This window comes from Variovorax sp. Soil_C_12 (assembly GCF_057657375.1).
In genome coordinates this window covers 1-55074 of record NZ_JBDGIO010000026.1, presented here as the reverse complement: position 1 = coordinate 55074, position 55074 = coordinate 1, and the positions used below count along the sequence as shown (strand labels likewise).

The 55074-nt window shown below is 65.2% G+C and carries 55 protein-coding genes and 4 pseudogenes (1 of these 59 only partly in view); 36 read left to right on the top strand and 23 right to left on the bottom strand.

The window, feature by feature from the left end:
* From fba to AC3A6X_RS35160, 3 genes are all read left to right on the top strand, one after another.
* Window positions 1–240, top strand: partial view of a class II fructose-bisphosphate aldolase gene (gene fba / locus AC3A6X_RS35170; protein WP_487846499.1) — the 3' end only. The gene continues 798 nt to the left of window position 1, outside the view; 240 of the gene's 1038 nt are visible here — the last part of the coding sequence; its start codon lies beyond the left edge, outside the window; it ends in the stop codon at window positions 238–240.
* Between the two features lie 136 nt (window positions 241–376).
* Window positions 377–1363 carry a LysR family transcriptional regulator gene (locus AC3A6X_RS35165; RefSeq protein WP_487846498.1) on the top strand — a complete coding sequence of 329 codons (987 nt, stop codon included), beginning with the start codon at window positions 377–379 and terminating at the stop codon, window positions 1361–1363.
* Between the two features lie 134 nt (window positions 1364–1497).
* A complete protein-coding gene (locus AC3A6X_RS35160; RefSeq protein ID WP_487846497.1) occupies window positions 1498–3165 on the top strand; it encodes an OFA family MFS transporter in 1668 nt (555 codons plus the stop codon).
* A 104-nt stretch (window positions 3166–3269) separates the two neighbouring features.
* Here AC3A6X_RS35160 and AC3A6X_RS35155 read toward each other — a convergent pair whose 3' ends face one another.
* The 3 genes from AC3A6X_RS35155 to AC3A6X_RS35145 form a co-directional block, all read right to left on the bottom strand.
* Window positions 3270–3644, bottom strand: a complete 375-nt coding sequence (locus tag AC3A6X_RS35155) for a helicase SNF2 (protein WP_487846496.1) — start codon at window positions 3642–3644, stop codon at window positions 3270–3272.
* A gap of 164 nt (window positions 3645–3808) precedes the next feature.
* Window positions 3809–5125 carry a tetratricopeptide repeat protein gene (locus AC3A6X_RS35150; protein WP_487846495.1) on the bottom strand — a complete coding sequence of 439 codons (1317 nt, stop codon included), beginning with the start codon at window positions 5123–5125 and terminating at the stop codon, window positions 3809–3811.
* Between the two features lie 18 nt (window positions 5126–5143).
* Window positions 5144–5968 carry an alpha/beta fold hydrolase gene (locus AC3A6X_RS35145; RefSeq protein WP_487846494.1) on the bottom strand — a complete coding sequence of 275 codons (825 nt, stop codon included), beginning with the start codon at window positions 5966–5968 and terminating at the stop codon, window positions 5144–5146.
* A gap of 446 nt (window positions 5969–6414) precedes the next feature.
* On the opposite strand from AC3A6X_RS35145, the gene ltrA reads away from it, so the two are divergent.
* Window positions 6415–7923: a group II intron reverse transcriptase/maturase gene (ltrA, locus tag AC3A6X_RS35140; RefSeq protein WP_487846493.1), complete on the top strand. Its 1509-nt coding sequence runs from the start codon at window positions 6415–6417 to the stop codon at window positions 7921–7923.
* A gap of 73 nt (window positions 7924–7996) precedes the next feature.
* On the opposite strand, the gene AC3A6X_RS35135 is transcribed toward ltrA, so the two are convergent.
* The 7 genes and pseudogenes from AC3A6X_RS35135 to AC3A6X_RS35105 form a co-directional block, all read right to left on the bottom strand.
* The gene (locus tag AC3A6X_RS35135) at window positions 7997–8182 is read right to left on the bottom strand and encodes a hypothetical protein (protein WP_487846492.1); all 186 of its coding nucleotides are present in this window, start codon (window positions 8180–8182) and stop codon (window positions 7997–7999) included.
* 295 nt (window positions 8183–8477) lie between these two features.
* Window positions 8478–9076, bottom strand: a pseudogene (locus tag AC3A6X_RS35130) (3-oxoacid CoA-transferase subunit A).
* Window positions 9077–9081: 5 nt separating this feature from the next.
* The gene (locus AC3A6X_RS35125) at window positions 9082–9420 is read right to left on the bottom strand and encodes a MaoC family dehydratase (RefSeq protein WP_487846491.1); all 339 of its coding nucleotides are present in this window, start codon (window positions 9418–9420) and stop codon (window positions 9082–9084) included.
* Between the two features lie 41 nt (window positions 9421–9461).
* Window positions 9462–10415, bottom strand: coding sequence for a 3,5-dioxohexanoate:acetyl-CoA acetone transferase (gene kce / locus AC3A6X_RS35120; RefSeq protein WP_487846504.1), 954 nt, complete (start codon window positions 10413–10415; stop codon window positions 9462–9464).
* 327 nt (window positions 10416–10742) lie between these two features.
* Window positions 10743–11495 carry an SDR family oxidoreductase gene (locus AC3A6X_RS35115; RefSeq protein ID WP_487846490.1) on the bottom strand — a complete coding sequence of 251 codons (753 nt, stop codon included), beginning with the start codon at window positions 11493–11495 and terminating at the stop codon, window positions 10743–10745.
* A 102-nt stretch (window positions 11496–11597) separates the two neighbouring features.
* A complete protein-coding gene (locus AC3A6X_RS35110; protein ID WP_487846503.1) occupies window positions 11598–12938 on the bottom strand; it encodes an MFS transporter in 1341 nt (446 codons plus the stop codon).
* Window positions 12939–13118: 180 nt separating this feature from the next.
* The gene (locus AC3A6X_RS35105; RefSeq protein WP_487846489.1) at window positions 13119–13490 is read right to left on the bottom strand and encodes a tautomerase family protein; all 372 of its coding nucleotides are present in this window, start codon (window positions 13488–13490) and stop codon (window positions 13119–13121) included.
* A 377-nt stretch (window positions 13491–13867) separates the two neighbouring features.
* On the opposite strand from AC3A6X_RS35105, the gene AC3A6X_RS35100 reads away from it, so the two are divergent.
* Window positions 13868–14773 (top strand): AraC family transcriptional regulator, encoded by a 906-nt coding sequence (locus tag AC3A6X_RS35100; protein ID WP_487846488.1) that lies wholly within the window; start codon window positions 13868–13870, stop codon window positions 14771–14773.
* Window positions 14774–14875: 102 nt separating this feature from the next.
* On the opposite strand, the gene AC3A6X_RS35095 is transcribed toward AC3A6X_RS35100, so the two are convergent.
* Window positions 14876–15094, bottom strand: coding sequence for a hypothetical protein (locus AC3A6X_RS35095; RefSeq protein WP_487846487.1), 219 nt, complete (start codon window positions 15092–15094; stop codon window positions 14876–14878).
* 143 nt (window positions 15095–15237) lie between these two features.
* Between AC3A6X_RS35095 and AC3A6X_RS35090 the strand changes: the two genes are divergently transcribed.
* The 6 genes and pseudogenes from AC3A6X_RS35090 to AC3A6X_RS35065 all read left to right on the top strand — a co-directional run bounded on the left by AC3A6X_RS35090 (window position 15238) and on the right by AC3A6X_RS35065 (window position 20076).
* Window positions 15238–15606: a TetR family transcriptional regulator C-terminal domain-containing protein gene (locus AC3A6X_RS35090; protein WP_487846486.1), complete on the top strand. Its 369-nt coding sequence runs from the start codon at window positions 15238–15240 to the stop codon at window positions 15604–15606.
* A gap of 853 nt (window positions 15607–16459) precedes the next feature.
* Window positions 16460–17014 (top strand): annotated as a pseudogene (locus AC3A6X_RS35085) (serine hydrolase domain-containing protein); the annotation flags it as partial.
* Complete coding sequence (locus tag AC3A6X_RS35080; protein ID WP_487846502.1) at window positions 16918–17505, top strand: serine hydrolase domain-containing protein; 588 nt, start codon at window positions 16918–16920, stop codon at window positions 17503–17505. The pseudogene AC3A6X_RS35085 and the gene AC3A6X_RS35080, both read left to right, overlap by 97 nt.
* A 52-nt stretch (window positions 17506–17557) precedes the next feature.
* Window positions 17558–18544 carry a Bug family tripartite tricarboxylate transporter substrate binding protein gene (locus AC3A6X_RS35075; protein WP_487846485.1) on the top strand — a complete coding sequence of 329 codons (987 nt, stop codon included), beginning with the start codon at window positions 17558–17560 and terminating at the stop codon, window positions 18542–18544.
* 25 nt (window positions 18545–18569) lie between these two features.
* A complete protein-coding gene (locus AC3A6X_RS35070) occupies window positions 18570–19226 on the top strand; it encodes a flavin reductase family protein (protein ID WP_487846484.1) in 657 nt (218 codons plus the stop codon).
* Between the two features lie 622 nt (window positions 19227–19848).
* Window positions 19849–20076 carry a hypothetical protein gene (locus AC3A6X_RS35065; RefSeq protein ID WP_487846483.1) on the top strand — a complete coding sequence of 76 codons (228 nt, stop codon included), beginning with the start codon at window positions 19849–19851 and terminating at the stop codon, window positions 20074–20076.
* 142 nt (window positions 20077–20218) lie between these two features.
* Here AC3A6X_RS35065 and AC3A6X_RS35060 read toward each other — a convergent pair whose 3' ends face one another.
* Together AC3A6X_RS35060 and AC3A6X_RS35055 are read right to left on the bottom strand one after the other, a co-directional pair.
* A complete protein-coding gene (locus AC3A6X_RS35060) occupies window positions 20219–20692 on the bottom strand; it encodes a MarR family winged helix-turn-helix transcriptional regulator (RefSeq protein WP_487846482.1) in 474 nt (157 codons plus the stop codon).
* Window positions 20693–20740: 48 nt separating this feature from the next.
* Window positions 20741–21331 (bottom strand): TetR/AcrR family transcriptional regulator, encoded by a 591-nt coding sequence (locus tag AC3A6X_RS35055; protein WP_487846481.1) that lies wholly within the window; start codon window positions 21329–21331, stop codon window positions 20741–20743.
* 202 nt (window positions 21332–21533) lie between these two features.
* Here AC3A6X_RS35055 and AC3A6X_RS35050 point away from each other — a divergent pair, with 202 nt between their 5' ends.
* The 10 genes from AC3A6X_RS35050 (at window position 21534) to AC3A6X_RS35005 (ending at window position 32531) form a co-directional block, all read left to right on the top strand.
* A complete protein-coding gene (locus AC3A6X_RS35050) occupies window positions 21534–22406 on the top strand; it encodes a branched-chain amino acid ABC transporter permease (RefSeq protein WP_487846480.1) in 873 nt (290 codons plus the stop codon).
* A gap of 4 nt (window positions 22407–22410) precedes the next feature.
* Window positions 22411–23484: a branched-chain amino acid ABC transporter permease gene (locus AC3A6X_RS35045; protein ID WP_487846479.1), complete on the top strand. Its 1074-nt coding sequence runs from the start codon at window positions 22411–22413 to the stop codon at window positions 23482–23484.
* A complete protein-coding gene (locus tag AC3A6X_RS35040; protein ID WP_487846478.1) occupies window positions 23481–24245 on the top strand; it encodes an ABC transporter ATP-binding protein in 765 nt (254 codons plus the stop codon). The genes AC3A6X_RS35045 and AC3A6X_RS35040 overlap by 4 nt, the downstream gene beginning before the upstream one ends.
* Window positions 24246–24249: 4 nt before the next feature.
* Window positions 24250–25032 (top strand): ABC transporter ATP-binding protein, encoded by a 783-nt coding sequence (locus tag AC3A6X_RS35035; RefSeq protein WP_487846477.1) that lies wholly within the window; start codon window positions 24250–24252, stop codon window positions 25030–25032.
* Between the two features lie 15 nt (window positions 25033–25047).
* Window positions 25048–26250 (top strand): ABC transporter substrate-binding protein, encoded by a 1203-nt coding sequence (locus AC3A6X_RS35030; RefSeq protein WP_487846476.1) that lies wholly within the window; start codon window positions 25048–25050, stop codon window positions 26248–26250.
* A 5-nt stretch (window positions 26251–26255) separates the two neighbouring features.
* A complete protein-coding gene (locus tag AC3A6X_RS35025) occupies window positions 26256–28028 on the top strand; it encodes an AMP-dependent synthetase/ligase (RefSeq protein WP_487846475.1) in 1773 nt (590 codons plus the stop codon).
* Window positions 28029–28030: 2 nt separating this feature from the next.
* Entirely contained in the window at window positions 28031–29215 is a 1185-nt protein-coding gene (locus AC3A6X_RS35020) for an acetyl-CoA C-acyltransferase (protein ID WP_487846474.1), read from the top strand.
* 16 nt (window positions 29216–29231) lie between these two features.
* A complete protein-coding gene (locus AC3A6X_RS35015) occupies window positions 29232–31010 on the top strand; it encodes an acyl-CoA dehydrogenase C-terminal domain-containing protein (RefSeq protein ID WP_487846473.1) in 1779 nt (592 codons plus the stop codon).
* A 10-nt stretch (window positions 31011–31020) separates the two neighbouring features.
* A complete protein-coding gene (locus AC3A6X_RS35010) occupies window positions 31021–32202 on the top strand; it encodes an AMP-binding protein (protein WP_487846472.1) in 1182 nt (393 codons plus the stop codon).
* A gap of 65 nt (window positions 32203–32267) precedes the next feature.
* Complete coding sequence (locus tag AC3A6X_RS35005) at window positions 32268–32531, top strand: AMP-binding enzyme (RefSeq protein ID WP_487846471.1); 264 nt, start codon at window positions 32268–32270, stop codon at window positions 32529–32531.
* Window positions 32532–32581: 50 nt separating this feature from the next.
* Here AC3A6X_RS35005 and AC3A6X_RS35000 read toward each other — a convergent pair whose 3' ends face one another.
* A complete protein-coding gene (locus AC3A6X_RS35000) occupies window positions 32582–33568 on the bottom strand; it encodes an NAD(P)H-dependent flavin oxidoreductase (protein WP_487846470.1) in 987 nt (328 codons plus the stop codon).
* Between the two features lie 7 nt (window positions 33569–33575).
* Window positions 33576–34316 (bottom strand): SDR family oxidoreductase, encoded by a 741-nt coding sequence (locus tag AC3A6X_RS34995; protein ID WP_487846469.1) that lies wholly within the window; start codon window positions 34314–34316, stop codon window positions 33576–33578.
* 159 nt (window positions 34317–34475) lie between these two features.
* Here AC3A6X_RS34995 and AC3A6X_RS34990 point away from each other — a divergent pair, with 159 nt between their 5' ends.
* The 4 genes and pseudogenes from AC3A6X_RS34990 to AC3A6X_RS34975 all read left to right on the top strand — a co-directional run bounded on the left by AC3A6X_RS34990 (window position 34476) and on the right by AC3A6X_RS34975 (window position 37526).
* Window positions 34476–35066 carry a 2-hydroxychromene-2-carboxylate isomerase gene (locus AC3A6X_RS34990; protein ID WP_487846468.1) on the top strand — a complete coding sequence of 197 codons (591 nt, stop codon included), beginning with the start codon at window positions 34476–34478 and terminating at the stop codon, window positions 35064–35066.
* Window positions 34987–36741 (top strand): AMP-binding protein, encoded by a 1755-nt coding sequence (locus AC3A6X_RS34985; protein ID WP_487846467.1) that lies wholly within the window; start codon window positions 34987–34989, stop codon window positions 36739–36741. Before AC3A6X_RS34990 ends, AC3A6X_RS34985 begins: the two co-directional genes overlap by 80 nt.
* Before the next feature lie 204 nt (window positions 36742–36945).
* Window positions 36946–37332: pseudogene (locus AC3A6X_RS34980) on the top strand (ATP-binding protein); the annotation flags it as partial.
* Window positions 37329–37526, top strand: a complete 198-nt coding sequence (locus AC3A6X_RS34975) for a hypothetical protein (protein WP_487846466.1) — start codon at window positions 37329–37331, stop codon at window positions 37524–37526. The pseudogene AC3A6X_RS34980 and the gene AC3A6X_RS34975, both read left to right, overlap by 4 nt.
* Before the next feature lie 108 nt (window positions 37527–37634).
* Here AC3A6X_RS34975 and AC3A6X_RS34970 read toward each other — a convergent pair.
* Together AC3A6X_RS34970 and AC3A6X_RS34965 are read right to left on the bottom strand one after the other, a co-directional pair.
* A pseudogene (locus AC3A6X_RS34970) lies at window positions 37635–37969 on the bottom strand (IS3 family transposase); the annotation flags it as partial.
* 67 nt (window positions 37970–38036) lie between these two features.
* Complete coding sequence (locus tag AC3A6X_RS34965) at window positions 38037–38333, bottom strand: YciI family protein (protein WP_487846465.1); 297 nt, start codon at window positions 38331–38333, stop codon at window positions 38037–38039.
* A gap of 137 nt (window positions 38334–38470) precedes the next feature.
* Between AC3A6X_RS34965 and AC3A6X_RS34960 the strand changes: the two genes are divergently transcribed.
* From AC3A6X_RS34960 to AC3A6X_RS34950, 3 genes are read left to right on the top strand one after another with little or no spacing between them, the layout of a single operon-like run.
* Window positions 38471–38650, top strand: a complete 180-nt coding sequence (locus AC3A6X_RS34960; RefSeq protein WP_487846464.1) for a hypothetical protein — start codon at window positions 38471–38473, stop codon at window positions 38648–38650.
* The gene (locus tag AC3A6X_RS34955; RefSeq protein WP_487846463.1) at window positions 38647–39084 is read left to right on the top strand and encodes a winged helix-turn-helix transcriptional regulator; all 438 of its coding nucleotides are present in this window, start codon (window positions 38647–38649) and stop codon (window positions 39082–39084) included. Before AC3A6X_RS34960 ends, AC3A6X_RS34955 begins: the two co-directional genes overlap by 4 nt.
* Complete coding sequence (locus AC3A6X_RS34950) at window positions 39081–40319, top strand: Bcr/CflA family efflux MFS transporter (RefSeq protein WP_487846462.1); 1239 nt, start codon at window positions 39081–39083, stop codon at window positions 40317–40319. Before AC3A6X_RS34955 ends, AC3A6X_RS34950 begins: the two co-directional genes overlap by 4 nt.
* 190 nt (window positions 40320–40509) lie before the next feature.
* Here the strand turns inward: AC3A6X_RS34950 and AC3A6X_RS34945 are convergent, their stop codons facing one another.
* Window positions 40510–42177, bottom strand: a complete 1668-nt coding sequence (locus AC3A6X_RS34945; protein WP_487846461.1) for an alkaline phosphatase PhoX — start codon at window positions 42175–42177, stop codon at window positions 40510–40512.
* 427 nt (window positions 42178–42604) lie between these two features.
* The gene (locus AC3A6X_RS34940) at window positions 42605–43612 is read right to left on the bottom strand and encodes an ABC transporter substrate-binding protein (RefSeq protein ID WP_487846460.1); all 1008 of its coding nucleotides are present in this window, start codon (window positions 43610–43612) and stop codon (window positions 42605–42607) included.
* 1676 nt (window positions 43613–45288) lie between these two features.
* On the opposite strand from AC3A6X_RS34940, the gene AC3A6X_RS34935 reads away from it, so the two are divergent.
* Window positions 45289–45711 carry a CopG family transcriptional regulator gene (locus tag AC3A6X_RS34935; RefSeq protein WP_487846459.1) on the top strand — a complete coding sequence of 141 codons (423 nt, stop codon included), beginning with the start codon at window positions 45289–45291 and terminating at the stop codon, window positions 45709–45711.
* A 20-nt stretch (window positions 45712–45731) separates the two neighbouring features.
* A complete protein-coding gene (locus AC3A6X_RS34930) occupies window positions 45732–46973 on the top strand; it encodes an extracellular catalytic domain type 1 short-chain-length polyhydroxyalkanoate depolymerase (protein WP_487846458.1) in 1242 nt (413 codons plus the stop codon).
* Between the two features lie 345 nt (window positions 46974–47318).
* Here the strand turns inward: AC3A6X_RS34930 and AC3A6X_RS34925 are convergent, their stop codons facing one another.
* Together AC3A6X_RS34925 and AC3A6X_RS34920 are read right to left on the bottom strand one after the other, a co-directional pair.
* Entirely contained in the window at window positions 47319–47810 is a 492-nt protein-coding gene (locus AC3A6X_RS34925) for a hypothetical protein (RefSeq protein WP_487846457.1), read from the bottom strand.
* Window positions 47811–47967: 157 nt separating this feature from the next.
* Window positions 47968–48597 (bottom strand): response regulator, encoded by a 630-nt coding sequence (locus AC3A6X_RS34920; RefSeq protein ID WP_487846456.1) that lies wholly within the window; start codon window positions 48595–48597, stop codon window positions 47968–47970.
* A gap of 305 nt (window positions 48598–48902) precedes the next feature.
* On the opposite strand from AC3A6X_RS34920, the gene AC3A6X_RS34915 reads away from it, so the two are divergent.
* The 5 genes from AC3A6X_RS34915 to AC3A6X_RS34895 all read left to right on the top strand — a co-directional run bounded on the left by AC3A6X_RS34915 (window position 48903) and on the right by AC3A6X_RS34895 (window position 52434).
* The gene (locus tag AC3A6X_RS34915) at window positions 48903–49403 is read left to right on the top strand and encodes a hemerythrin domain-containing protein (RefSeq protein WP_487846455.1); all 501 of its coding nucleotides are present in this window, start codon (window positions 48903–48905) and stop codon (window positions 49401–49403) included.
* Between the two features lie 11 nt (window positions 49404–49414).
* Window positions 49415–49714 (top strand): hypothetical protein, encoded by a 300-nt coding sequence (locus AC3A6X_RS34910; RefSeq protein WP_487846454.1) that lies wholly within the window; start codon window positions 49415–49417, stop codon window positions 49712–49714.
* Between the two features lie 119 nt (window positions 49715–49833).
* Window positions 49834–50793 carry a diacylglycerol/lipid kinase family protein gene (locus AC3A6X_RS34905; RefSeq protein WP_487846453.1) on the top strand — a complete coding sequence of 320 codons (960 nt, stop codon included), beginning with the start codon at window positions 49834–49836 and terminating at the stop codon, window positions 50791–50793.
* Window positions 50790–51620, top strand: coding sequence for a metallophosphoesterase family protein (locus tag AC3A6X_RS34900; protein WP_487846452.1), 831 nt, complete (start codon window positions 50790–50792; stop codon window positions 51618–51620). The genes AC3A6X_RS34905 and AC3A6X_RS34900 overlap by 4 nt, the downstream gene beginning before the upstream one ends.
* Window positions 51610–52434 carry a phosphatase PAP2 family protein gene (locus AC3A6X_RS34895; RefSeq protein ID WP_487846451.1) on the top strand — a complete coding sequence of 275 codons (825 nt, stop codon included), beginning with the start codon at window positions 51610–51612 and terminating at the stop codon, window positions 52432–52434. Before AC3A6X_RS34900 ends, AC3A6X_RS34895 begins: the two co-directional genes overlap by 11 nt.
* Window positions 52435–52793: 359 nt before the next feature.
* Here the strand turns inward: AC3A6X_RS34895 and AC3A6X_RS34890 are convergent, their stop codons facing one another.
* Both AC3A6X_RS34890 and AC3A6X_RS34885 read right to left on the bottom strand, forming a co-directional pair.
* Window positions 52794–53057: a DUF378 domain-containing protein gene (locus AC3A6X_RS34890; protein ID WP_487846450.1), complete on the bottom strand. Its 264-nt coding sequence runs from the start codon at window positions 53055–53057 to the stop codon at window positions 52794–52796.
* Between the two features lie 122 nt (window positions 53058–53179).
* Window positions 53180–53632: a fasciclin domain-containing protein gene (locus AC3A6X_RS34885; RefSeq protein WP_487846449.1), complete on the bottom strand. Its 453-nt coding sequence runs from the start codon at window positions 53630–53632 to the stop codon at window positions 53180–53182.
* Window positions 53633–53735: 103 nt separating this feature from the next.
* Between AC3A6X_RS34885 and AC3A6X_RS34880 the strand changes: the two genes are divergently transcribed.
* Window positions 53736–54650: a MerR family transcriptional regulator gene (locus tag AC3A6X_RS34880; RefSeq protein WP_487846448.1), complete on the top strand. Its 915-nt coding sequence runs from the start codon at window positions 53736–53738 to the stop codon at window positions 54648–54650.
* Window positions 54651–55074 lie beyond the last annotated feature (424 nt).

Genomic DNA, 55074 nt, shown 5'->3' with positions numbered 1-55074 from the left:
ATCGCGAACGGAGTGCGCAAGATCAACATCGACACCGACATCCGCCTGGCCATGACCGGCGCGATGCGGCAACTGTTCGCCGAGCAGCCCTCCGAGTTCGATCCGCGCAAGGCGCTGGCAGCGGCACGCCGCGCCGCACGCGGCATCTGCGAGGCGCGCTTCGAAGCCTTCGGCTGTGCCGGCCACGCGGGGCGCATCCGGCCGCTGACGCTCAGCGCGATGGTGCAACGCTACCGTTGACGACGACACCGCGCTTCGCCGGCACCGCACGGCCGCGCAAGCCGAGGCCTTGACGAGGCCGTTCCTTCGCGCAGTCGATGGAGTTATTGCGGCATGGACGGACCGTCGCCCAGTCGGCCACTGGAGAACCTGGACCATGAATCTGTTCACCTCCTTCAAGTACCTCGTCGCGCTGGACGACCACCGGCATTTCGGCCGTGCCGCATTGGCGTCCCATGTCACCCAACCGGCTTTGTCCAACGCGATCCGATCGCTTGAAGAAAGCTACGGAACGGCGATCGTCAAGCGCGGCCGGAACTTTGGTGGTTTCACCGCCGAAGGCGAACGCATCCTTCTCAGTGCGCGCTGCATATTGCGCGAGCAGGAGCTGCTCGAGCAGGACCTGAACAGCCGCGAGAACGATCCGGCGGGCAATCTGCTCATCGGGGCCGTTCCGACCGCCATGCCGATCGCGGCGCGGTTCACCGGCATGCTGCAGGATCGCCATCCTCGCATCGTGCCGACGCTGCGTTCGATGAGTTCGATCGAGCTCGAAACGCAACTGGAGAGCATGGGCATCGACATGGGCCTGGGATACGCGGAGCGCATGGACTGCAGCCGCTCGCTGCTACGGTCCCTGCCGCAATACACGGAGCACTACTTCCTGCTGCGCAAGGCGTCCGTCGCCGGACCCGAGTCCCTGCGCATCGGCGGCCCCATGAGGTGGGCCGAGGCTGCCGCGTTTCCGCTGTGCTTGCTCAGTTCGGAGATGCACAACCGCACCATCGTCAATCGTGCTTTCGCATCCGCCGGAGCGCATGTCAGCGCATCCATTGAGACCAATTCGATACTGGCGCTGGCATGGAGCGTGGTGGCCGGGCGCGTATGCAGCGTCATGCCAGGGACGCTGGTGGGCACCGTGCTTGGCTATCGCGAACTTGAGGCGCTGCCGTTGATCAGCCCGCAGGTCAAGACTCCCATCGCGTTCATGGTGCACGACTCCAATCGTCCGTCGCGGGCATTGGAGGCTGCCCTCGCCTTCGCGCAGGACGCGATGTGGCTGCACGAAGCCGCGCAGCACTCCGGTTTGATTCGCGAGTTGAGTCCAACGCCTGCGGCTCGCGCAAATGGCGCGGCGGCGTGATGACACCCGGCCCATGCAGACCCTGATTCTGCAACCGCATCGATTCATTCTCCGAATAAATTGGACCGGCCTTTGCGCCTTGTCGACACTGGCGCCTCGCACCGCTCGGGTGCTGCAACACACAGGAGACACACATGTCAGCCGTATTGGATGGATCAGATAGACCAGCAGTCGGAGTCGCGAGTTGGTTGGACAAAGAGCGCACCATTGCCGGCCCGGGTTTCAACCGCTGGTTGGTGCCGCCGGCGGCGCTGGCCATCCACCTGTGTATCGGCATGGCCTACGGCTTCTCGGTGTTCTGGTTGCCGTTGTCAAAGTCCATCGGCTTGACCGCCGCGCAGGCCTGTCCTCAGGACATGAGCCTGCTGGTCGAGCTGTTCGCATCGAACTGCGACTGGCGTATCTCCAGCATGGGTTGGATGTACACGCTGTTCTTCGTGCTGCTGGGGTCGTCGGCGGCGCTTTGGGGCGGCTGGCTCGAACACGCCGGGCCGCGCAAGGCGGGTGTGGTGTCGGCGCTGTGCTGGTGCGGGGGCCTGGTGATCTCGGCGCTCGGCATCTACACCCATCAGCTTTGGCTGATGTGGCTGGGCTCTGGCGTCATCGGCGGCATCGGGCTGGGACTGGGCTATATCTCGCCGGTGTCGACCCTCATCAAGTGGTTTCCGGACAGGCGCGGAATGGCCACGGGCATGGCCATCATGGGGTTCGGGGGCGGCGCGATGATCGGCTCGCCGCTGGCAACCGAATTCATGAAGATCTTCGCGTCGTCGACCAGCGTCGGCGTGCTTCAGACTTTCCTCGTGATGGCGGCGATCTACGCGGTCTTCATGATGGGCGGCGCGCTGGGCTACCGCATTCCGCCCAGCGGCTGGAAGCCCGCGGGCTGGACCCAGCCGCCGGCGTCCAGCAACGCCATGATCACGCAGCACCACGTGCACGTGAAGAAGGTCTGGGGCATCCCTCAGTTCTGGCTTGTCTGGATGGTGCTCTGCATGAACGTGAGCGCCGGCATCGGCGTCATCGGCATGTCCAGCCCGATGCTGCAGGAGGTGTTCGGCGGCAACCTGATCGGCGTGTCCCGCAAGTTCGGAGACCTCGACAAGGACCAACTCGCCGCCATCGCGAGCGTGGCCGCAGGCTTCACGGCGCTGTTGAGCCTGTTCAACATCGGCGGTCGTTTTGTGTGGGCCAGCCTGTCGGACAGGCTCAGCCGCAAGCTCACCTACATGGTCTTCTTCCTGCTCGGTGGCCTGCTGTATGCCAGTATTCCGTTCAGCGCCGCAGCCGGTTCCAAGCTGCTGTTCGTGGCTTCGTTGTGCATCATCATCAGCATGTACGGCGGCGGCTTCGCCACGGTGCCGGCCTACCTGGCCGACCTGTTCGGCACGCAGATGGTCGGCGCTATCCATGGCCGGCTGCTCACCGCCTGGGCCACGGCCGGGATCATCGGGCCGGTAGCCGTGAACTACATGCGCGAATACCAGATCGGTCTGGGCATCCCGCGTGAGCAGGTCTACAACCAGACCATGTACATCCTGGCGGGCTTCCTGGTCATCGGGTTGATTTGCAACCTCATGATTCGTCCGATTGCCGACAAGTGGTTCATGACGCCAGCGGAACTTGCCGAGGAAAAGCGTCTGGCCCATGACCGTGCCATGGCGAACGACGTGGGTAGCGGTCCGGGTTCGGGTGGCAAGACGCCTCTGGCACTGGTGGTCCTGGCCTGGGCGGCGGTCAGCATCCCGTTGGCCTGGGGCATCTATCGCACCCTGCTGAGCGTGCTGAAGTTCTTTAATTGACATTTCAACGCATCGCGGGCGACCAGCCGCGTGCCGCACCCGCCTGCGCCCATTCTGAAAGGAACTCCCAATAAGGATGGTGGGCTTTTTCTGGAGCGCAGCGCTCAGATCGCGAGACGATCGCCGCGCGCGGCTGCGCGGGCCTGGATGCGCACGCCTGCGCGGTCGACACGCGATTCGACGCGCGTCACGCCTTGGCCGTAGCCTTCCGCGTACGGGTTCGCGCTGCGAGCGGCAACGATTCCTTGCGAGCGAACCGAAGCGCGCTCGACCGAACTGGCGATGCTGGCGACGCCCTGCCCGGCCACATCGCTGAATTGGTCGCCGTTGCGTGCGGCCACGACGCCTTCGGCGCGGACCGCGGCACGGGTCTGGGTCGATGTGACCTTGGCGACGCCGTGATAGGTTTCTGCTTGGACGCCTGCGGCAGCGAGGATGGCGAGCGCAAAACCGGAGAGGAGCTTGGAAGCGGTGTTCACTGCGGATTCCTTCAAGTGGTTGAATGGGTTGGGGTGGAACGAAGTTTGCGCCGGCAAGGGGCCTCGCGTATGTGCGTTTTCGCACCTCGGCGTTCATGTCGTGGAAACAATCCGGCCCATCAAACACTTGTCGCAAACGGATCGCGCGCGGTCGCACTCCGGTTTCACGCCGCGGCTCGCGCGACGAAGCGCTGAGCGAGCGGACTCGCTGGTCGCATCGCGGCCCGCTCGGCCGCCAGCGCTGCCGCGAGTGGCCGATCGCCGCTGCGCAGCGCCGCCTCGATCAGCGTCAGGTCGAGCAGGTCGCGCTGAGCGTGGCTGCCGCCGAAGCGATGCGCGCTCGAGCGGATCGGCCGCAGCAGTGCGACGACCGTCGCGTGGTCGCCCGCCACGAAGGTCTGCACGGCGCGCGTCGCTGCCTCGCCAACCTCGGCGGTGAAGGCGCGGGTGTCGCCGTCGCCCGCGAGCGCGGCGCGCTGTGTCTCGCGCAGCTGCGCGGCGAGATCGCTGCGACCGGCGCTCGCGAAGGCCATCATCGCGTGCAGGTCGTTGAAGGCATAGTTGCCCGCGGTGGCATGCGGCGCCCAGCGCTCGGCCAGCGGCTGCCAGCGGTCGCCCACGTCCACGCCGCGCAGTGCGAGGCGCCACAGCAGTGCGCTTTGGTCGATCATGTCGAGCACGACCCCTGAGCCCGGGCCGCCGATCGAGGCGTCGTACATTGCGAGCACCTCGTCGTGCCGGTCCTGCTCGAGCTTGAACAGCGCCAGGTGCCACCAGTTGTGCACCGCGAAGAAGCTGTCACGCGACCAGTGCGCCGCATTCGGCTCGAGCCAGGCGATGCCGTCCTTCGGCGCATTGCGCATCTCGTGCACATGCGCCACCGCATGCCAGGCCCAGGTGTCGCGCGGCTGCAGCTCGATCGCGCGGCGTCCGGTGCGCTCGGCCTGCGCATAGTCGCCGGTCTCCTCGAGCCCGAAGGCGTGCATGCCGAGCACCGCATGGTGGCCGGGCATGGCGTCGTTCCAATGCGGCCGCGCGCGCGCGATGCGGTCGCGCAGCATGCGCGAATCGCCGGTGAAGAAGTCCACTTGGTGGCCGGCCTGCAGCGCGAGCAGGTCGCGCGGGTGCTGCGCCGACAGGTCCTCCAGCGCGCGCGCGCCGTCGCGCCAGCGGCCGGCGGCAACGAGGGCGGCGGAGCGCGCATGCATCCGCTCGCGATCGGTTCCGGCGTGGCGCGCCGCGGCCTCGGCCGCCCCGCGCGCGGTCGCGAGCGCCGGCGCCTCCGTGCCGAGCAGGTGCAGCCAGGCCCGCAGCGTGTGCGCGATCGACATGGCTGGCGCCTCGGCGAGCGCACGGTCGATGGTCGCGAGCGGGTCGCCGATCAGGCAGCGCATCTCGTGCGCGGCCTGATCGTAGTGGTCGATCGCGGCGGCGGTGGCACCGCTCACCGGATGTCCCAGGGTGTCGATCAGAACGGTCATCGTCGGGTCCTCCGAAGTTCAGGCGATCGCCGCGCCGGCGGCGGCCGAGGCGACAAAGCGGCTCAGGTCCAGGGCGAAGCGTTGCGGTTCCTCCCAGTGCATCGCATGCCCGGCGTCGGCGTATTCGACGAGCCGGGCGGTCCGGATCAGGCCCAGCATCGCCTCCTGGTCGGTGGCCGAGCAGAACGCATCGTGCCGGCCCCAGACGATCAGCGTGGGCACCTCGATCTCGCGCAGGCGCGGCGAGAAGTCGTCGCCGATGAAGCCGGCGAAAGCGGCGCGCCAGACATGCGCTGGGACTTTCAGGCTCTCGGCGACGAAGCGGTCGAGCATCGAAGCGGCGATCGGCCGGGCCAGCGTGCTCTGCTGGAAGTCGCGGGCGACGGCGTCGGGCACCGGATCGGCGAGCGGCACGACCTGCTCGCGGTGGTATGCCATCAGCTCGGGGGGCCGGCCGAACCACGGCATCGTGCCGGCCAGCAGCAGGCCGGCGACCCGGGACGGGTGGTCGATCGCGAAGCGCATCGCGTTGACGCTTCCCATCGAGTGGCCGACGAGCACCGCGCGCTCGATCTCCATCACGTCCATGAAGGCCGCCATGTCGGCGGCGAAGTCGGCGGGCCGGTATCCTACGGCCGGCTTGTCGCTGTCGCCGTGGCCGCGTTGGGTGAGCGCCATCACGCGCAGTTCGGATGGCAGGTGGGGCAGCACCGGCTCGAAGGAGCGCCACGAGTCGGTGACGCCGTGCAGCGCGATGACCGGCGTGCCGGAACGGCCGCCCTGTTCGGCGAACTCGAGCCGCACGCGGCCGGGGAGTTGGATCTGGCGAAGGGTGGGTTTCATCGAGGGTTCCTCAGGAGAGTGCCCTTCGGCGGCGTTGAGATTCATGACGTCTCCAGTGCGCCGGTCAAAACCGGCGAGGTGTTGTGAATGAAAGAGTCATACGTTGAAGGCTTAGCCAGCTACGGCGGCCCCGAGTCATGCGTACACATTCGTGAGGGTGTGGGCGAAGCGTTGACAGGGGTACGCGCGGGCCGGGTATCGAGCCGCGTAATACATGCCCCGCGGCGAGAGCTGCGGGTGGTCCGGGGTGCCGAGGTTGTTGGAGAAAGCCGAAGGCCACACCGATGCTGCCGCTTTGGCGAGGCGGCATCGGACCCCGCGCGGTCAGAGACCCCGCGCACGCGCGGAAACACCTCGCACGGGAACCGGGAGATCCCGCGTCCTTCTGCGCAGCGCTGGGAAGCGGCTGGCGCAGAGCGCATCGTGAAGCCCAAGGGCGTACGACGATGAGCAAGGGAGGCGGGAAGTCGGACTGCTGCGTAGTACCGAAGAAGCTGCCGAACAAGGCTGCGGGGGGAGCTCCTGCGGCGGCGGAGGCGGTGGAGGGAAGGCGGCAGGCCAAGGGCAATGCCATCGCGGCGCGCATGTCCCGCAGATCGGTGCGGGTCTATGACATGGGAACCGCGCTCGATGGCATACGACAGACGGCAAAGGGCCGTCGTGGTGCGAGGTTCACGGGACTGCTGCATCACATCTACGCGGTCGAACGCCTGCGGGCGGCCTACCTTGCGCTCAAGCGCGATGCGGCCGCCGGGGTGGACGGCCAGACCTGGCAGACGTACGGGCAGGACCTGGAGGGCAACCTCCTGGAGCTGTCCGAGCGGCTGGCCCGAGGGGGCTACCGGCCCCAGCCTGTCAAGAGGGTGTACATCGACAAGGCCGACGGCAGCAAGCGCCCGCTGGGCGTGCCGGCGCTGGAGGACAAGCTCGTCCAGCGCGCCACGGTCGAAGTGTTGAACGCCATCTACGAGCAGGACTTCCTCGGGTTCAGCTACGGCTTCAGGCCCGGCAAGAGTGCGCACAACGCGCTGGATGCCGTGGCGGTAGGTGTGCACAGCAGACGAGTGAGCTGGATTCTCGATGCGGACATAGCCAAGTTCTTCGACACGATCGACAGGGACTGGCTGGTGAAGTTCATCGACCACCGCGTGGCTGACGCGCGCGTGGTGCGGCTGATCAAGAAATGGCTGCACGCGGGCGTGCTGGAAGAAGGCAGGCTGACGCAAAGTGAGTTGGGTACGGTTCAGGGTGGGAGCATCAGTCCGCTGCTGGCCAACATCTACCTGCACTATGCGTTCGACCTGTGGGTGAAGCAGTGGAGGGGACGCCATGCCCGAGGCGACGTGATCGTCGTGCGTTACGCCGACGATTGGGTAGCCGGGTTCCAGTTCCGCGACGATGCCGAGCGCTTCCAGCGCGCGGTGGCCGAGCGGCTGGGCCAATTCGGGCTGAAGCTGAACCCCGAGAAGACGCGGCTGATCGAGTTCGGGCGCTTCGCCCGCGAGAACCGACGCCGCAAGGGACAAGGCAAGCCGCAGACCTTCGACTTCCTGGGGTTCACGCATTGCTGCGGGACGACCAGGAAGGGCAAGTTCATGGTCCTGCGACTCACCAGTGCAAAACGCCTGCGCGCCAAGCTGCAGGTGATCAAGCTCGAACTCAGACGGCGCATGCACCAACCCATCCCGGCGCAGGGCCAGTACCTGCGGGCGGTGGTGACTGGGCATGCGCGCTACTTCGGCGTGCCGTGCAACGGCGCGCGGCTGAGGACATTCCGCCATCAGGTCGTCGGGCTGTGGCATCGCACGCTGTGCCGCCGCAGCCAGAGCCACGACCTGCCTTGGCGACGCATGTATCGCTTGATGGCGCATTGGCTGCCTGTTCCGAACATCTGCCACCCGTACCCGAACCAGCGTCTGATCGTCATGACCCAAGGCAGGAGCCGTATGCGGTAGCTCCGCACGTACGGATCTGTGGAGGGGGTGCTGGGTGACTGGCATTCCTACTCCTACTCTCGATAAAGTTGGATCACCACATGCGGCGACATTCGTATTCCTCGACCACTTGGATTCGATGCTCCAGATCGGCGAAGTCCACCGCTTCGCTCAAATAATGTTCGACGCGTGTTGGGCGGCGCTGGGTCGGTCGGACGATCGCAGCGGTGAAACGGCTCCATAACAGGCCAAAGTGGCGCTGCACGATGAGCGTGCGCATGTCGGCTCCTCTTGCAGCACGGGTGAGTCCAGAACTGCCAGCGTGGCTGCGGCACTGTCAGTTGCGGGCGAGGCTTCGGCGGTGGCGATCAGGCAGCCAGCAGGCCCGCGAAAAGCCACGGGGCAGTGCTGACATGGAACAACGGCAATTTCATGGTGACGCCCGGCAGGAGTAGTCCATGCCGGAAGTCTCGTCCGCGGCTGTATCGCGTATGTTTCGGGGCGGCCGGACTTTGTTCTCTGTTTGTTATCCGCGTGTAGGGGGCAACCACCAGACACGTCCCTGACGCTCGTTTTCAGTTTGCTGGAACGAACATATGGCCGGCGGTTCGTAGAGAAGCGACAGCCCTTCGGCGGCCGCAGCCGGGAGCACACCTGCTGTCCTTCGAGAAAAGGCCGTAGATCTTGCACTCTGGCGCGATGACGCCGACCGGCACGATCTGCTGCGACTCCGCGATGACCAGGTCCGCCGCCATTGCCATTAGCGGGTTGAAATTGCGCGCCGTCATCGCGGACGCGAGGTTACCGATGTGATCCGCACGTCGGGCATTGATGAGCGAGAAGTTTGCCCGCAACGGCAACTCCAGGAGGACAAGCGCCCGTCGATCTCCAACGTGCGCTTGCCTTGCTCCACCAGCGTGCCGACGCCTGTGGGCGTCAACACACCACCCAGCCCATAGCCCCTGGCGCGAATCCGTTCGGCGAGCGTCCCTTGCGGCGCCAGCTCGACATCGAGCGGTCCGTCCAGCATCTGCCGCTGCGTCTCGGGATTGGTACCGATGTGGCTCGTCACGATGCGCCGAACCAGCCGCGCCGAAATGAGCTTGCCGATCCCAAACCCGGGACGTGCGGTGTCGTTGGCGATTACCGTCAGACCCTTCTTTCCTTGCCGCACCGGAATCACGACGTTCTCGCCGACCCGACCGTCGATAGCGTGACTCGCCGCTGGTCCACCGAGATCTCGGTGACGGTGACCGTCGCGTGTACCGTCTCGCCGAGCCGCACCGGCGCGCTGAATCGCAGGTTCTGTCCCAGGTAGATCGTCCCGGGACCAGGCATCTTGGCGGCAATGGCCGCCGAGATCACGCTCGCGGTGAGCATGCCATGGACGATCCGTCCGCCAAAGGGAGTGGCTGCGGCAAACTCTTCGTTGACATGGATTGCGTTGTTGTCGCCGGTTACGCCGGCAAATAGCACGAGGTCGGCCTCCGTGATCGTCTTGGAGTAGGAGGCGCTCATGCCGACGCGAAGGTCCTCCACGTCGTACCCATTTGGTTGGTTCATGACGCCATCCCGAAGCCGGCGGCGTCCTTGCCCTTCAGCCCGAGCATGGCGCGCGCTTCGGCGGGGGTGGCCACTTCCAGAGACAGTTCCTCCAGGATCCGCTTGATCTTGCGGACCTGCTCGGCACTCGACCTGGCCATCTGGCCTTTGCCGAGGTAGAGGCTGTCCTCGAGCCCGACGCGGACATTGCCGCCCATCACGGCGCCCATCGTCAGCAGCGACATCTGGTGCCGGCCGGCGCCGAGCACCGAGAACCGATAGTTCTCGCGCCCGAAGAGACGATCCGCGGTGGTGCGCATCATCACCAAGTTCTCGGGGTCCGGGCCCATGCCGCCCAGGACGCCGTAGATGCTCTGGATGAACAGTGGCCCTTGAACCAGACCTTCGTCAAGGAAGTGGGCAAGGTTGTAGAGATGCCCGACGTCGTAGCACTCGAACTCGAAGCGCGTGCCGCATCCTTCGCCAAGCGTTTGCAGGATGTGCTTGATGTCCTTGAACGTGTTGCGAAAGATGAGGTCTTCCATTCCCTCGACGTAGGGCTTTTCCCAGTCGTAGCGCCAGTCCTTGATCTTGCGCGCCGCCAGGTGGATCGAGAAGTTCATCGACCCCATGTTCAGCGAGCACATCTCCGGCTTGGCCTGCCGCGGATAGGCCAGGCGCTCTTCCATCGTCATCCGGGTGCTTCCGCCGGTCGTGATGTTGATCACCGCATCGGTCCCCGCGGCAATGCGCGGCACGAACTGGTCGAAGATCGCCGGGTCCGGCGTCGGCTGCCCGTCCGACGGGTTGCGTGCATGCAGGTGCAGGATGGCTGCGCCGGCTTGGGCGGCCTCGATCGACTGCTCGGCGATCTGATCGGGTGTCAGCGGCAGGAACGACGACATGGTCGGCGTGTGCATGGCGCCCGTCACGGCGCAGGTGATGATGACTTTGTCCTGTCTCTTGGCCATGGTTGCCTCTCGGTATGAAGGAAGATCAGCGTCTGGCGCTCGACCGCCAGCCACTCGGAAAGCAGCTTTCCGTCGGCTGCCAATTGCTGAGGGGATGCCGTCGAACACACGCAGCTGTGCCCCAGAACACATACCCGGCTGCACACGTTCAGTGCGACGGCTGGTGTGGTGCGCCCCCCTCCGGTTTGCGCCATACCCGCGAAGGCAAAGTGCGTTTGGCCTCAGCCAGTTTTCCTCGGTCACTTCCAATGCAGCAGAAGGGCGATGCTGGGACATGAAGCGGTTCCTTTGGAAATGGGCCGTGCCCCCGCCCGCCTGCTGCAATACTCAGATCTGGGCCTTGCCGCCGTCGACGAACAGTTCGATACCGTTGACAAAGCTTGAATCGTCGGAGGCAAGAAAGACTGCCGCCTGGGCAATTTCGTCCGGATCGCCGACGCGGCCCATTGGGATCCGCGAGGCCAGGGCATCGAGCATTCCCTGCTGCCGTGCGGCGTCGGGGCCGACCAAGCCAAAGAAGCCTGGTGTCTTGGTGGGTCCGGGGCTGAGCGTATTGACCCGGATGCCGCGACCCTTGAGATCGAGAATCCAGTTGCGGGCGAATGAGCGTACGGCGGCCTTTGAAGCGGCATAGACACTGAATGCTTCGGTGCCGCCGCTGGCGGCGGTGGAGCCAATCAAGATCACTGATGCGCCGTCCGCAAGCAATGGCAAAGCCTTCTGCACAGTAAACAGTACGCCCTTGACGTTACTGCCAAACGTGTCGTCATACTGCTTCTCGGTAATCTTCCCGAGCGGGAGCAGCGAGCCGCCGCCGGCGTTGACGAACAATACGTCGATCCGACCGGTTTCCGATCTCACCCGATCAAACAGCGTGTCCAGTTCAGCCATATTCGATGAGTCGACCCGGATGCTGGTGGCGTTACCAATCGCGGGCACCGCGGCGTCGAGTTCGGACTGTCGGCGGCCGGTGACGATGACATGCGCTCCTTCGCTAGCGAACCGCTTAGCCGTAGCGAGCCCGATTCCGGTAGATCCACCGGTAACAACTGCGATCTTGCCTTCAAGTTTGCGTGACATGAAAGTCTCCGTGGTTGGTTGTCAGATGAAACCCGATTCATCAGCGCCGGCCCGCTGCCGCACCGCTTCCCAGCGGGCAGAGCAGCGAGTAGGTCTCGAGCATCAAGGCTGCTGCCCGACCACGCTCGCGTCGTGGCTGTGCGAAGAGGCCGACGACTTGTGCTTGATCAGAGCAACCGCGACACCGCCGATCACCGCGGCCATTGCAATGCCGAGAAAGTTCTGCACCAGCGGCAACTTCATCGAGACCAGCAACCCGATCACGATCGGCGCCGCGATCGCGCCGATGCGCCCGACTCCCGAGGCAAAGCCGAGTCCCGTCGAACGGATCGATGTCGGATAGAACTGCCCGGCATACGCATACAGCAGGATCTGCGTGCCCAGGGTCGACGCTCCGACGACGGCAACGACCAGGAACAGCGGCTGTGCGCCGTAGCCGAGCAGCGTCAGCGAGACCGCAGCGACCGCGAAAAATGCACTCGTCACCCACTTGATGTTCAGCTTGTCGGCGAGCCATCCTCCACCGACGGCGCCGACGATCGCACCGGCGTTGTAGGCGAGCAGGAAGTCCAGCGCGGAACCGAGGCTGTAGCCGGCCATGCCCATCAGCTTGACCAGCCACGAACTGAGCGCATAGAGCATGAACAGGCAGGTCATGAAGGCGACCCAGAACATCACCGAGCTGAAGCCGCGGCCGTCCAGGAACAGCCTGCTTACGGTCGGACCTTCGGCCTTGTCCTCGGCCGGAACGAGGAATTCCTGCTGCGGCTCGAGCCGCAGGTCCGGCCGGATCTTCCGGACCACTTCGCGCAGATGCGCGTCGTCGTGCTGCTTCATGAGGAACGGCAGCGACTCAGGCATGTACTTCAGGATGAACGGGATCAGCACCACCGGGGCGCCCGCGGCGATGAACACCGATTGCCAGCCGTAGGTCTCGATGAGCTGTTTGCCGAGCAGAGCGGCGAGGATGCTGCCGATGGCGTAGCCGCAGCACATCAGCGTGACCATCACGCTGCGCACCTTCTTTGGCGAGTATTCGGTCATCTGCGCGGCCGCATTCGGGATCGCGCCGCCGATGCCGAGCCCGGCGAGGAAGCGCATCACGCTGAAGGTGATCGGGTCGTTGGTGAACCCGGCGGCCGCGGTGAAGACGCTGAACATGAACACGCAGATCGAGATCGCCCAGCGGCGGCCGATCTTGTCGGCCAGCGCGCCGAGCGCAATCGCACCGAACATCATGCCGAACAGCGCCGAACTGGCCATGAAGCCCGCGGTCGCTGCATCGACGTTCATCGCCTTCATGATCGACGGAAGCGCGGTGCCGGCGACCGCCAGGTCGTAGCCGTCGAGCACCAGGATCACGAAACACCAGATCAGCACTGACCCGTGAAAGCTGTTGAACTTGGCTTCGTCGGCCAGTTTGTGAACGTCTATCCGGTGCATGCTTGAATGGGCTGTTGCCAGCTCAGGGCGGGTTGACTTCATTGACTTGTCTCCTTTTATCTTTCGGTGAGGTTCAGCATGCGGCGCAGGTAACCACATTCGGGGCCGAGACCTCACGGCCACCGACCGCCCTTGCATAGACAAGGGCGCTCCCCTTCGTCCGAGCAGGCCGCACCACCTTCACACGCGAGGGGCCTCGGGCAGGCGTTCACCGCCGCGCACGACGTATTTGGCGGGGTACAGTGCGACGAGTACCTCGACTTCGTCCTCCGGTGCCCCGGTGCACGCGCTCCAGATCGAGCTCACCTTTTTGGCCAGCGATAGCACGGCGCCATCGCTGCGCCCATCACGTATGTGGCAGAAGATCAGCGTTTCCGAAGTTCGCTCTCCCGAACGGTAGGTGTTCTCGGGTGTCGATTCATGGAATACGACGCTAATCAGATCGAGCGGCGAGAGGATGATCTCCCTGATCGCATTCGTGAACTCGCCGGCCATCTTGGCCTTGACGCTCGCTTCGATTCCGACCTTGCATTCGCAAACAATGACAGGCATGTTGGGTCTCCGTGAAGATGGTTACTGAGGCCCTCAGTCTCTCGGAACGTCGCCGTTGTTGATTGCAACGCGGTGCCACCCTTGCTTGAAAGTGCCATGACATGGGTTTCTGGCCGAGACGGCTTGCGTGCGCGCCAAAAACTGTTCCGAAGGAGTTGATCCGGTCGATACCGAAGGTGACGGCGTTGCTGCTTCGTCCGATATCGCCGAGGCATGGCAGCTTGCTCTTCTGCGGGTCGCATCCTCATGCAAAAGGTGTACGATGCGAGGAGGCAAAGCGACGCGGTTGACGTCCATGCGTCGGCGACCCCTCCCGATTCAGGGGTATTCACCCGCCACGGTTTCGGTTGCGTGGTCAGGGGGGTGCCGCGCGCACTATGAACGGCCCGAAGCAAGGTCGCAGCGAGGTAAGCATGCCTGGTCACCTAGACTCACAAGCTGAATATCGCGAGGTTGGGGGTGAACTCGTCTCCGGCACCGTTGTTGACTCGCGCACCACACATCTTGAAGTCCTCGTGCGTCGAGCGACTGGGCCCATCTCTTGGCGTTTTCGTCAGCCGAAGCTCGCGCTGTTCTGGTTTCGGAACGGCCTTAAAGAGCTGCATCTGGAGCTCGACGGCCGCCGCATCCACTCGGGCATAAGACAAGGAACAAGCCTTGCGCTGTTCCCAGCCTCGACTTCAGTCCAAGGCGAGTTCGACGTGGCCCCGTCCTTCGACTACACGGTGGTCTTCCTCGACCCGACCGTTGCGTCCGACGCCGGCTGCCATTTCGATCGGCCGCTGATTGCCTTCGGCAACGAAGATCTGCAACGTGGCCTTTCAGTGCTTTGCCGAGAGGCGCGCAATGCAGACAGTCTTTACGAGTTGTTCGCCGAGGGCTGGGCCATGCAAGCACTCGCCCTACTGGCGCGGGTCGACGGCAGCCAGGCAGCCACCGTTCGCCCCTGCGGTGGCCTTGCACCTGCCAGCTTGCGGCGCGTTGTCGATTACATCGAGGCCGACTTGTCGAGGCCGTTCACGATCGAGGGCCTGGCGCAAGTTGCCGGTGTCAGTCCCCGGCATTTCATGCGGGCTTTTCGGGAAAGTGCCGGGCAGACACCCCTTCGCTTTATGTACGGTCTGCGTCTCGAGCGGGCCAAGGAATTCCTCTTGGATCCCCGCCGCACCGCAACCGAAGTCGCACTGGATTGCGGCTTCAGCCACGCTCAGCACTTCAGCACCGCATTCAAGAAGGCGACCGGCGTGACGCCGTCAGATTTCCGCAGGGCTGCGACGCGCTGATGCGTCGCACGGCCCCAGTCTTCCAAATCTTCGATTCTTAGCGGCGAGGGGGCTGGAGAACTCACGCTCGAAATTCGTACAGGTTGTCGGTCAACCATTCTGTCAACGAACGGGGGCGTTTCCGGTCAATTCCTCGACCGTCGACGTCGTTTCGGCGATCGTAGACTCGCGAAACATTTGGTCGAGTCCAACCAAAAGATCAGCCACGAGCGGGGAAAATCCTGCGCTGAGCAGAGCCTCTCTCTGCTCAGCAGGCGAACGGTCAACGTAGGTGACCGGATGTCCGAGTAGGCGGGCCAACTTCTCTGCCACTTGCTTCATGGTCCACGCACGTAGACCAGACAGGTGGTACGCACGTTGGGACGCCGGCTCGATCTCCTCGAGCAATGCGATGCGGGCTACGTCAGCAACATCGCGGGTGTCGGATCGGGTGCTACGCAGGATGAAGTCAACCGAGGGCGACAGTGCGCGCGCGGCTCGAAGCGCTGCTGCGGGGGCTGCTGCCGGTGGGGTCTTCCCGTCGCCCACCTGGTTGCCTGCTCGCAAGAAGTTGTGCCGAGTTAGTCGATCTACCGGCAGCGGGGCAGAAGGCGGCGCTCTCGGGAATGCGGCAGCAGCGCGCTCTGCTCGAAGATTCGCTTCGGGAAGGAATAGGAGTTGGCGAACTGCCGACTGGTGCAGATGTCGCTGCACTAGCTTGGTATTTTCTCGGGGTGATGCAATCGATTCTAGATTTGCCGCAGGCGGGTGCGACCAGCGGCGAATTGGACCGGATCATCGCCGTTGTGATGTTGGCGTGGCCGGCGGCCGGTATCGCACAAACGGGATCTTGAGCATATACGGGCGCGTGGCCACCAAATCCGACTTCCACTTCCATCATCATGGCGCCACCAGGCTTGCGTCGTGGGGGAAGATGCCCACCAACTGCGCGCGCCGTTTGATGTCCGCGTTCAGGCGCTCCAATTCGCCAGGGCGTTGCGCATGAAGTGCGCGCGGAAACGCTGGCGTGGCTTGAGCCCCCCGTAGCGGCCGCCTTCGTGCCCGCTAGCGTTCTTCGTTGGCAGAGCATCTTGCTACTCGGAGTCGGACTTGCCGGCTTCCAATCTCCAGCCGCCTCGCGCCACCAAGGCCTCACCGACGCCCTGTCCCTTTATCTCCCCTTATCTCCGATGGGGCAGACTGCCTAGCATCGCCAACCTGTTGGCAAGACATGCGCGGCCGATCTGGCCTTTTGTGCAGATAGCTTTTCCAGCGAGCACCGACTGAGCCTGAGCCTGCGCCTTGTCCTCGGAATCGCGAACACCGATGCCCCGGGAAGTGCAGCGAATCACACATCGAAGAATGAATCGAGGAAACCCTTGTTGACAGAATGCTGGGGCTAACATAGCCTTCGTTGACTAAACGTGCGTTCACCTACGGTAGACGCTGCCACTTCAACCCAGCTCGATCGCAAATGCTTACCGGAACTTGCATCAGCACTCCCGCGATGCCTGGACGCATGAGATGGAGCTGCGACCCTGGATTTAAACGTTCTGAGGCTCTGACATGCCGAATGACATCGCCGCTGTGAAAGCCAACGCCGGTTCCGTACGGTGGCGTGCCGTCGCATCCGTCGACGGTCCTCGTAGCCGCCACGGTGATCACTCGTGATGAAACCTTTACACCGGGGCGCAGGGAGCGCGCACGCTCGGCGCCTTCACTTCGATGGACCTGGAGGCGGTGATGCTCATCGCCTCCATGACCAAGCCCCTCACCAGCGTCGCAGCGACGCAGTTGGTCGAACAAGGCAAGCTGCGCCTGGACGGTCCGGCGGCCGAGGTGATCCCCGCGTTGGGTGTTCTCAAGGGTCTGGAGGGCTGGGACACGAATGGCGCGCCCCAGCTGCGCGATGCCAATGGCCAACTCTCCCTCCGGCATCTGCTCACCCACACGTCCAGCGTCACGGACGATATCTGGAACGCGGACCTAGAACGCTTCTCCCGAACGCAGAACGTCCCCGGCATGCTGATGGGGCAGAAAGCGGCGCTGCGCGTGCCTCTGTGCTTCGACCCCGGCGCGCGCTGGGAATATGGCATTGGCACCGATTCGGTGGGCCAGCTGGGCGAAGCCTGGGTGACTACTTCCATCGCAACGTCACCGGACCGCTGGGCGTGGACAGCACGGCGTTCAAGATCAGTACGGCCATGCGCACCCGCCTTGCCGGCATGCACTTGCACGGCGACGGCGCAAAGTTGTCCGTGATCCCTCTCAAAACAGTGCGGGATCCGGAGTTCGAGTCGGGCGGCGGAGGCCTGTACGCCAGCGACTACCTGAAGTTCATGTGCATGATCCTCAACGCGGGGCGGGGCAACGGCAACCAGGTCCTCAAGCCCGGATACGGTGACCCTGATGTCGCGCAATGCCGTGGGCGCGCTTCGCGTGGGCAAGCTGCACACGCAGACTCCCTTTCTCGCGCGCAAGTCGAAATCTTCCTCGGCATGCCCAAGACCTGGGGCCTGGGCTTCACGATCAACGACAGCGCCGCGCCCAACAGCCGCAGCGCCGGCAGCCTGGCCTGCGCGGGATTGGCGTACTTCTGGGTCGACCCCACCCTGAACATCGCAGGCCTTGCCATGATGCAGGCGCTGCCGTTCGGGGGAACCGAGAACCGTGGACGTGTTCTACGGTTTCGAAAAGGGCGTTTACGCCTCGCTGAGCTGATGCCGTGTAGGCGGATCACCACCTCGACATGACTCTTTCATTCACAACACCTCGCCGGTTTTGACCGGCGCACCGGAGACAAACATGAAAACACTGATTCGCAGACTCTTTGATGCCGCTGTTGTTGTGGTCGCGCTTAGTGGCGCCGCCGCCACCGCGCAGCCCTATCCGAACAAACCCATCCTGATCAAGATCGGTTACCCGGCCGGGGCCGGGGTCGACGCTGCAGTACGGCCATCCGTACCCGTGTTGCAGCGCGCCCTTGGACAAAACCTGGTAGTCGACAACATGCCCGGTGCGAGCGGCTCCATCGCGGCGATGAACGTGCTGAACGCGGCGCCCGACGGATACACGCTGCTCGCCACTAACGGTACGGATTTGGCGGTGGCGCCGCTCACGGTCGCTTCGGCCAAGTACACGTCCGACAGCTTCAAGCTCATCGGTTCGTTCGGCAGCGCGGACATGGTCCTCGTCAGTCATCCCGACCGCCCTTTCAACAACCTCAGCGCGCTCGTCGAACAGATGCAAAAGCCTGGCGCGAAGGAGTTGTCCATTGCCCACTGGGGCCAGGCCTCGCTCGCTCATCTTGCGGCCGATGAGTTGCAGAAGCGGGTCGGCGTCAAGTTGCTGGAGGTGCCGTACAAAGGCATCGCTCCCATTGCCACGGCCGTCGGCGGCGGCGACGTGGACCTCGCGTTTGTACCTCTTGGGGGGCCGATCCTGGGAATGATTCAGACCGGGCGGATCAAGGCCATCGCCATCGCGAGCACCAAGCGACATCCGCTCCTGCCGGAGCTCGCGACGCTCGGCGAGCACGCGCGATTCAAGAGCTTCGAGTTCGGCATCTGGGCGGGCTTGCTCGCGCCCGCGCGTACACCCGATAGCGTTGTCGCGCGCCTGAACAAGGCCTTCCACGAGTGGAACGACAGTCCGGAATTTCTCGCGCTCGTGAACGCGCAGGGCTTGCGCAAGCTGGACTCCATGACGCCGCAGCAGGCAGCGGCCTTCTTGCGTGCAGAGAACGAAAAGTTCATCAACATCGCCAAGACCCTTAACCTGGTGGCGCAATAACGCCACCGCAGGAAAGGCCCATGCGATGACCGTTCGAGACTTTCACTACTACGAGCCCGCCAATGGCCACGGGCTGAGCCACAACCCGCTCAATGCGCTGGTCGCGCCGCGGCCTATCGGCTGGATCTCTTCACGCGACGCGCAGGGGCGGGTCAATCTCGCGCCCTACAGCTTCTTCAACGCGTTCAACTACGACCCACCGATCATCGGATTCTCTTCGATCGCGTGGAAAGATAGCGTTCAAAACGCATCAGAAACGCGCGAGTTCACCTGGAACCTGGTCACCCGTGAACTGGGGGACCAGATGAACCAGACCTCAGCACCGCTTCCGCACGGGGAAGACGAGTTCCCGTTTGCCGGCCTTACGGCCGTGGCCGGGCGCAAGGTCAACGTCCCGCGGGTGGGCGAAAGCCGCGCAGCCATGGAATGCAAGGTCATCGACATCGTGCAGTTCCGAAACACCGAAGGCGAAAAGGTAAGTGGCTGGCTCGTGTTGGGCGAGGTGGTGGCCGTGTACATCGACAAGACACTCCTGAAAGACGGCGTTTATCAGACAGCCGACGCATATCCGATCATGCGGTCCGGCGGGCTGAATGATTATGTTCAGGTTTCGCCCGAGAATGTTTTTCAGATCGCCCGGCTCGTGGGCGCCAGCAGTCCGACGTCGCACGGCAAGGGATAGCAACATCTGCAAGGCGGCGACGTTGCGCTTGCTTTGGACTGCGCCCAGGGGGGCGCTTGCGTCCTGGCTCATTCCGCCGCCGGTACTGCTCCTCCACGCTCGGCGCCAAGTAGCTCACGCACGCGCTGCCGGCGCCGCAGACCATCCGCATCGCCCGCCCGGAACTCGTGACGCGGACACTGCGCGTCCGCCGGTCCGCTCCGGCCGTCACTGCGACCACGTTGCAATCAACAGCTTGAGCTTACCTGTGGGCGTGGAAGGCCCCAGCGCCATGGCTCCAGCCGGGTCGCAGGGACGTGCGGGACCGGGTTCCCGAACCTCCGTAAGCAGTCAGAACTGGGTCGTTCCGCAGGCCCGCCTTCCCGAGTTCGGCCTCGTAGTGGCGGCCCATCGGACGAGGCAGTTGATGCAACTTCGTGTCGGTAGAGGCGAAGTGGCTGGGAATGAAGGATCGTTCAGTAATATGCCGGCAAGCGGCCCCACGGCTCGATGTCAAGCCGCGACGGTCAGGGTGGTTTCCTCGGGCGCGCTTGCTTGTCGTCCAGCGCACGTGTCTGGTCGATAAATCGGCGGCTGGAGGCGAGGATCTCCTTGCGCGTCCGCTCGGACTCCCACGATCAGTGTGGGCTGCGTCGGCCTGGATGGCGACGTCCTGAACGCCTCCGCCGGCAAGGGATCAGAAGCGGCGAGCGTGCAGCGATTGGTCGAGCGCATGGAACGCAATGAGTTCGACCTGGTTGCCGTCGGCCGGGTATTGCTCGGCGATCCGCACTGGGTTTCGAAGATTCAATCGGGCGGTCACACGAACCTGAAGGGCTTTGACGCCGCCGCACTGGGTTCACTCGTCTGATCGAACTGCGACGCTGATGGCTGATCGCTAGTCGGCCGCTTTCGAATAGTGGCCGAAGCCTTCTTCAGTGCCTAAATCGAGCACACCCTCGACACATCCCCTTCTCCCCACGTCGCGAATCCGGGACATGGCTTGATGTCATTCATTCCACTGCTGAAATGCGCATCAAGCACTCCCCGATGAGCGCATGCAATGCGCTGACATTTCGGCTCCCAATCAACTGGTGCACTTTGGCTTGGGCCACGCTCCATTGAGGCATGCCCTCGGCACACTTGCCACGGCCCGCAGCGGTGATACGCACGCTCCGAGTGCGCCCGTCAGTACCCGGTCCAAGATCCACCCAACCTGTCGAGATGAGGGGCTTGAGAGTGCGTGTCAGCGTTGACGGAGAGAGCGTCATCTTCTCGGCCAGATCGCAGGGGCGCACCGGCCCGTGTGCCAGGACTTCCATCAACAGCCGGTACTGCGTGATTCTGAGACCGACCTTGCTGAGTTCCGCGTCATAGTGCTGCCTGATCAGGCGGGCGAGCTGGTGCGCCTTGGTGTCGGTACAGGCTGACCGCTGAAGGCCCGCGGCAGCGAGCGCGTGCGTCTGCGGCGCAGAGAGCGTTTGCATTGGCACACGTGCGGGAGTGGCGCGCCGAGACAACATCGGCTTCGGCTGTCAGGACACCTTGGACGGCTTTGCGGGAGCCTCATCCAGTGCATGCGTCTGGTCGATGAAGCGTCGGCTGGAGGCCAGGATGTCCTTGCGGGTGCGCTCGGATTCGACCGCGCGCGACAGGACCAGTGCACCGACGCACTGGGCAATCAGCGCCCACGCCGCATCCGGGTCGCCGATGCGCGAGCTCCAGCTCTTCTGCAGGCGCTTCAGGCCCTCCTCTACCGCAGTCCGCACCTCGGGCCCCGCCCTTGCGATCTCGGGTCCCAGTGCCGGCAGGACGCAACCAGTTTCCGGGTGCAGGGCGTGATACGAACTCAGGTAGCTGCGCAACCGCTTGGCGACGTGGTCGGGCGGCGACTCGCGGTCCCCGGCGAGCATCTCGGTGCTGTTCGAGACTTCGAGCTCGACGAGCTCGGCGAATAGCGCTTCCTTGGACGGGAAATGGCCGTAGAACGCCCCCCCGCTCAGGCCGATGCTCGCCATCAGTTCATCGACGCCGGTTGTACCGAAGCCGTCCTTCTTGGCGATCGCACGGGCATTCGCGAGCAGCTTCTTGCGGGTTTCCTCTTTGTGGTTTGCCGGATAGCGCATGAATGAGCCTCTACAGATCGTGGGAGTACCCATCATAGCATGCAAGTCGTTTGCTAAACGGACGTAATTCCATCAGCTCATCGACCTTCCGGGCGAGGGTTTCTCCCTGCTGCAGACCCACTCCAGCGTGTTGACGCAGCCGTGATTGCAAACCTATAGTTCACCACCGTTTACCAAACGATCGTTATTTAAAGCCAAGCCGATGACCCAACTGACCCAGCTGATCGTTCAAGGCATCTCCAGTGGTGCCATCTACGGTCTCGTCGCACTCGGCCTCGTGCTCAGCTACAAGGCGACCGAGGTCCTCAACTTCGCGCAGGGCGACGTGGTGATGCTCTCCGCGTTCCTCGGCTGGGGCCTGGTCGTCGCGGCGGGCCTTCCGTTCTGGCTCAGCTTTTTTATCGTGCTGGGCATTTCGGCGGCGCTTTGCTTCCTGCTGGAAGCGAAGATCATGCGCAGGATCGTCGGCCGCCCGCAGTTCTCGGGCGTCATGCTCACCATCGGTATCGGCTTCATGATCCGCGGCGGCGTCAGCATGTTCTTCGGGCCCGAGTCGCGCAGCTATCCCACCCCGTGGACGGGCCAATCCATGCAGCTCGGCGGCAGCGTGGTGGCCGAACTCAACCTGGTGATCGTCGGCGCCGCCATGGGCGTGACGGCGCTCCTGTATTACTTCCTGCGCCGCACCACGCTCGGCATCGCCGTCCACGCGACGTCGCAGAACCAGCTGGCGGCCTATCTCTGCGGCGTGCGCGTGAAGCGGCTCAACTCGCTGGTGTGGGCCATCTCCGGTGCCATTGCCGCACTGTGCGGGCTGCTGCTCGCGCCCATCACGCTGGTCGACCTGGGCCTGTGGTTCGTCATGCTCAAGGCGCTGGCGGCGCTGGTTCTCGGCGGCTTCGGGAGCGCGCCGGGCGCCGTCATCGGCGGGCTCCTCATCGGCCTCATCGAACAGTTTGCGGGCGTCTACCTGCCCGACGGCGTCAAGGACGTGGCGCCCTACCTCGTGCTCATTGCGGTTCTCGTCCTGTATCCGCGCGGGATCCTGGGCCAAAGCCACGGCCGGAGGGTCTGACACCATGGCACGTTACGAAACGGGATTCGAAGACGGCCGGCGGCTGCTGCGCGGCAAGCACGAGCGGCTCGCGTACGGCCTGCTCGCCGTGGCCTTGGTGGCTGCGCCATGGGTGCTGCCGGCCTACCACATCGGCGAGGCGACCTTCATCCTCATCATGTGCGTCGCGAGCCTCGGCCTCATGATGCTGACCGGCTTCACCGGCCAGGTGTCGCTCGGCCAGTCCGCATTCGTCGGCATCGGCGCCTACATCCACACCATCCTGTTGACCCAGGGCGTGCCGCTGCCGGTGTCGCTGCTCCTGACCACCGCGGGCGCGGCGCTCGGCGGGCTGCTCGTCGGCATGCCGGCCATCCGCGTGTCGGGGCTGCACCTGGCGATGGTGACCATGGCGTTCGCCATCGTGTGCGAGCATGTGCTCGGCCGGTGGAAGAGCGTCACCGCGGGGCACAGCGGCATGGCCGTGCCGGACCCGACGCTGTTCGGTCTCAGCCTCGGCGGTCCCCGCGCCTTCTACTTCCTTTGCCTGGTGGTGCTGGCGGTGGTGTTGATCCTGCTGGTCAACCTGATGCGCTCCGCCACCGGCCGCGCCTTCATCGGCATCCGCGACTCGGAGGCGGCGGCGCAGGGCCTGGGCATCGACGTCGCGCGCACCAAGGTGCTGGCCTTCAGCCTTTCGGCGGCGTGCTCCGGGCTTGCCGGTGCACTGCTCGCGCACCAGATGCAGCACATCACCCCGGAAGCCTTCGGCCTCGCGCTCTCATTGCAACTCGTGCTGATGGTGTTCATCGGCGGACTGGGAAGCCTGCGCGGTGCCATCCTCGGCGCGATCCTGATCGGCCTCCTGCCGTCGTTCATCTCCTCGCTGAAGGAGGCGCTGCCCGCGAGGCTCGGTGCGCAGTTCGGGCTGGAGCTCTTCGTCTACGGCGCCGTGCTGACCTTCTTCGTCCTCCTGGAGCCGGGCGGCCTGAACTCACGCTGGGTTCGCATCCGCAAGGTCCTGGCCGAGTTCCCCTGGGTGCGCAAGAGCAGCGCCCACAAGACCAAGGTCTACATGAAATCGGAGCGCTACCGATGAGCCCCGCATTCTTCGAAGTCGAGCGATTGAGCCTGTCGTTCGGCGGCGTCAAGGCCGTGCGCGACGTGAGCTTCTCGATTCGCGCGGGAGAGATCCTCGCGGTGATCGGACCGAACGGCGCGGGCAAGACATCGCTCCTGAACCTCATCACGCGCGTGTTCGACGCCAGCAGCGGCAGCATCCGCTTCAACGGACAGGAGATCTCGCGCTTGGCGCGGCACGACGTGGTACGCCAGGGCATCGCGCGCACGTTCCAGAATATCGAGCTGTTCGAAGGCGCCACGGTGCTGGAGAACCTGCTGCTCGGCCGCCACCGCGCGAACCACGGCAACTTCTTCTCGCAGATGTTCAATCTGCCCTCCGTGCAGCGTGCGGAATCCCACACACGTGAGCGCGTCGAAGACGTCGTGCGCCTGCTGGATCTCGCCGCATTCCGGCATCGACCGGTGGCGGAACTGCCCTACGGCGTGCGCAAGGTCGTCGAGCTTGGTCGCGCGCTCGCCGCCGAGCCCCGGTTGCTGCTGCTGGACGAGCCCGCCTCCGGGCTGAACCCCGAGGAGACGCGCAGGCTCGCCTACTGGCTCGAAGACATCCAGGCCGAACTGGGCGTCACCGTGGTCATGGTGGAGCACGACATGTCGCTGGTCGCCGCGGTCGCCAGTCGCGTGGTCGTGATGGACCAGGGACAGGTCCTGACCGATGGCACGCCGGCGCAGGTGCAAGCCGACCCGCGCGTGATTGCGGCTTACTTGGGGACCTGATCTCATGACTTCTCTGCTCTGCGTCCGCAATCTCGAGACCTGGTATGGCCCCGTGCGCGCGCTTCACGGCGTGAACCTCGAAGTGCAAGCCGCGCAGATCGTCACGGTGCTGGGCGCCAATGGCGCCGGCAAGACGACCTTGCTCAACACCATTGCGGGCGTGCTCGCGCCCTCCAACGGAACGGTCGAGTTCGAGGGCCGGCCGATCGGCGGCAAGGACGCCGATGAGGTCGCTCGCGGCGGCGTGGTGCTAGTTCCCGAGGGCCGCCAGATATTCCCGTTCCTCACCATCGCGGAAAACCTGCGCATGGGCGCATTCGCCCGGAAGGACTCGGACATCGCGCACGACATCGAGCAGCTGTACGACTGGTTCCCGCGCCTGCGCGAACGCCAGCGCCAGCAGGCGGGCCTGCTTTCCGGCGGCGAGCAGCAGATGCTGGCGATCAGCCGCGCGCTGATGGGACGGCCGCGCCTGCTGCTGCTGGACGAGCCATCGCTGGGCCTCTCGCCTCTGTTCACCAAGGACATCTTCGCCATCATCCGGCGCATCCGCGAGCAGACCAGGACCGCCGTGCTCGTGGTGGAGCAGAACGCAGCCATCGCGCTGGCCACCGCCGACCACGGCTATGTCATCGAACTGGGGCGCGTGGCTGCCGCCGGAAGCTGCGAGGCCCTCTCGCAGCGCGAAGACATCAAGGAGTTTTACCTGGGTGGCGCATCGCACCACCTGCCGCAAGGTGTCGCTGGCGGGATCCGGCCGGCACGGCGACGCCCTTCCTGGAACTGAGAAAAGGACCCTGCCATGACACTCGATCGCCGAACCCTTCTGAAGACAAGCCTGGCCGCCGTCGCGCCAGGCGCCCTGTGGACGACATCCGCGCGCGCAGCCACGGCGGGTGTCGGCGACAAGGAGCTCGTCCTGGGCACGCACCTGGATCTTTCCGGGCCCGTGGCGATCGCCATGCCCGTGATCCGCAACGGCATCCAGATGCGTATCGACGAGGCCAACGAGGCCGGCGGCATCAACGGCCGCAAGCTCCGGCTCGTGATCGAGGACAACGCGAGCCAGCCCTCGCAAGCGGTGCGCGCCGTGGACAAGCTGATCCGCAAGGACGAAGTCTTCGCCCTGCTCTGCCCGTTCGGTTCCGGACCGAACGTGGCCACGGTCAAGAAGGCGGTGGACGCCGGCGTGGTCTGCTTTGCGCCCTATGCGGCCTCGGGCCTCGTGCGCCAGGCGGCCGGCCAGACGCCGCTGCTCTTCACGACCAACCTGAACTACGACAGCACGACCTCGGCGGCCGTGAAGTGGGCCACCGGCAACCTGGGCAGCAAGAAGGTCGGGTTCATCTACCAGGAGGGCCCGTTCGGCGACCTGGTCGGCAAGGGCGTGAAGGCGGCGCTCGCCGCCAAGGGCGCGCCGCTTGCGGCCGAAGCCAGCTACAAGGTCGGCGATCTCGATTTCTCCTCGCACGTGGCTCGCATGCAGGCCGCGGGCGTGGACCTGATCGTCTGCGCGACCACCACGCGCGAGACCATCGCGGTGGCGGCCGAAGTGAAGAAGCTCGGCCTGGCCGGCGTCAACGTGCTGACCGCCAGTCCCGGCCGCGCCGGCCTCACCATCGCACTCGGCAAGGACGCGATGGAGGGCGTGTATGGCGTCGGCACCTGGCGCATCGCTACGCCCGACCAGGCCACCGCCGACGAGAAGGCTTGGGCCGAGAACTACCGCAAGCGTTTCAAGGCCGAGCCGGACGACGTGGCCGCTGCCTTCTACGACTACACCAGCTGGTTCCTGCAGGAAGTGCGCAACGCGGGCCGCGACCTGACGACCGACAAGCTGGTGAAGGCGCTGCAGGCATCCACTTTCAAGGGCGTGTCGTCCTACGACACGCAGCGCTTCGCCAACAACCACATCGACCCCGAATGGACGCGGGTCGAACAGGTCGTGCAGGGCAGATGGACTGCACGGTCGAGCGTGGTCGACCCGGCCAAGGGCGCCCTGTGATCCACGTGTCGGCATCCCTGGCCGCGGACGAGGCGCGCCTCGCGACGCTGCCGCAGTTGTGGCGGCGCCGATGCACCCAATGGGGCGATCGGCCCGCACTCCGCCACAAGGAGCGCGGCATCTGGCAGGGGCTGTCCTGGCGCGGCTATTTCAGCGAGGCGCGGGCCATCGGGCTGGCCCTGGCCGAGGCCGGGCTGCAGGCCGGCGAGGTGGTCTCCATCCTTTCGGACAACCGGCCCCGGTGGCTGGTTGTCGACATGGCCGCGCAGGCCATGGGCTTTGTGTCCCACGGCATGTACCCGTGCAGCACGGCCGCGCAGATCGGGCACGCGCTCGTGGAGGCCGGGACGCGGGTGATCTTCGTGGAGAACGCCGACCAGCTGGTGAAGGTGCTCGCAGTGCGCGACGCGTGTCCCGAACTGCGCCACATCGTCGTGCTCGAGACCCGTGGCCTGCTGCGGTTCACGGACCCGCAGGTCAGCGCCTACGACGAATGGCATGCGCGCGGAACGCAAGCCGCGGCCAGGGAACCGGCGCTGTTCGACAACCGCATCGACGCAGGCACCGGCGAGCAGGTCGCATACCTGGCGAGCACGGCCGGCAGCACCGGCCCGGCGCGGCTGGTGGCCCAGCGGCAGCACGACGTCCTGCGGGAAGTGCGCACCATGAGCCACTGGCTCCAGCTGCGCCCGGGGGACCGCGCGCTGTCGATCATGTCGCTGGCGCAGTACGGCGAACGCATGCTGGCGCAGAAGGCCATGCTCATGCACGAAACCTTGCTTCACCTGCCGGAGAACGGGGCCACCGTGTTCAACGACATGCTGGAGGTCGAGCCGCACTTCCTGTTTGCAGCCCCGCGCTTCTTCGAAAAACTGCAAGGCATGACGGAGCTGTTCATGCAGGAAGCCGTGCCTTCTGCCCGCAACGCGTACGCCGCCTGCCTTGCACCGCGCCGGCCGGGCTGGCTGCAGCGCACGACGCGCGGGCGCATACGTTCGGCCCTGGGCTTTCGCAACGTGCGCGTCGCGCTCGCGAGCGGTGCTTCCAGTCCCGCGCAGGTCGCCGACTGGTTCGACGCCATCGGAGTTCCGATGCTCGACTGCTACGGCATGGCCGAGGCCGGCTTCTGCAGGATCGTTCCCGCCAGCAGATCGCAGGAGGCTGCGTCCACCCCCATCGAAACAGGCACGCAGCTGAAGCTGGCACCCGACGGCGAGGTGCTGGTGCGCGGCCCGGTCTCGCGTCCGGCCTATTGGGCGCGCGGAAAACCGGGCGCTGCCGCATCCCTTGCGGACGGCTGGCTGCGCACCGGCGACCTCGGGCGTGTCGACGAACACGGCCGCTTGCACCTGCTGGGCCGCGTGCGCGCGCGGGCCATCGGCGCGGGAGGCGAGCACATCAGCCCGGAGATTGCGGAGGACGCGTTCCGGCTCAGTGCCTACATCGCGGATGCGATCGTCGTTCCGGCGGAAGACGGGCGTTCGGCCGCGCTGCTCGCTCTTGACGAAGAGCGGATCAGGAAGCATGCACAGCAGCACCGCCTGCCCTTCACAGACTATGCCAGCCTGCTCGGCCTGCCAGAGATCACCGCGCTCATCGCTGCGCAGGTGGACATCGCGAACGGGCGATTGCCCGAAAACCATCGCGTGCGAACGATCCGCGTCATTCCGCGCTCGCTGCACCAGGGCGACGAAGAACTCACCCCCGCGCTGCGCCTGAACCGCTCGGTCGTGGCGAGCCGCTACGCCAATCTTTTTACCGAACCCCTTGGAGTCTGACCATGAGAGAAGCCGTCATCGTTTCCACCGCTCGCACGGGCATCGGCCGCGCCTTTCGCGGCGCATTGAACAACATCAAGTCGCCGACCCTGATGGGCCATGCCATCCAGCATGCGGTGCAGCGCGCGGGCATCAACCCCGAGGAAGTGGAGGACGTGGTGATCGGCAGCGCCATGGCCGCCGGCACCGCGGGCATGAACATCGGACGCCTCGCGGCGCTTGCGGCGGGACTGCCGCAGTCGGTGCCGGGCCAGACGATGGACCGGCAATGCGCGTCGGGCCTGATGGCCATCGCGACGGCGGCCAAGCAGATCATCGTCGACGGCATGGACGTGACCGTGGGCGGGGGGCAAGAGAACATCTCTGCCGTCCAGAACCCCTTCGTCAAGTGGGTGGGCGAAGAGGCCGACCCGCTGCTCGTTGCGCGCGTGCAGCACGCCTACATCCCGATGCTGAACACGGCCGAGATCGTGGCGAAGAAGTACGGCATCTCGCGCGAGGCGCAGGACGCATATTCGACTGAAGCACAGCGCCGCACCGCCCTGGCGCAGGAGCGCCACCTGTTCGACGACGAGATCGTGCCGATCAAGGCGCGCATGGCCGTGGCCGACAAGCAGACAGGTGCGATCAGCTACCGCGACGTCACGCTCGACCGCGACGAAGGCAACCGCCCCGACACCACGCTCGAAGGCCTTTCCCAGCTCAAGCCGGTCATCGAAGGCGGTGTCATCACCGCGGGCAACTCGAGCCAGCTGTCGGATGGCGCATCGGCCTGCGTGCTCGTGGAGCGGTCCGTCGCGGAGCGCCGCGGGCTCAAGGCGCTGGGCACGTACCGCGGCATCGCGGTGGCCGGCCTCGCGCCCGAGGAGATGGGCATCGGCCCGGTCCTGGCCGTGCCCAAGCTGCTGAAGACCCACGGGCTCACGGTGAACGACATCGGCCTGTGGGAATTGAACGAGGCTTTCGCCTGCCAGGTGCTGTATTCGCGCGACCGGCTGGGCATCGATCCCGAGAAGCTGAACGTCAACGGCGGCGGCATCACGATCGGCCATCCTTACGGCATGACCGGCTCGCGGCTGGTGGGGCATGCGCTCATCGAGGGCAAGCGGCGCGGCGCGCGCTTCGTCGTCGTGACGATGTGCGTCGGCGGCGGCATGGGTGCCGCGGGCCTGTTCGAGGTGGCCTGACGCAAGGAGCAGCACCATGACCTACCAGATCCCGCTGCGTGACATTCAATTCGTCCTGCACGAACTGCTCCAGGTGCCGGCCATGCTGGAGGCCTGCGGCCAGCCGGAGCTCGACACCGAAACCATCGACCAGGTGCTCACAGCTGCCGGCCAGTTCGCGTCCGAGGTGATCGCGCCGCTCAATGGGCCGGGCGACGAGCACGGTTGCAGCATGCCCTCGCCCGGCGTGGTGCAGACGCCGCCGGGCTTCAAGAAAGCCTACGACGAGTTCACGAAGAACGGCTGGGCCGGCCTCGCGTGCAGCCCCGAGTTCGGCGGCCAGGGCTTTCCTTCGGTCGTGGCCAACGCGGTCTACGAAGTCTTCGGTGGCGCGAACATGGCGTGGGCCTCCTACCCCGGCATGTCGCATGCCACCTACGTCAACGTGGCGGCCAACGGGTCGGAGGAACAGAAGGCGCTGTACCTGCCGAAGATCGCCTCGGGCGAGTGGGCCGGCACCATGTGCCTGACCGAGCCCAATGCGGGCACCGACCTGGGCCTGATGCGCACCCGTGCCGTGGCGCAGCCCGATGGCAGCTACCGCATCACCGGCAGCAAGATCTTCATCTCGGGCGGCGAGCAGGACCTGACCGAGAACATCATGCACCTGGTGCTCGCACGCATCACCGATGCACCGCCCGGCGTGAAGGGCATCTCTCTTTTCATCGTGCCGAAATTCATCCCCGATGCAAGCGGCGCGGCCGGTGCGCGCAACGGGGTGGTCTGCGGCTCCATCGAGCACAAGCTGGGCATCCACGGCAACTCGACCTGCACCATCAACTTCGACGGCGCGACCGGCTGGCTGCTGGGCGCGCCCAACAAGGGGTTGGCGGGCATGTTCGTGCAGATGAACCACATGCGCGTGCTGGTCGGCATGATCGCCGTCGGCCTGATGGAAGCGGCCTACCAGAAGGCCCTGGCCTACTCGAAGGATCGCCTGCAGGGACGCACCAGCGGTGCAAGATCGTCCGGCGAAGCGGCCGACCCGATCATCGGACATGCCGACGTGCGCCGCATGCTGCTCACGCAGAAAGCGAACATCGAGGGAGCGCGCGCACTGGCGCTGTGGACGGCGCAGCTGAGCGATCTTCAGCGTCTTCATCCAGACCCCGCCAGACGCAACGAGACGGCCGAACTGCTCGGCCTTCTGACCCCGCTCGTGAAGGCGCTGTCGAGCGACCTCGCGGTGGAAGGCACGCTGCTCGCCATGCAGGTGTTCGGCGGGCACGGCTACGTTCGCGAGAACGGCGTCGAGCAGCACCTGCGGGACGTGCGCATCGTCGGGCTCTACGAGGGCACGAACGGCGTGCAGGCCATGGATCTGCTCGGGCGCAAGGTGCTGGCCGATCAGGGCCGGCAGATGGGCGCCTTCCTGGACATGGCCGGCGCATTCGCCGAGACCTGCGGCCCGCGCGAGGCGATGCGAGAATTTTCGGAGCCGCTCGCCGCACTGGCCGCCGACATCAGGCAGCTCACCGGCGAGCTCGTGGCCACGTCGGCGCACGACCCGCATGCGGCAGGCGCCGCGGCTGCGCCCTACCTGCGGCTGGTCGGGCACCTGGCCCTCGCCTGGACCTGGGCGCGGATGGCCGAGGTGGCGTTCAGGAATGCGGAGTCCACCGACCCGATCTATGCATCGAAGATCGCCACGGCCCGCTTCTACTTCCAGCGGCTGCTGCCGCAGACTGCGGCGCTCTGCGGCGAGATCCGGGCCGGCTCATCGGCATTGATGGAGCCGGCCGTCGATCTGTTCTGACCGGGGCGGCATGTACCACCTGAGCCGCTTCGCACGGGCCACACCCGACAAGGTGGCCGTGCGGTTTCTCGAATCCGGCGAGGCGTTCAGCTTTTCGCGGCTGGAGCGCGAGGCGAACCGCGCGGCCAACGCCTTGTTGAGGCTCGGCCTGGCGCGCGACGACTGCATAGTCCTGTGCATCGAGAACTCGCCCGACCTGCTCTTTCTTGCGCTCGGCGCGCAGCGCATCGGGCTGTACTACGTGCTCGCCTCGACGCGACTGTCGGCCGCGGATCTGGAGTACATCGTCAAGGACTCGGGGGCATCGGTCGCCATCGTGTCCTCGGCCTGCACGAGCGCCGAAACCGCTTCGTCGCTGGACCTCGGCGGCGCACGGCGCGTTGGCATCGGTTTTCCGGACACGGCCATGGAACGCTGGGAGACGCACTTTCTCGCTGCGCCGGACGGCCTGCCGCCCACGCCCGCGCCGGGCCGCGAAATGCTGTATTCATCGGGCACGACCGGCCGGCCCAAGGGTGTGCGCAAGCCGCCCTTCGAGGGTGCCTTCGACGCCGTGGACAACCGCAACGCCGCGGTGGCGCGATCGTTCGCGCTCGACGCCTCTTCGGTCTATCTGTCGACATCGCCGCTGTATCACAGCGCACCCAACCGGTTCCTGTCGGCGGCCATCCATGCCGGCGCGACCAGCATCGTGATGGCGAAGTTCGATGCCGAACGTTCACTCGCCGCCATCGCGCATTTCGGATGCACCCATTCGCTCTGGGTGCCGACCATGTTCCACCGCCTGCTGCGTCTGGAAACGGAGGTACGCAGCCGCTACAGCACGGCCTCCATGGTCCACGGCGCAGCGCCCTGTCCGGTCCACGTCAAGCAGGCGATGATCGACTGGTGGGGCCGGTCCTGCATGAGTACTACTCGGGCACCGAAGGCATCGGCGCCACGGCCATCAGCTCGCGCGAATGGCTCCAGCACAAGGGCTCGGTCGGGCGCGCGACCGACGGCATCCTGCACATCCTGGACGACGCAGGCCGTGGGCTGCCGCCGGGCGAAACCGGGAACGTCCATTTCGAATGCGATGCGCACTTCGAGTACTGGAACGACCCCGCCAAGACCCGCGCGGCGACGAGTCCGCAAGGCTGGCGCTCCTTCGGCGACATCGGTCATCTCGACAGTGAAGGCTATCTCTACCTGACGGACCGCAAGGACTTCGTCATCGTCTCGGGCGGCGTCAACATCTACCCGCAAGAGATCGAGGACGTGCTGCTGCAGGACCCCCGTGTCGCCGATGCCGCGGTCTTCGGGGTGCCGAACGACGAGTACGGCGAAGAGATCAAGGCGGTCATCCAGCCGGCGCATTCGGATTTCACGGGCCCCGCCATGGTCCAGGCGCTGAAGGCCCGCTGCCGCGAGCTGCTCGGTCCGCTCAAGGTGCCCAGGAGCATCGATTTCGAGTCTGACTTTCCCCGGCACGCAACCGGCAAGCTCTACAAGAAGATGCTGCGCGATCGCTATCTGGCCTAGAGGGTGCAAGTCGCCGGCCCGCTTCGCAGCGAGCCGGCGGATGTCCAAGGCTAGGCCAGTGCAGGCTCCAGGAACCCGGCGAGCCGCTGCGCGATCAGCTGCTCGGCCTCGTCCATGATGCGATCGATCAGCTCCTGCACGGTCGGAATGTCGTTGATCAGGCCGACCACCATGCCGCAGCTCCAGGCGCCGGCATCCATCTCGCCTTGCAACATCACGCGCGGGTAGACGCCCGCCACCTGGTCGATGATGTCTTCGAACTTGAGGTCGGCGCCCTTTTCCTTCTCGATCCTGATGAGCTGCTCGACGGATGAATTGGTCAGCACGCGCTCGGTGTTGCGCAGCCCTCGCATCACGAGCCGCGTGTCGAGCTCGGTGGCCGCCACGATGGCGTCCTTCACGTTCTGGTGGATCGGCGCTTCCTGGGTCGCGACGAAGCGGGTGCCCATGTTCATTCCCTCCGCGCCCAGCGCCAGCGCCGCCACCAGGCTGCGCGCGTCGGCCATGCCGCCGGAGGCCACGAACGGGATCTTCAGCTCCTCGGCGGCGCGGGGCAGCAGGATCATGTTCGGCAGGTCGTCCTCGCCCGGGTGGCCGCCGCACTCGAATCCGTCCACGCTCACGGCGTCGCATCCGATCGCTTCGGCCTTGAGTGCGTGGCGCACGGATGTGCACTTGTGGATCACCTTGATGCCGGCCTTCTTGAGCGCGGGCATGTAGGCCTCGGGGCTGCGTCCCGCCGTCTCGACGATGCGAACGCCGCCTTCGGCAATGGCTGCGATGTACTCCGGGTATGGCGGCGAGGACAGGGTCGGCAGGAACGTGAGGTTCACGCCGAAGGGCTGGTCCGTCATCTCGCGGCAGCGGCGGATTTCCTTGGCCAGGAGCTCGGGCGTCCGTTGCGTGAGGCCCGTGATGAGCCCGAGCCCGCCGGCGTTGGACACGGCGGCGGCCAGCTCGGCAAAGCCGACATAGTGCATGCCGCCCTGGATGATCGGGTGGCGGATGCCGAAGAGTTCTGTGATGCGTGTTTTCATGTGTCGTTCACCAGGTTTCCATGTAGGGACGAAGGTCCATCTCGAAGGTCCAGGCGTCTCGAGGCTGGGTGTGCAGGTACCAGTAGTTCTCCGCGATGTGCTCGGGGTTCAGGATGCCGCCCTGCTCTTTCAGCGCGTAGCGTTCGGGGAAGTTGCTGCGGATGAACTCTGTGTCGATCGCGCCGTCGACCACGATGTGGGCCACGTGAATGCCGCGCGGGCCGAGTTCGCGCGCCATGCTCTGAGCGAGTGCGCGCAGCGCGTGCTTGGCGCCCGCAAAGGCCGCAAAATTGGCGGAGCCCCGGATGCCGGCCGTTGCGCCGGTGAAGAGAATCGTGCCGCGCCCTCTCGCGACCATCCTGCGGGCGACCTCGCGCGCATTCAGGAACGCGCTGAAGGTGGCCATCTCCCAGATCTTCATGTACTTGCGCCCTGTCTCCTCCAGGATGCTGCTGGGCACGTTGGCGCCGATGTTGAACACCATCACCTCGATGGGGCCGCGCTCCTTCTCGATCTGGTCGATGAGGGCGACCACATCTTCCTCCTTGCGCGCATCGCTGCCGTAGCCGAACGCCTGGCCGCCGGCCGCACGGATGCGCTCGATGGCCGGTTCGAGCTTGTCGGCCGAGCGCCGCGTCAGGCACGCGGCGTAACCCTCGCGGGCAAAGCGCGCGCCAATGGCGCTGCCTGTGGCGTCACCGGCGCCGACGACGAGAGCCACACCGCGGTGGTTGGCTGGTTTGTCCATGCGTTCTCCTTTAAACAACGACCGTTAAGTCATCGAACGTTAATCACTGAACGCTCGTTTGTCAATAAGGAAAGAAGTCCAGTGAAACCCCGTTGACGCGCCTCCATTAATCACATAGCTTCCGTTCATCAAACGTTCGTTTACTTAAAGGAGCCCTGAATGCGCAAGTCGGTTGATTTTTTCTTCGATGTCGGCAGCCCGTCTTCCTACCTCGCGTGGACGCAGCTACCCGCCCTGTGCGCCAGCCACGGCGCCGACCTCGTGTACCGGCCGATGCTGCTCGGCGGCGTCTACCAGGCCACCGGGAACGCCTCGCCGGCCACCATCCCCGTCAAGGGCCGCTATACGCAGATGGACTACGAGCGCCATGCGCGCCGCTATGGCGTTCCCTTTCAAGGCAATCCGCACTTCCCGGTCATCACGCTGTTCCTCATGCGCGCGGTCACCGGGATCCAGCTGCGCCGCCCGGAGCTGCTGCAGCAGCTGCTGGGCTGCGTGTTCAAGGCGCTGTGGATCGACGCGTTGAACCTGAACGATGCGCAGCTCACGGCCCGCATCCTGGCCGAGGGCGGATTCGATCCCGCCGACATCGAGCGCCTGGCGCAGGACGCCGAGACCAAGGCCGCGCTGAAGGCCACGACGCAGGAAGCGGTCGAGCGCGGCGTGTTCGGTGCACCCACGCTCTTCGTCGGCGACCAGATGTTCTTCGGGCAGGACCGCATGGACTTCGTTCGCGAAGCCCTGTCCTGAGCCGCCGCCAACCGCACGAGGAAAACTCATGGAACACCGACCCTGGCATGCCTCCTACCCCGCAGGCCTTCCCCGCGAGATCGTCCTGGACGACAGTGAAACCCTCGTCACCTTGCTAGAACGCGCGCTCACGAAGCACAGTGCCAGGACGGCCGTCACCTGCTCCGGAGAATCCCTGACCTTCGCGCAGGTCGAGCATGCGTCGGCGCTGCTCGCGCGATCGATGCAGGCGGCCGGCCTCAAGCGGGGCGACAGGGTGGCCCTGCTGCTACACAACAATCTCGTCTACCCGGTGGCGCTGGCGGCCATCCTGCGCGCTGGCATGGTGGGCGTGACCATGAATCCGCTCTACACGGCGCGGGAACTGCAATACCAGCTGGCTGATTCGGGGGCGTCCGCGCTGGTGGCTGCCGAGCCGTTCATGGGCCTGGTCGACGAAGTGATGGGCCAGACGCAGCTTCGGTACGTCATGACGGTTCCGATGAAAGACGTGAAGCCGGCGCTCTTCGCAACGGGCGGCCCGCCGGACGCAAGGGTTGCGGACGGCGCCACGCGGATCGTCAGCTTGCGCGACGCCACCTCCGCGCTCCCGGACGCCGACTTTGCGAGCGAGCAGGTCCTTCCCTCCGACCTGGCCTTCCTGCAGTACACCGGCGGCACCACGGGCGTTTCGAAGGGCGCGTGCCTGACGCACCGCAGCGTGCTGGCCAGCTCGCTGCAGATGCGTTCATGGCTGTCATTGGCGCTCGACATCGACAACTTCGAGATCGTAACGCCGCTGCCGCTCTATCACATCTTTCCGCTCGGCACGACATTGATGGCGCTTGCCAGCGGCGCCCACAACCGCCTGGTGGTCAACCCGCGCGACGTCCAGGCGCTTTGCGCCGAACTCCACAGCGCGCCGTTCGACATGCTGATAGGCGTCAACACGATGTTCAACGGCATGGTGACCCAGCCCGAGATCTCGACCATCGACTTCTCCCGCTGCAACGTGGTCATCGGCGCCGGCGCCTCGATCCAGGCGGCCGTCGCCGCCAAGTGGGCGGCAGTGGGAGGCCCGTCCATCACCGAGGCCTATGGGCTCACTGAAACATCGCCCAGCGTCACCTTCAATGCGCCGGGGCGCAATGGCTCGATCGGCGCACCCGTGCCCTCCACCGACGTCCTGATCGTCGACGACGCGGGCGAGCCGGTGCCGCTCGGCACGCCAGGTGAACTGCTGATCAAGGGCCCGCAGGTCTTCGCGGGCTACTGGAACCGTGAGGAGGAAACGCGAAGGTCTTTCACGCCGGAGGGCTGGTTCAAGACCGGCGACATCGTCACCATGGATGCGCAAGGCCTGATGTACATCGTCGACCGCAAGAAGGACATGATCCTGGTCTCCGGCTTCAACGTCTATCCGAACGAGATCGAGGGCGTGGCGGCCATGCATGCGGACGTGATCGAATGCGCGTGCATCGGGGTGCCGGACGAGCGATCGGCGGAGGTGCCCCACCTCTTCGTCGTGCGCCGCGCACCGGGGCTCCAGGCGGAAGAACTCGAAGCGCATTGCCGCAAACTGCTTGCGCCATACAAGGTGCCGCGCCACATCACGTTCGTCGAGGCGTTGCCGAAATCCGCCGTGGGCAAGATCCTGCGCAAGGAGCTACGGCCGCAGAGTGCTGCCGTCGGCTGAACGGGTCGGCAAGGAGGCCGCCGACGGAGCGCGCGATGGGCTGGGCGGCCTCGAATCTGAAGTGCAACACCGCATCCCGTGTAAGGTGCTGCATTGCCTCCGCAGATTACCGCTACGCTCAGGCGCGTGTACCCCGACGAAGCTCGCGCGCGACCGCTGATCGGCAGCCGGGAGTTCGACAGCGGGGCGGGCACCGGGCGCGGTTCGGGGCAATTGCTGGGCGACCTCGCCGCTCTGGACAGCGACTCGACGCTGCGTCGGCGGCTGCGCCACTACGCCGCGCCGGACACCTTGCTCATCGACGAGGTGGGATACCTCTCGTCCTCCAACCGCCATGCCGATCTGCTGTTCGAACTCGTCAGCCGCCGCTACCAGCACAAGAGCACGGTGGTGACGACCAACAAGGCATTCGTCGACTGGGGTGAGGTGTTCCCCAATGCCGCATGCCTCGTCTCGCTCGTGGACCGCCTCATGCACCGCGCCGAGGTCGTATGCATCGAGGGCGAGTCCTACCGCGCCAGGGAAGCGCAGGAGCGGCTGGCCGCGCACGCCACGCAGCGCTCGGCCAAGAGCGGCAGGAGCAAGCGGTGACATCCCCCCACGACGAACCGGCGCCGCTGCCGGCGCACTGGACGCCCGAACAAGCGCTGGCGGTCTTCGAGTGCCTGCACGCGCTGCGCGAGCAGCTGTGGTCGGTGTATGGGTCCGCCGTTCAGCAGGCCTCGCGTGACCAACTCGCGCCGCAATTGCCGTTGCCCGAGTTCGACCCGAACGCCCCCTTCTGAACAACGCCCGCTCCAATGCAAGAGGGCCCCACGCGCGGCCCTCGTGCATTGGTGTTCACTCTGCTGCCAGCAAACCCGCGTCCTCGCCACCGAATAGAGGCGGCTCTACACCGCCGCCAACAAGGCCATGTAGACGAAGCCCTGCCAGGTCGAGACAGAGGTGAAGTCCGCCAGCCACAACTGGTTCGGCCGAACTGCCGGTTCATACGGTCCAGTGGGCATGCCGCCTTGGCATCGGGCACGGTGGTGCGCACAGCTTTGCCGCGGCGCGCGCCGCTCAGTCCGAGCCGGCGCATCAACCGCTCCACGGTGCAGCGCGCGACGCCCGTGCCCTCGCGCCTGAGTTGGCGCCAGACCTTTCGGCGCCGTAGACCCGCAGGTTGGTCGTACACGCGCTGCACCTGCGCCAGCAACTGACCATCACGCAAGACTCGCGCAGGCAGCAGTGCCGTGCAACCGATCTTGGGGGCGATCGACTCGATCGCCGCCCACTGCGACGGCGGTCCGGCGTCAACCGCGCGCCTTCAGGCTCGGCATCTTGAAGTGTTCGTAATGCCCCACGCCATTCCTCACGATCGGGTCCTGGGAGGTGAGAGCCGCGATGTCCTGCGCGTCGTCGATCTGGAAAAGCGAAACGCCGTAGCCACCCGCCGGGTCCATCACCGGCCCGTGGGCAACCACCACGCCCTGGGCCAGCAGGTCGTTCAGGTACTGGCCGTGCTCGCCCATCCACCTCTTTTCGTCGGCGGACATCGTGGCCAGGAAATCCGTGCGCGGCGGGATGAATTTGCAGAGGTAGTACTTCATGGTTCGGAATGTCTTTTGTGTGGAAGAGGCGAGTGTCGATGTGTCAGTGTCTTGAAGCCCGCGCTTAGGCCCTCCTCACGCTCTTGGGAATCGAGCCCTCGAAGACATTGGGCAGGGAACTCTCCAGGAAAAGAATCATGCCGGTCATCTTGCCGACTGGGTTGCTGAACTTCGGCTCGGGCGTGTGGATGGGCCTGGACTTGATCTGGGTGCGGGATTGCGTCGACGCGGGCGGCGTCCTCACGGCCGTGGCTAGACGAACCGCGGATCGCTGGTTAGTATCGAATGAGTACCAAGTCAATATCAAAACGATATGAACACCGACAAAGATGCCGCGCCCACCTGCCCGATCGAGCGCAGCCTGGCCGTGCTGGGCGACGCGTGGACGATCCTCATCCTGCGGGATGCCAACGTGGGCGTGACGCGCTTCGACCAGTTCAAGAAAAGGCTGGGCATCGCGCCGACAATGCTGACCAAACGCTTGGCCACGCTCACGCAGGAGGGATTGCTCGATAGGAAGGTCTACTCCGAACGGCCTCCGCGCGACGAGTACGTTCTGACCGATGCGGGCAGGGATTCCCTGCCGGTATTGCTCATGATCGCCGCCTGGGGCAAGAAGCATCGCGGTGGCGGCCCGATGACGCAGTTCCTGGACGCCGAGACCGACACCGAGATCCAGCCGACAGCCATCGACGCGGTGACTGGCGCCGCACTCGGGACGCGCGCCCTGCGCCTACGGGTGCCCCAATGAACGCAGCCACCACCACTGCCGAACTGCCTGGGGCAGGTCGGGGGCAGCCCACGCGCGGCATCGTGTCGCTGTTGGCCGCCCTCGCGGCCATCGGCGCGCTGTCGACCAACATCATCCTGCCGTCGTTCCCGGCCATCCGGGCGAGCCTCGGCGTGTCCGATGCGCAGCTCGGGCTCACGCTGAGCGTCTTCTTCATCGTGTTCGCGGTCGGCCAGCTGATCGTCGGCCCGATGTCGGACCGGTTCGGCCGACGCAAGCTGGTCATCGGGGGCCTGCTGCTGTTCGCGGCGGGCGGGGTGATGTGCGCGCTGGCGCCCAACTTCGGCACCCTCGTGCTGGGCCGGGGGGTCCAGGCAGCGGGCGTGTGTGCCGCCTCGGTGCTCGCGCGCGCTATCGCACGAGACCTGTTCGATGGCGAGACGCTTTCGCGGGTGCTGGCCATGGTGATCGTGGCGATGGCCGCGGCGCCCGGCTTTTCGCCGTTGCTGGGCAGCGTGACGGAGCAGATCATCGGCTGGCGCCTGACCTTCGTGACTGTGGGCGTGGTCGGCGTGCTGCTTGCCGTCTGGTATGCGTGGCGGCTGCCGGAAACCCACGCCGTGTCCCAGCGCGCGAGCCTGTCGCTCGGACCGATCTTCTCGGCCTACACCAGCCTGGCGTGCGACGCGCGTTTTATCCGGCCGGCGATCGTGGTGGGCTGCGCCACGGGCGCCCTCTATGGCTTTTTTGCTGCCGCGCCGGCGGTGCTGATCGGCGCGCTGGGCCTGAGCTCGCTGCAACTGGGTCTGTTCTTCGCGGCGACCGTTCCTGTCGTGTTTGCGGCCGGGCTGCTCGTGCCCCGGCTGTCCGGGCGCTGGGGACCGCAGCGGACTTTGCAGTTCGGCCTGGCGCTCGCGCTGGCCGGCGGCGCGCTGGTATGGGTCGCTGCGGGTCGGGCTCCGGGCAGCCTCGTCGCATTCACCACGGCGCTATGCGTTTTCCTCTTCGGGATGGGCATCGCCAACCCGCTGGGAACCGCCCTCGCGCTCTCGCCCTTCGCCGCCAAGGCAGGCGCCGCATCGGCCATGCTGGGCTTCGTGCAGATGGTGGGTGCCGCGCTGGGCGCGATGGTAGTCACCAAGCTCGGCGGGCTTTCACCCATGACCGCGCTTGGCCTGGTGATCGTCGCCGCACATGTCTTGTCCATCGCCGTGTTTGCCCTGCGGAGCCGACAAAGGCTTGGTGCGACTGCCTAGAGTGCGAAGCGGCGCCCAGGCGACCGCGCTCCAGGAGGGATAGCGGCTGTTGAGGAGCGCCTATTCCGCTAGCAGGATCGTTTATTGCGCTAGACGCGGCGGTTACGCCTTCTGTCTTGAGTCAGGACGCTAAGTGCTGATTCGGATACGGGTGAAGCACCCGAACCAACTGGCCCTGCGCGCTTACGCCTCAGAGATTGCCGCGCTTCCAGGGTCCATTGATTGCGAACGTGATGCCCGGCCGAAGGATGCCAACGAACAGCGCCAACCCCCTCCGGTCGAAGCACGCCCCAGCGAACTCGATGCCACGATAGTCGCCAGGAGCCACGATCTTGCCGGCAGCGGCAATCTGATCTGCACTTAACTGCACATTGTTGCGGCAAAAGACGTAGGCCTCGCCAGCTCCATTGAGACCAAGCAGGCGCGAGCCGCTGTCACCGAAGCCACCGTCTTCGCACAACATCAGACCGCCGCGCGGGCTGACGGTGGTGTTGTCGGGATTGTTTCCCGCAGTCTGACTGCCACTGACGAACACCGCACGAAGGTGCATCGTGCGAAGGTGCAGTTCCCATACGGCGCCCTCGCCGCGGCCCGGCTGGCCGTTAGCGTCAAGGCCCGCCGACGTATCGACGATGAAAATCCGATCGTCCGAATACGCGACCCCTTCGCAGCGGCTCATCCGCGCACAGCCGTTCGACAGAGCCTGATATGTCGGCCCGGCACTCAGGCCGAACGGCCCGATGCCAGGTTGGCCGACAACGACGACAGGGTCCGCGTCGGGATCCGCGATCTTGACCCACTCGACGACGTACTCATCACCGATGTCGGGGTTCAGCAGCGCGGTGTCGTTGGCTTGGGCCAGCGTGCTTGGACGCGCCTGTCGCACGATAGAGGCAATGCGCGCCGCCTGCAGGGTGCCGCCCCGCTGCAGGTCGCCAACTTGACGGCCCGTGTTGAGCGGCCTGAATCTATACAGCGCCGACAGATTGCGATTGTCCTCGGTCTCGTAAACATCGCCTGTTGCCGGGTCGAGAGCGACCGCCTCGTGAACGAAACGACCCATATCAACGATTGGCGTTGCGATTGATCTCTCTGGGTCGGCCGCCGCCTCGAACACGTAGCCGTGCTTTTTGCCATTGATCAATGAAAAGTCGAAGATCGTCTCCTCGCAGCTGAGCCAACTGCCCCAGGTGGTGGCCCCCCCGGCGCAGTTGCCCAGCGTGCCACCGAGCGACGAGGTCGACGAGACCCAGTTGTTACCAAGAAAGCGCAGGTTCGTGGTGCCGCCGCCCGCATAGCCGACGAATCGTGGCGGGTCGGGGAGAGAAGGGTCCAGGACGAATGTCGGGCCCGCACCGATGCGGATCGGCGTTGTCCCATAGAAGACGGTGATGATGCCGTCGACAAGGGTTGTGGAGTACATGGATATGGCGCGGATCATGTCCGCCTCGGTCGCAACCAGACCCCGTTCGTGGTTGCGCACAATCAACGACCCGAGATCGTGTCGCCCACCCTGGGTCAACGACTCGATAGCATCTCGCATCGTCCTGACGACGCCCATGCCGTCGTGGCTGTCGGGTGTTGGGTGAAGATCGGCCATCGGGTCGCCAGCCCAGCCATACGACTTGTATTCGAAGCCTTCTGGCAATGCCAGCAGCGGCAGGCCCGTGCTGTCATCGAGCACGGGGGCGATCGGGCCATACGGTGATGGCGCGGACGCCGTCTGCTTGCCGATGGCGGCCATCGCATTACGGTTCGCCAGGGCGCCGAGGGCGCAAAGAAGACCATTGGCCGCCATGACGCCCGCCGAACGTTGCAAAAGGCGGCGCCTTGACATCGGGGAAAGCAGTGAGTTCATGCGACAGCTCCCTCAGTCGTCTCCAGTTTGGGCGGTGAGGTGTGATTTGTCAAAGAATCAAACTCGTGCAGCCGCAGTCGACGCCAGGCATCACCTGATCGTGGCGCACGAGGTCGCCAACGAGAGTAACGACCGCGCGTAGCTGAGCACCATGGCAACGGCCGGGTGCGAGGCGATGGTCAAGACCAAGCTGCAGGCCCTCGCCGACCGCAGCGGAGGCCCGGCCATGAGGCGACGATGAGTGCCGATGCTGTAGGCGAACTGCCGACGCCACTCCTCGACTCAGCGCAGTCATTGCATCGACCGCGCACCGCCGATGTTAGTTTCAACTTTAGACGGCGCAAGCGCCCGCCGCGGGTCCGCGGGGAGAAACGCAGCATGAAGGGACTCTACGCTGTGGCCGCAATCGCGCTTGGGTTGATCCCGACTACTCAACGATACGGTCTGCGCGGGCCAACACAGCGGGCGGAATTTTCAGTCCGAGAGCCTTGGCCGTATTGAGGTTCACCACCAGCTCGAATTTCGTCGGCTGCTCGATAGGCAGGTCTTCGGGTTTGGCGCCGCGGAGGATCCTGTCGACGTGACGGGCTGAACTGCGAATCAGCTCGACGATGTCGGCGCCGAACTGCAGCAATCCTCCCGCCTCCGCAAACCCTGGTGACTGGGCGATGCTTGGCAAGCGGAATTTGAGTGCCAGCGCCGTCACTTCCGGCGCAGCTTGGGCCAGCATCGGCCCGTCCATCATGAACAGGGCATCAGCCCCCTGCTTCTTCAGCGTGGCAATTGCCCCCGAAATTTCGCTGGGCGCTGCGACCCTCACGACTTGAAGCTGAAGGCCCAGCGTGCGCGTGGTTGCGACGAAGGCTTCGTCAAACGCCGTTGTCGTTGCAAATTCATTCACCGCCCCGACGCGCCGGGTCGAGGGCAGCGCATCCCTCATGACTTCGAGTCGCTTGGCGTTCGCCTCCGCAGACATCAGCGTCATGCCCGTCACATTGCCACCAGGTCGCGCCAAACTTCTCGCAAGCCCCGCCCCCACCAATTCGCCGGTCACGCCGACAACGACCGGAATCGTCGCCGTGGCCTCGGCGACGATACGAACCATGGCGATTGAACCGTAAGTGAAGATGAGGTCCGGTTTGAGCCCGATCACCTCGCGGGCCAAGCCCGCCATGAGATCGGAGCGATGGTCGGCGTAGCGCACCTCAAACGCGACGGTGCGTCCCTCGGTCCAACCCAGCCCGGCCAGCGCTTGCTTGAAGGCAGGTATCCAAGGATTCGTGGAATGGGCGGGGCCTGGGTTCAGGATACCGATCAGCGGCAGTTTTGAAGGGGCCTGAGCAGCAGCGTCCGAGATGCCGATGTTCACGCCAATCAGAACGCCCGAGACGCAGCGCAGTGTCTGTCGTTTGTCCGCGTCTTCAACCGCATTCATCGGGTGAGTCTACTGGCTTAGCCCAGCCAGCGCTTGCTAAAGCAGGCATCCAGGACTAACCGTGACTCCACGAAGACAATGGGAACACGCTTTCACCGACTTCTACAACTGTGCACCGTTCAAGGGGCTGATCGCGATGCGCCAAGGCGCTTCCCGCGGCAGCGTGCTCGCGACTTTTTTTGGTCTCGGTGATCCGGCCGCGCCCGCGGCCCAAGCCCCTTTCAAGCCAGAAGCACCGATGGTGCCAGCTCTGAATCAGGGGTCTGCGGCACGGTCCGGAGAGAATGATTGCGCTGAAGCGCTTGCGGGCACTGGCTTTGTGCGAGAAGGAGAGTTCGTTGATGAGCGCCTGGATGATCGACGTCACGCAACATTTCGCGGCTGTGCGTCTTCCACTGGCCTACCTAGGACGGCCGGGTCGTCGACGCCGGTCGGATGAAGTTTCACCTTCCTGGGGACCCCAAGCGGCCATACGATCTTGGAATCGTTCCAGCAGGTGCGGGTTGGAATCGTCGACTGCTCGGGTGGGACGACTGCTTCGCCGTCACAGCGGCTGAGAGCGACATGTTCGGCATGGCAATTGTTGAACAACACCATCGACAAGGACATGATTCCGGGTACTCATCGGCCCGCCGCTGCGCATGGCGGGTGTGGCCTTGGTCGACTACTTTGCCGCCCATCCTGTAGCCACCTCACTACCTCACGGTACATCGCTGCATCAACCAACGCATGCCCACGTCGGGCGGGCTTTACGTCTGGGACTTTGCGCCCAGCAGCAAACATGCGAATGCCCGGCTTCAAATGACCGAGCGTGAGATCTTCCGATAACCCGTGAGGTGGCGTCGATCCAGTCGTCGATAAAGGCTCGCGCTTCTTCGCCCAGGACCTCGATCGCATTGGCGCCATCACGTAGGGGACTCACCAGGGCGACCCGACATTTACGCACCCCGCCCTGGCTGAAATCCGCATGCGGCGACGCGACAATCTGGATCAACCTCATCGCATTCCGCTTCCACATCCCGTCCCGTGAACTCGAATTTGTTCGCTCTAACGTGTTCCTGATCATGGTGAAGCTCTGAAGGCCTCTGCGGGTGCAGCTCCAGGCTTGGAGCGAGTAATTCCTTTGTACTGCGTTTCAAAAGAGCGTTCCAGTGGCCGGCAAGAGAGCACGGTGATCCCGCGGCGTTTGCGCCGACTCCTTCTGGCAATTGATTGCCGCTGCACAAGACCGTAGCGCCGTGCGCGGGGTGACGTGGCCGCGCAGGCGCATCGCGGTGCCTCTTCACCTCGCTCGTGCTGCAGTGCCGAGCCAGGCCGAAGCAGTGGTGAGCGAGCAGTTCCATGCGTCCCCGACCAATTCGTGCCTTAAGCGCGTCAGCAGACGATGGCCTGGCCCCTGCGGTATCGCTTGCCGCGGTTCAAATGGGCAACTTTCTCGCCAGCCGAACGCAATGGCTTAGGAACGCGGCCGACAGCATGATCCTGCGGCTCGAACCCACAGAAAGAGCACCGCTTATCCACAGCCTTATCCCACAAGCTGGGGGCGGCCCCGCCAGCGCGTACGGCGCTTCGGTCCTTGGCTGACCGTGCCGGACACGCTGGTTGAATTCGCGACCCGGGCACCCCGGCAAAATATCATCCCAGCACCATCCACATGGATGGTGTTAAGATGGCGCATGCCTTCAAAGCTCACTCTTGTCCCCACCAAGCCGGTTCCCGAATCCGAAAAGATCACCATCAACCTCGGCTTCGTCGACCTCGGCCACATCGACTTGCTCGTCGCCGAGCGCTTCTATGCGAACCGCACCGACTTCATTCGCACGGCGATCCGCAACCAGTTGGCCACGCACGGCGAGGCGCTCAAGCAAGTGGTCGCCCGCAAGATGCTGGTATTGGGACTGCAGCAATTCACGGCGGCCGATCTCCAAGCCGTCAAGGCGGCTGGCCAGAAATTGCAGATTCGCGTGCTCGGACTGGCCAGCATCAGCCCGGACGTCACCCCTGAACTCGCGCTTGCCGCCATCGAATCGATCACGGTACTCGGTGCCCTGCACGCAAGCAGCGCCGTCAAAACTGCCCTTGCCGGGCGCATTCACTAAACAAACCCAAGAAAGCCCCAATGACCGATCTTTTCCAACGCCTGATGACCGAGGCCACCCAGCTCACACACGCCGGGCAACTCCAGGCAGCCACGCTCGCCATCCAGCGCGCTCTGCGGGGCGACGCCCCTGAGGTGTTCGGCACCAAGGACACGGCCACCGCGCCTGTTGCTTCGCCCGCCGCGCCTACTCCGAAGAGCGGTCGCGCCGGCGCGTTCCTGGAACGACTCAAGGGCTTCATGGGACGCAAGTTCAAGCCAGCGGGTTCGAACCCTGCCTTTCTGTCGCCTGAAGTGGGGGTTGAAGGGGACATCCACTACGTCGGGCCGTCGCCAGCCGTTCCAGGACTGGACGGGGAGCAGTGGATCGATGGCAGCTTCACTCATCAGGGTCGCACGCTTGCCTACAAGCTCTACGTGCCGCCACCGGTGGCTGGCGCAACCCCGGCCCCGGCACGACCGCTGGTGTTAATGCTGCATGGATGCACGCAGGGTGCCGCCGACTTTGCCGCCGGCACGCAGATGAATACGCTAGCCCGTGAACTCGGCGTGCTGGTGCTCTATCCCGAACAAACCCAACATGCGAACGCCCAGAAATGCTGGAACTGGTTCAAGCCGCAGCACCAGCATCGGGGGCGTGGGGAACCGGCCGTCCTTGCCGCGCTGACCCAGTCGGTCACGGCCAAATTCAACGTCGACGCCGCGCGCGTCTACGTGGCAGGACTGTCGGCAGGGGGCGCAATGGCAGACATCGTCGGGCGTTGCTATCCCGACATCTTCGCCGCTGTCGGAGTGCATTCCGGGCTGCCCAGCGGCGCCGCCAGCGATGTGATGTCGGCACTGTCTGTGATGCGCAGCGGCGGCGCTGCTTCGCAGCGCGTTGACGCCGAAGTGCCTCCTGTGATCGTGTTTCATGGCGATGCCGACCACACGGTCCACGCCAGCAATGGCGATGCCATCGTGGAGGCCGCACGCAGGGGCGCAGGAGGAAGCGCGGCGCGCGATGTGCCTGCGCCGTGCATTGTCCAAGGTCGCTCGGCGAAGGGCCAGCGCTACACGCGCACAGTTCATGAAGCCGAGCCCGGCCGCAGCAGTGCCGAATACTGGCAGCTCCACGGGGCCGGCCATGCGTGGTCGGGCGGCAGTGCGACGGGAAGCTATACCAACCCGGCAGGCGCGGATGCGAGCGCCGAGATGCTGCGGTTCTTTCTCGCCCACCCGAATGCGCGGGTCGCAGACCTCGATTGCGCACGCCGCGCGTAGTGATTGCGCGTGCGCTGGCTCAAGTCATGGATCCCTACAAGCCGCCCCTTGCGCAGGTCGAGTGCCGGTTCAACAATGGTGCTGCGGCAGCGCATTGGTCCAGCCGTCTAAGCGGGCAACGCCGCTCGTGACGAGACGGTGGGCTGTGAAGCCCCAGGATCGGCAAGCCAACCCGCCGCCGGCACAAGGCCCGGGATTCGTGGTCGAGTGCCAGTGCGTGGGATGCCGCACCGGGGCATACAACGAAGCTGATCGGCTCGCCATCGCAATGAGCTTCACCGAGCCACAGGAGCGCGCTGCCCCTCCGTTGGATTGCCGTCTCTCCTCAGGAAGAGGCCACCTGGGTCACTTCGCCGGCTTCTTCGGCGACCTGCGCGCGGCGTCCAGCGCCGCTGCCTTCTCCGCGTGCTTCTCGGCGCGCGTTCTGCGCGGCTTGGGTTTCTGGGTTTCATTGACGTCCTGCGTTTCCTTCCTGACCTTCTTGTCCTTGGCCTGGGGATGATGCGTTCGCATCAGCCGGTCGAGGGCGCTCGGCCTGGGTTGCAGCGCCTGCGCCTTGCGCCTGTCCCGCTCCTCCTTGAGCAGCCGGCGCTCCTCGATCAGGACGGACTCGGCTTCGGACGGCTCTTTGTCCGCCCCACCAGCTTCCATCCGGCGCATCATCGCGCGATGCAGCGCTTGGCCGTTGGCCGAGATCTTCTTGGTCAATGACGCAGTACGGATCGGCATTTGGCAGTTCCTCGTGGTGCTGAAAGGCCACTGTAGGCCAGCCCGGCGCGCGACGCCAGTCTGCTTGTGCCATTGCGGCGCAGCAGGCGCATACATGAGCACGTGCATGTGCTGAATCTTCCGGCAGGCTCTACGCGCAGTCCACTGGACACAACTCTCGGGAAGCGATGTCCGCTCCCGGGAGGCCAGCCCCTGCGAGCAGACGCCGACGATCGCAACTTGGAGAGGGAGGGTGCGATAGGTCGCCGGCGCCAAGGTCCGGGGATCAGTTCAGCAACTGATGCTTCAGCGCGTAGTACGTCAAGTCACTCGTGGATGACAGGCAGAGCTTTGTCATCACGCGCGCTCGATACGTGCTCACGGTCTTGATGGAAAGCGAAAGCTCCGACGCAATGGTGCAGGGTCTCTTGCCATTGGCAAGCCTGAGAAACACCTGGAGCTCCCGCTCCGACAGGAAGTTGTGGGGGGCGCGGGGCTTGCCGGCCAAGTGGTCCACGAACAGTTCCGCCACAGCCGGGGTGAGGTAGTGACGGCCGAGGGCAAGTTCGCGGCTGGCCCATATCACTTCCATCGGGTCGCCATCCTTGTTCAGGAACCCTCTTGCGCCGAACTGGACCAGCAATGCTGCATACTGCTCCTGCGGATAAGCCGAGTAGATCAAAACCGCGACTTTCGGCGCGCAGACGCGGATCTTGGCCAAGGCGTCGACACCACTGCGACCTGGCATGTTCACATCCATGATCAAGACGTCCACCTTCGTGTGACGCAACAGCTCGACTGCTTCGCTTCCATCGCGGGCCTCCCAGGCCACAGTGAAGTCTTCACGGTCGAGCAACAAGTCGCGCAGGCCGCGCCGAACCATGGGATGATCGTCCGCGATTCCAATGCTGATCATGGCACGCTCGACGGCAGTGCTGCTTGAAGGTTGGGGCACATGATGAAATGCATCAGATGCTTCATGGCGTGCGGCAGTCGTAGGACGACAAAGGCTTCCATCGACGTCGCTGGCTCACTTCATGTCTTAAGACATACCTCGCGTTGATGGGCATTGCGTCAATGGCGGTGGCCAGACTGGAGGGCGAGCGAGGCTCGGGAAACGCAAGCAGCTTCACCGCCAGCAGCACGCGATGACATCCTACGAAGGCGGAACAACGCGCGCCGCACTCTGCAAATCCCCCAACCCGTCACCCGGAGCCCACGATGCCCACTACCGCCACGAAGCGCGCAGAGCCAGACGCATGCAGCCTGCTCGATGCCGACCACCGCAACGTCAAGAAGATGTTCAAGGCCTTCGAGGAGCTCACGAAGTCCAAGGCGGCAGGCGCCTCGCAGAAGAAGCGCGACCTCGCCAATCTGATCTGCACGGAGCTGAGCGTCCACGCGCAGATCGAGGAAGAGATCTTCTATCCGGCGCTGCGCGAAGCCATCAAGGAGACCGACCTGCTCGATGAAGCCGAGGTCGAGCACGCGAGCGCCAAGGACCTGATTGCTCAAATCGAGGAAGCAGCCGATGTGGACGACATGTTCGACGCCAAGGTCATCGTGCTCGGCGAATACATTGACCATCACGTCAAGGAAGAGCGCAACGAGATCTTCGTCAAGGCGCGCGCTGCACGCGGCCTCGACCTGGCCGGCATGCGCGAGCAGCTCGCGGCGCGGAAGGAAGAGCTGATGGCGGAGCTGACGGGCGCAACGGCGTAACGATCTCTTGCGTGGGTCTGATCGCGCTCAACTTCACCGGCGGCGAGAAGAAGCTCGAGGAGCAGGTCCGGCACGAATATGGGCTCCATGACGCCCAGTACCAGCGTGCACTCGGCGTCCTTCTCGGCCCACCAACCGAGGATGTCGAACTCTCGCATCCTCCGCACGGTCCTCTCGCGCTTCGTGTGAGGCTCCATCGGCTGTTCGGCTGCCGAAATGTCGTGTCGAACAGGTTGCCCGGGCTCGTGAACTCTTTGCCGCGCGCAGGGCGGCCGCCCACCTCGCTCGGTGCCCATCACTGCTGCCCGTGACATAGTTGATTCCGTCTTCCAAGCTTGTTGGCGGCGCGCTGGAGGTGGGGATTGATGGTACCAGCTCATCCAAAACGCGGCCGACCCGCCTGGAACTGCGCGCCCCTTACCCGTCGTCAATGACCCCACTCGCCATTGCCCACCGCCCGCCACTGCTCATCGTGCTGAACGCCGGTTCTGGCAAGGGCGCGGCTGCTGATGCACGAGGGAGCATCGAGGCCGGCTGCGCCGCGGCTGGCCGCGAACATCGCATCTACCAGGTCGACCGGCCCGGCCGCCTGCAGGCCTGCGCACGCGACGCGGTCGAGAGCGCCCGCGCGTTGCAAGGCATCGTGGTAGCCGCCGGCGGCGACGGCACGATCAACGCGGTCGCGCAGGCGACGCTGGGCAGCGGCTGCGCATTCGGCGTGCTGCCGCAAGGCACCTTCAACTATTTCAGCCGCACGCACGGCATTCCGGCCGACACCGGCGAGGCGCTGCAGGTGTTGCTGAACGAGTCGCCGCGCGCCGTGCAGGTCGGCCTGGTCAACGACCGGGTGTTCCTGGTCAACGCGAGCCTCGGCCTCTATGCCAAGCTGCTGGAGGACCGCGAGGCCTTCAAGGCGCAGTACGGGCGGCGTCGCTGGGTGGCCATCTGGTCGGGCCTGCTCACCGCCTTGAGCGGTCATCGGCCGTGGTACCTGCACATGGCATGGCACGGACAGGAGCGCGACATCCGCGCCCAGACGCTGTTCGTTGCCAACAATGCGCTGCAACTGCACCAAGTTGGCCTGCCCGAAGCCGACGCTCCGGAGCGCGGGCAGTTGGCCGCCGTGGCCCTCAAGCCCGTGGGCGTGTTCGCGATGCTGGGACTCTTGGCGCGCGGTGCGCAGGGCCGTCTCGGCGAGGCCGACGGCGTGCTGAGCTTCAGCTTCGAGTCGATGAGGGTGCGGCCGATGCGCAGCCGCCGCCGCGTGAAGGTGGCGACGGACGGCGAAATCGGCTGGCTCGAGATGCCGCTCCATTTCCGCGTCTCCCCCGAGCCACTGTGGCTGGTGCGCCCGGCGGTGGCGCCGGAGTTGGAGGCCATGCGCCAATGAGCGTGCTGCTGCAGATCTCCGATCCCCACTTCGGTACCGAGCAGGCACCGGTGATGCAGGCCCTCGAGCAGCTGGTGCTCGCGCAGCGGCCCGACCTGGTGGTGCTGTCAGGCGATATCACCCAGCGCGCCACGCGGGTCCAGTTCCGTGCCGCGCGGGCCTTCGTCGATCGACTCGGCGCGCCGGCCGTGCTGGCGATCCCGGGCAACCACGACATTCCGCTGTTCGCACTCGGCACGCGTCTCCTGGACCCTTACTGCCGCTACCGCGAAGCCTTCGGGCCGGAGCTGGAGCCGGTGTTCGAGTCCGCGCACTGCCTGGTGATAGCGGTCAATACCACGCGCTGGTACCGCCACGAGGACGGCGAGGTCTCGGCGGCGCAGATGGAGCGCGTGGCCGCGCGCCTGGCGGCTGCAACGGCGCAACAGCTGCGCGTGGTCGTCGTGCACCAGCCGCTGGCGGTGACGCTGCCCGAGGATGCGTCGAACCGCCTGCATGGGCGCGATGCTGCGGTGCGGCGCTGGGCCACGGCAGGGGCGGACCTGGTGCTCGGCGGGCACATCCACCTGCCTTTCGTGCGGCCGCTGCACGAGGCCTTTCCCGGTTGCGCGCGTCCGCTGTGGGCGGTGCAGGCCGGCACGGCGGTCTCGACGCGGGTGCGCCGCGGGGCGCCGAACTCGGTCAACCTGATCCGGTGCGCGGACCGCCTCTCGCGCCATTGCGTGGTCGAGCGCTGGGATTGCACAGCAGACGCGGCGCGCTTCCGCATCGCGACCACCCACACGCTCACGCTGGCCGAGGCGCCGGCGTCCAACCATGCCGGTTGAGACGTCGCCGCTGATCGGCTTCGCGCAGCTTCTGGGTCAGCATGCGCTGGCCGCCTTCTTGGCCGGACTGCTGGTGGCCATGCTGGCAGCCGGCCTGGTCGCCGTGCTGGTGCGCAGGCGCGATGCGCGGCGCACACGGCCCGAGACTGCCAGCGTCCCCACCTTGGCGCGCCTGCTCGTCGCCCTCGCGGCCGGCTTTGCACTGGTCCTCTGCACCGCGAGCCTGTTCGCGTCCATCGCCGCTCAGCTCGGCCCGGGCCGCACGATGGGCCATGCCGACCAGGTACTCGCCGATGCAATCGCCCAGCACACGCCCGCAGGCGCGCTCCGTGCTTTCGGCCTGCTCACGCATTTCGGCGAACCGCTGGTGCTGGCCTTACTCGGTGCGATAGTGGCGTCGTGGCTCTGGCGCAAGAGGGAGCGCCTGCTCGCGCTCGGTTGGCTGGTCGCGCTGGCGGGCAATGCCGTGCTGAATCCGCTGCTCAAGCAAGTGTTCGAGCGCGCGCGGCCGCTGCACGACTCTGCACTGGCTCAGGCCACAGGCCTGAGCTTTCCGAGCGGGCACAGCTCGGGTGCGATGGTGGCCTACGGTATGCTGCTCTACGTCCTGCTGCGCGTGCTGCCCGCCCGCTGGCATCCGGCTGCGGCGATGCTCGCGGTGGCCCTGGTCGTGACCACCGCCTGCAGCCGCGTGTTCCTGCGAGTGCATTTTGCGAGCGACGTGGCGGCCGGCCTGCTCTCGGGACTGTCATGGCTCGGTGTCTGTGTAGTGAGCCTGGAGTTCGCGAGACAACGGCGGCTTGCAAGGCCCTGAACGCATTGCAGCGCCTTGACTGCTGCTTGCCGCGCTGCGCACCGCGCAGCCCAGGTGCCGCAATGCCGTCTTGGCCCTCGGCGCTGCTTCAAGTTGTGATTCCCCTACTCGCGAATCAAGCGACTCAAACTTCCTCGCCCTGGGCTTCGATCAGTCTCTGAAGGATTCGGGTGCGCCGCTCAATGCTCGCCGGCAGCTGTCCACAAGAACTTTCAGCTTGGCGTTCGTGGCCTGAGGAGAGATCTTCTTGAGCGCACGCGCCATCTGGTCGTTCGCCGACCAGAGATCCCTCAGCTCGTCGACGTAGAGCTCGCGTGTTGATCTGAGACATGTTCGTTCTCGCCTTCTAGTTGGGGCGCCTACATCGTGCGGCGCGCCAGGCGCAGCGCGAGTGCGATGCCGTAGAGGCCGGCCAATCCGACCAGCCCATATACGATGCGCCTGAGGATCGACCCCTGGCCGAAGATGGCCGCGACGAGGTCGAAGTTCGCGACGCTGACCAAGCCCCAGTTGAGAGAGCCGACGATCATCAGGACCAGCGACAGCCAGGCAACTGGACCGAGGCTGCTGATGTTGTCGGAGCGGGAGGAGAGAGAAGCGGTAGATGAGGTTGTGACAGACATGACGGAAGACTCGTTGAGAACAGGATGTGATAACACCGTACGGGCTGGTGTCGGCATCGGGACACGGGGGTCTACAACAACAGACCCCTCTGCTTGCATCCCGGTTGGGCGTCGGGGGCCGTTTACTTGGGCAGCACCACGCTATCGATCACGTGGATGACGCCGTTGTCGGCAACGATGTCCGCCTTGGTGACATTAGCGCCGTCCACCTTGACGCCTCCGCTGGTGGAGACGGTCAGATCGCTGCCCTGTACGGTCTTGACCTTGCCCGCCTGTACGTCCTTGGCCATAACGCTGCCGGGAACGACGTGGTAGGTCAGGACGGCGGCAAGTTTGGACTTGTCGGCGAGGAGAGCCTCCAGATCCTTTTTTGGCACCTTGGCGAACGCCGCGTCCGTCGGCGCGAACACGGTGAATGGGCCTTTGCCCTTCAGCGTGTCGACCAGACCGGCTTTTTCAAGCGCGGCGGCGAGAGTCTTGAAGTCGCCGGCGGCAACGGCGGTGTCGACGATGTCCTTGGCCTGGACAGCGACTGCACTCAAGGCAAGGGTGCTGATGACGATGAAGCTTTTCATGAGATTCCTTCGGAGGTCGGTGGTAGGGTGAGACATCACAAAGTTGTCCTAGACAACCTTGTGATTGCGTAGAATACGGCGAGATCGCAAAGGTGTCAAGCAATTGTCCAAGACAAAAACGGAACCTGAGTTCACCATCGCTGCCGTTGAGCGCGACGTTGGCCTGTCCAAGGACGTCTTGCGGGTGTGGGAGCGGCGCTATGGCTTTCCGGTGCCGGACCGGGATGCCAACGGTGAAAGGCTCTACCCCGCTGGGCAGGTGCTTCGGCTGCGGCTCATCAAGCGGATGATGGACCAAGGCCACCGGCCGGGCAGGCTGCTGAGCGCGTCTGTCAGCGAACTGGAAGCGTTGGCGGCCAGTTGCCAGGACAGCAGGGCCGCCGAGGCCAGTGCCGGCTCGGACGGGTTGGACAAGCTGCTCGTGTTCATCCGCCAACACCAGGCCGCCGCCTTTCTGCAGGCCATGCAGCAGCGACTGGCCCGCCAAGGTCTACGCCTTTTTGTCCAGGACACAGTCGCACCGTTGACCGTGCAAGTCGGCTTGGCCTGGGAGCAGGGAAGGCTGCAGGTGTTCGAGGAACATCTGTTCACCGAACTCACTGCGCGCGTTCTTCGGCAAGCCATCGCGGCGGTGCCGGGCGGGAGCGAGCCCAAGGTGCTGCTCACGACCCTGCCGAAGGAATCGCACGGGATGGGGCTTCTGATGCTCGAGGCCGTGCTTTCGCTGGAGGGCGCGCAGTGCATTCCGCTCGGCACGCAAATGCCGCTGCTCGAGATCGTCGACGCCGTGGCTGCGCACCAGGTCGATGTCGTCGCGCTCTCGTTTTCGGCTGCCTTTCCCGTGCGGCAGGTTCCCGCGCTTCTGGAGCAATTGCGGGCGGCGCTGTCCAACAAAACCGAGCTGTGGGCTGGTGGCGCGGGTGTGCACAGGCTGGCCGCGCCAAAAGGGGTGGTGTGCATGACTTCGCTGGACAACGCGATCGCAGCCGTGCAACGCTGGAGGATGCCGGCAACTTGAAAGCAGCGTCCGAGCACGGCGCCACGCGGCCAAGCCAACGCGATGTCAACCCAAGCGTTCTGCAAGCCTGCGCGCTATCCGCCGTCCAGCGCTCTGCCAATCGCAGCTTTGCGGCTGGATCGAGATCAGTGGAGGTCCGCAACGAGTCGGAGGACTGATATGGTCGCTCTCGTCAAGTTGATGTTCATTGGCAAACGGCTGGGGTGATGCGGCACAAGTCTGCTGCTGCGACGATGGATCAGACTGATATTCGTGGGTTGGCTACCACCGTGCATCGATCCGTCATGGAAGCTGCCTCGCTCTAAACGGGGTAATCGAATGAAAGGGGCCTCCCCCTCGGATTAAGCGTATGCGGTCAATGAACCGCGTCCTTGAGTCACAGGCGGAGAGCTGACAGCCTACGTTCCCACGTAAACGAACGCGG

What these genes read in the sequence shown, in the direction of transcription:
- AC3A6X_RS35160 (WP_487846497.1), top strand. Translation starts at nt 1,498, where the DNA reads ATGTCAGCCGTATTGGATGGATCAGATAGACCAGCAGTCGGAGTCGCG.
- AC3A6X_RS34945 (WP_487846461.1), bottom strand. Translation starts at nt 42,177, where the DNA reads ATGAACTCACTGCTTTCCCCGATGTCAAGGCGCCGCCTTTTGCAACGT.
- AC3A6X_RS35035 (WP_487846477.1), top strand. Translation starts at nt 24,250, where the DNA reads ATGACTTCTCTGCTCTGCGTCCGCAATCTCGAGACCTGGTATGGCCCC.
- kce (WP_487846504.1), bottom strand. Translation starts at nt 10,415, where the DNA reads ATGGCCAAGAGACAGGACAAAGTCATCATCACCTGCGCCGTGACGGGC.
- AC3A6X_RS35020 (WP_487846474.1), top strand. Translation starts at nt 28,031, where the DNA reads ATGAGAGAAGCCGTCATCGTTTCCACCGCTCGCACGGGCATCGGCCGC.
- AC3A6X_RS35000 (WP_487846470.1), bottom strand. Translation starts at nt 33,568, where the DNA reads ATGAAAACACGCATCACAGAACTCTTCGGCATCCGCCACCCGATCATC.
- AC3A6X_RS35010 (WP_487846472.1), top strand. Translation starts at nt 31,021, where the DNA reads ATGTACCACCTGAGCCGCTTCGCACGGGCCACACCCGACAAGGTGGCC.
- AC3A6X_RS34955 (WP_487846463.1), top strand. Translation starts at nt 38,647, where the DNA reads ATGAACACCGACAAAGATGCCGCGCCCACCTGCCCGATCGAGCGCAGC.
- AC3A6X_RS34900 (WP_487846452.1), top strand. Translation starts at nt 50,790, where the DNA reads ATGAGCGTGCTGCTGCAGATCTCCGATCCCCACTTCGGTACCGAGCAG.
- AC3A6X_RS34915 (WP_487846455.1), top strand. Translation starts at nt 48,903, where the DNA reads ATGCCCACTACCGCCACGAAGCGCGCAGAGCCAGACGCATGCAGCCTG.
- AC3A6X_RS35060 (WP_487846482.1), bottom strand. Translation starts at nt 20,692, where the DNA reads ATGCAAACGCTCTCTGCGCCGCAGACGCACGCGCTCGCTGCCGCGGGC.
- AC3A6X_RS35145 (WP_487846494.1), bottom strand. Translation starts at nt 5,968, where the DNA reads ATGAAACCCACCCTTCGCCAGATCCAACTCCCCGGCCGCGTGCGGCTC.
- AC3A6X_RS35015 (WP_487846473.1), top strand. Translation starts at nt 29,232, where the DNA reads ATGACCTACCAGATCCCGCTGCGTGACATTCAATTCGTCCTGCACGAA.
- AC3A6X_RS34995 (WP_487846469.1), bottom strand. Translation starts at nt 34,316, where the DNA reads ATGGACAAACCAGCCAACCACCGCGGTGTGGCTCTCGTCGTCGGCGCC.
- AC3A6X_RS35115 (WP_487846490.1), bottom strand. Translation starts at nt 11,495, where the DNA reads ATGTCACGCAAACTTGAAGGCAAGATCGCAGTTGTTACCGGTGGATCT.
- AC3A6X_RS35075 (WP_487846485.1), top strand. Translation starts at nt 17,558, where the DNA reads ATGAAAACACTGATTCGCAGACTCTTTGATGCCGCTGTTGTTGTGGTC.
- AC3A6X_RS35030 (WP_487846476.1), top strand. Translation starts at nt 25,048, where the DNA reads ATGACACTCGATCGCCGAACCCTTCTGAAGACAAGCCTGGCCGCCGTC.
- AC3A6X_RS35125 (WP_487846491.1), bottom strand. Translation starts at nt 9,420, where the DNA reads ATGAGCGCCTCCTACTCCAAGACGATCACGGAGGCCGACCTCGTGCTA.
- AC3A6X_RS35150 (WP_487846495.1), bottom strand. Translation starts at nt 5,125, where the DNA reads ATGACCGTTCTGATCGACACCCTGGGACATCCGGTGAGCGGTGCCACC.
- AC3A6X_RS34940 (WP_487846460.1), bottom strand. Translation starts at nt 43,612, where the DNA reads ATGAATGCGGTTGAAGACGCGGACAAACGACAGACACTGCGCTGCGTC.
- AC3A6X_RS34965 (WP_487846465.1), bottom strand. Translation starts at nt 38,333, where the DNA reads ATGAAGTACTACCTCTGCAAATTCATCCCGCCGCGCACGGATTTCCTG.
- AC3A6X_RS34920 (WP_487846456.1), bottom strand. Translation starts at nt 48,597, where the DNA reads ATGATCAGCATTGGAATCGCGGACGATCATCCCATGGTTCGGCGCGGC.
- AC3A6X_RS34895 (WP_487846451.1), top strand. Translation starts at nt 51,610, where the DNA reads ATGCCGGTTGAGACGTCGCCGCTGATCGGCTTCGCGCAGCTTCTGGGT.
- AC3A6X_RS34960 (WP_487846464.1), top strand. Translation starts at nt 38,471, where the DNA reads ATGCCGGTCATCTTGCCGACTGGGTTGCTGAACTTCGGCTCGGGCGTG.
- AC3A6X_RS35070 (WP_487846484.1), top strand. Translation starts at nt 18,570, where the DNA reads ATGACCGTTCGAGACTTTCACTACTACGAGCCCGCCAATGGCCACGGG.
- AC3A6X_RS34990 (WP_487846468.1), top strand. Translation starts at nt 34,476, where the DNA reads ATGCGCAAGTCGGTTGATTTTTTCTTCGATGTCGGCAGCCCGTCTTCC.
- AC3A6X_RS35135 (WP_487846492.1), bottom strand. Translation starts at nt 8,182, where the DNA reads ATGCGCACGCTCATCGTGCAGCGCCACTTTGGCCTGTTATGGAGCCGT.
- AC3A6X_RS35055 (WP_487846481.1), bottom strand. Translation starts at nt 21,331, where the DNA reads ATGCGCTATCCGGCAAACCACAAAGAGGAAACCCGCAAGAAGCTGCTC.
- AC3A6X_RS34935 (WP_487846459.1), top strand. Translation starts at nt 45,289, where the DNA reads ATGCCTTCAAAGCTCACTCTTGTCCCCACCAAGCCGGTTCCCGAATCC.
- AC3A6X_RS35050 (WP_487846480.1), top strand. Translation starts at nt 21,534, where the DNA reads ATGACCCAACTGACCCAGCTGATCGTTCAAGGCATCTCCAGTGGTGCC.
- AC3A6X_RS35100 (WP_487846488.1), top strand. Translation starts at nt 13,868, where the DNA reads ATGAACGGCCCGAAGCAAGGTCGCAGCGAGGTAAGCATGCCTGGTCAC.
- AC3A6X_RS34885 (WP_487846449.1), bottom strand. Translation starts at nt 53,632, where the DNA reads ATGAAAAGCTTCATCGTCATCAGCACCCTTGCCTTGAGTGCAGTCGCT.
- AC3A6X_RS35040 (WP_487846478.1), top strand. Translation starts at nt 23,481, where the DNA reads ATGAGCCCCGCATTCTTCGAAGTCGAGCGATTGAGCCTGTCGTTCGGC.
- AC3A6X_RS34925 (WP_487846457.1), bottom strand. Translation starts at nt 47,810, where the DNA reads ATGCACGTGCTCATGTATGCGCCTGCTGCGCCGCAATGGCACAAGCAG.
- AC3A6X_RS35095 (WP_487846487.1), bottom strand. Translation starts at nt 15,094, where the DNA reads ATGAAGCAAGTGGCAGAGAAGTTGGCCCGCCTACTCGGACATCCGGTC.
- AC3A6X_RS34930 (WP_487846458.1), top strand. Translation starts at nt 45,732, where the DNA reads ATGACCGATCTTTTCCAACGCCTGATGACCGAGGCCACCCAGCTCACA.
- AC3A6X_RS34950 (WP_487846462.1), top strand. Translation starts at nt 39,081, where the DNA reads ATGAACGCAGCCACCACCACTGCCGAACTGCCTGGGGCAGGTCGGGGG.
- AC3A6X_RS35045 (WP_487846479.1), top strand. Translation starts at nt 22,411, where the DNA reads ATGGCACGTTACGAAACGGGATTCGAAGACGGCCGGCGGCTGCTGCGC.
- AC3A6X_RS35110 (WP_487846503.1), bottom strand. Translation starts at nt 12,938, where the DNA reads ATGCACCGGATAGACGTTCACAAACTGGCCGACGAAGCCAAGTTCAAC.
- AC3A6X_RS34905 (WP_487846453.1), top strand. Translation starts at nt 49,834, where the DNA reads ATGACCCCACTCGCCATTGCCCACCGCCCGCCACTGCTCATCGTGCTG.
- AC3A6X_RS34890 (WP_487846450.1), bottom strand. Translation starts at nt 53,057, where the DNA reads ATGTCTGTCACAACCTCATCTACCGCTTCTCTCTCCTCCCGCTCCGAC.
- ltrA (WP_487846493.1), top strand. Translation starts at nt 6,415, where the DNA reads ATGAGCAAGGGAGGCGGGAAGTCGGACTGCTGCGTAGTACCGAAGAAG.
- AC3A6X_RS35165 (WP_487846498.1), top strand. Translation starts at nt 377, where the DNA reads ATGAATCTGTTCACCTCCTTCAAGTACCTCGTCGCGCTGGACGACCAC.
- AC3A6X_RS35105 (WP_487846489.1), bottom strand. Translation starts at nt 13,490, where the DNA reads ATGCCTGTCATTGTTTGCGAATGCAAGGTCGGAATCGAAGCGAGCGTC.